This is a genomic window from Parenemella sanctibonifatiensis, from assembly GCF_002250565.1.
Lineage (GTDB): Bacteria > Actinomycetota > Actinomycetes > Propionibacteriales > Propionibacteriaceae > Parenemella > Parenemella sanctibonifatiensis.
On record NZ_NMVJ01000006.1, the window covers coordinates 1 to 56,316 of the forward strand.

A 56,316-nucleotide genomic window follows, 5' to 3' on the forward strand; every position below is an offset into this window, starting at 1 on the left:
CGAACCACCTGCTCCGGCGTGTGACGCTTCCTTCTGTTTGTCATGATCTGACCAGTCTCCCTGCCCGAAGCCTCGAGCAACAGGACAACTCTCACAATGACTGGACCTACAAAAGGGGGTCAGGCCAAGTGGTTCACCGATCGTGGCGTCACTGTCGAACGAGTCTTATCAGACAATGGCGGTGCCTACCGCTCGCACCTGTGGCGCGACATCTGCGAGGCGCTGTCCATCAGCCCGAAGTGGACCCGCCCCTACCGGCCGCAAACCAACGGCAAGGTCGAACGCTTCCATCGCACCATGGCCGACGGATGGGCTTACGCTCGCTGCTACATCAGTGAGCAGGAGCGTCGCGACGCACTCACTGACTGGTTCCACCAGTACAACCACCACCGGCCGCACACGGCCTGCGACTACCAGCCGCCCATCTCCCGATTGACCAACGTCCCCGGTCAGTACACCTAGGCGGGGCAGGGCCGGCCGCCGACCGGCGAGGACCAAGGCTGGGGTCAGCAGCCCCACCAGCAGCCGCAGGGCCAGTACGAGCTGGCAGAGCAGCCGGTGCAGCCCTATCGAGCCGACCCCTATCCGGCCATCCCGGCGAGGGGTCCGCGCCCGCGCCGTCGCGGGTCGGCAGCGGCCTTGGTGATGGCAATCGGGATCGTCCTGACCTTCGTCGTCGCAGCGATTGCCATGTTCCTCATGTTCTCTGTCTGAGGTCGTTGAAGCTCTGCGAGGCAACGCAGGTGGCACCAGCGATCTGTAATGCTGGGCGCCATGTCACAGAACTCGGGGAACTGGCGACCGGCCAACGACGGCCAGGGGCACGCCAACCAGCAACCCCAGCAGCCGTACGGACAGCAGCCCCCGCAGCCGTACGGGCAACAGCCCCAGCAGCAGTACGGGCAGCAGCCCCAGCAGCAGGCGGCGACGCCGTACCGCGCCGATCCCTATTCGCCCACGCCGCAGCGCGGACCGCGCCCGTCCGGTCGTGGCCGCAGCGGCGGGGTGCGTGGGGCGATGATCGCCCTGATCGCCATCGTCCTGGTGATCGTGTTGCTGTTCATCGGGTTTGCCGTCTTCTTCGTGGTCGCCCGGGACTCCGTCACCCCGCCGCTGGACCCGGTCAGCCGGCCGGGTGGCACCAGCGCCGAGGATCCGTATTTCCCCCAACACGGGGCGACCGGTTACGACGCACTCGGCTACGAGGCGGACCTGACCTGGGATGAGGGCACCGACACACTCAGCGGCCACTCGACCATGACCGCGCGTCTCACCGGTGACCTCTCATCGTTGGCGCTGGACCTGCTGCTGGAGCCCAGCGCTGTCAGCGTCGACGGCGCCGAGGCTGACTTCACGGTCGAGCGGGACCAGAAGCTGGTGGTGCAGCTGCCGGACGGCTCCCGCAGCGGCGAGGAAGTGTCGGTCCGGGTCGAGTACTCCGGCCAGCCCGGCCAGGTGACGCCCGGGGCCAATGTCCAACCCGCCTGGCACACGCAGGGCGACGAGCACATCCTGGCCGGCGAACCGGGCAGCGCCCCCTTCTGGCTGCCGACCAATGACCATCCCAGCGACCCCGCCACGTTGGACGTGACGCTGCGGGTGCGGGCCGGCGACGCCGGGCTGAGCGTCGGAGCGCTCGAGGGCCACACCACCGAGGGGGACACCGAGGTCTGGCAGTGGAGCCTGGCCGAGCCGGCGCCGACCTATGCGTACACCATCGCGGTCGGGGACTTCGAGATCGAGGAGGGGGAGGAGGACGGCCGCCCCTACCTGTACGCCGTCAGCAACCAGCTGCCGGCCGCCACCAAGGCCGAGATGTTCGAGACGCTGCGCCTCACCCCCGGCGTCATCGACGAGCTGGAGGAGCTTTACGGGACGCCCTATCCGTACGGTCAGATGGGTGGCATCGTGCCGGCCCATCGATTCTGGTTCGGGGCGCTGGAGACCGCGACCCGACCGGTCTACTTCAGCGAGATGATGACCGACCCCGACGAAGCACGCAGGATCGTCATTCACGAGTACGCCCACATGTGGGTCGGCAACACCGTCACCCCGGCGCAGTGGAAGGAGATCTTCCTCAACGAGGGGCTGGCCTCCCACGCCGAGTGGGTCCTGGCGGAGCGCCAGGGCGGGCAACCGGCGGAGGCGATGTTGGCGACCTACTACCACCAATTGGGCAGCCGCGCAGGATTCTGGACGGTCGACCTGCGCGATCCCGGGGTGGACCACATGTTCGAGCAGGCCTACCTGCGGGGGCCGATGGCGGTCGAGGCGCTGCGCCGGGTGATCGGCGAGGATGCCTTCGCTGAGCTGATGACGGTGTGGACCGGACAGCAGGGCCCTGCCACCGTCCAGGACTTCGTGACGATGAGTCAGGATGTCTCGGGGAAGGACCTGAGCGACTTCTGGCGGGCGTGGCTGGAGGGAACCGAACCCCCGCCGAACACGGCTGAGTATGGCCTTGGGGTGTGAGACCGCACCCGCTGAGCGGATCAGTGGTTAGGCTCAGCAGTGATGTCACACCAGTCAGCTCCGGGCCGCAGCCGAGGATTCACCATCGCCGTCGTCGCGGTGGTCATCATCGTGCTGGGCGTCGGTGCCGGCATCGTGCTCACGTCGGTGACCAACCGCAACGAGGGCACGGATCCGCCTCCCAGCGCGTCGGCGCCACTCACCACGGGCACCGGGGGAGCGACTACCGCACCGAGCCCCGCCCCGACGACCGAGCCCAGTCCCACCAGCGGCGGCACCCAGACCGCCACGGTCCCGCCGCCCAGCACGCCGGCGCAGACCCAGGGCCCGGACGCCTCGGTACGCCTGCCGCCCAGCGGTGACCTGGAATGGCAGGCCCCCGGTGATTGGCTGGCGGCCGGTCAGGACGGCAACCCGGCGCTGCCGAGCCGCTGCGTCCAGCGCAGCCTCACCTCCCAGCCCGGCATCCTCGACCTGGCCAGGCAGAACTACACGCTGGCCGCCGACGAGCGTTCCACCGCGGTGGCGACCGTGATGATCTTCGAGACCGAGGAGCAGGCAGAACAGGCCGCCCAGCAACTGCGGGCCTGGTCGACCTCCTGCCTCAACCAGCTTGTCGCCAGCGGCAACACCAATGTCCGCCAGCACGGCAACCACCAGGTCAGCGTGGAGGGCGGCGAGGCCGGTTTCACCGAGTTCTCCTACCTGCCGCCTGGTGCTGGCCAGGGCGATGCGGTGTTCGCCAGCCACGGCGTGATCCAGGTCGGCATCTCGGTGGCCTATCTGGTGATGGAGGTCCGCACCCCCGAGGCGCACTGGCGCTACACCGAGCAGCCCGACGAAACTGGACTGGAGTCCCATCCGATGATTCGTACGCTGCCCAAGATCGCCGGCAGGATCCAGGCATGATCGCGGTGGTCCGGTTCCAGGTGCCCGAGGCGGGCGTGGCCGAGTTCCGCGCCCGGACTGAGGCCGCCATCGCCGTCCTGGAACAGAAGCCCGGGTTGCGCAGCATCGACTTCGGCCGCAATGTCGATGATCCGCAACTGTGGACGCTGACCAGCCGCTGGCAGGACGTCGGGAGCTACCGGCGCGCTCTTGGCGGCTACGAGTCCAAGATGGCCGTGGTTCCACTGCTGTCGCTGGCCATCGACGAACCGACAGCGTACGAGGACCCCGACGAGGTGGGACCGAATCTGCCGCGGGGGAGTCAGCTCGACTGATCCGCCCGGCGCCGTCAGCTACTGATCGGGCGCCGACCTCACCCGATACACTGGCCACCGCGCCCCCGCTGGATCACAGGCGGGTGTTCGGGCGCTTCGCACGCCCGCCAGTTCATCGTCTCCGAAGGAGTTCCATGACCAACTCTCCCTCCGTTGAATTCCACGACGGCCGCTCCATACCGCAGCTCGGCTATGGCGTGTGGCAGGTCGAGAACGACGTGGCCGCCGAGGTGGTTGTCGAGGCGCTCAAGGCCGGCTATCGCCATGTCGACACCGCGCGCGGATACAACAATGAGGCCGGGGTTGGTGCCGCTCTGAAGATCGCCGGCCTGCCCCGCGACGAGGTCTTCGTCACCTCCAAGCTGCCCAACCAGGATCAGGGCCATGACGCGGCGCTGCGCTCCTTCGACGCCACCATGGCCGACCTTGGCCTGGACGAGCTCGACCTCTACCTGATCCACTGGCCGGCCCCGGCCAAGGGTCTGGCGCTGGAGAGCTGGCAGGCCTTCATCGAGCTGCAGCAGCAGGGCCGGGTCCGGTCCATCGGCGTCTCCAACTTCCGGGTCGAGGACCTGGAGAAGCTCAAAGCTGAGACCGGTGTGGTGCCGGTGCTCAACCAGATCGAACTGCACCCCTACTTCAACCAGCCTGAGTTGCGGGAGTATCACGCCGCCAACGGCATTGTCACCGAGTCCTGGTCGCCGCTGGGGCAGGGTGGCGGTGAGCTCGAGGATCCGGTCATCACCGCGATCGCCGAGGCCCATCAGGCCACCCCGGCCCAGGTGCTGATCGCCTGGAACCTCGCGCTCGGCAACGTGGTCATTCCCAAGTCGGTCACCCCGGAGCGAATCGTCTCCAACTTCGCCTCGCTCGAGGTGAAGCTGACCGAGGAGGAGATCTCCCAGATCACTGCCCTGCACAAGGGCGAGTCCGGCCGACAGGGCAAGAACCCCAACGACTTCGACGGCCACCAGGGCGCCTGAGTCCCTCCGGCAGACCCCGGGCACCGCGCACGCGGGCCCGGGGTCTCGTCATGTCTGGGGCAGTGGAAGGTCTCTCTCGAGACGTGACCGCGCTCTATCTCGCTGCGGGAGGCGGCCGGCGTACGGATCCTGCACAGTTTGGGGCGGGGCGGGACCACTGGTCAGACGGCCTGGCTGGCCGAGGCGCTGGCGGCGCTGCCGGCCGGGTGAGGCTCCGGGAGCACGTGGTGAGCGGCTGGTTGGTTCGGACAAGCCTTTGGTGGCCATCTGGACTAGCCTTGGGGCCTGACGCGCGTGCCAGCCGGGCAGGCGTACGACCAGGAGGATCCCCATGGCTGAGGCCAGCCGTCTCGACACCGTCATCGCCCTGTGTAAGGACCGCGGATTTGTGTTCCCGTGCGGCGAGATCTACGGCGGTACGCGGTCGGCCTGGGACTACGGTCCCTACGGCGTCGAGCTCAAGGAGAACATCAAGCGCCAGTGGTGGAAGACGATGGTCCGTAGCCGCGAGGACGTGGTCGGGCTGGACTCCTCGGTGATCCTGCCGACCAAGGTCTGGGAGGCCTCGGGCCACCTCAAGGCGTTCGTCGACCCGCTGGTCGAGTGCAAGGCCTGCCACAAGCGTTTCCGTGCCGACCACCTGCAGGAGGAGTACGCCGAGGTCAACGGCCTCGACGACCCGGATGCGGTGGACCTGGCCGTGGTGGCCTGCCCCAACTGTGGCGCCAAGGAGAAGTGGAGCGAGCCGCGCAACTTCAACGGCCTGCTCAAGACCAACCTGGGCCCGGTCGAGGACGAGTCCGGGGTGCACTACCTGCGCCCCGAGACCGCCCAGGGCATCTTCGTGAACTTCGCCAACGTGATGACAGCGGCGCGGATGAAGCCGCCGTTCGGCATCGCCCAGACCGGCAAGTCCTTCCGCAACGAGATCACGCCTGGCAACTTCATCTTCCGCACCCGCGAGTTCGAGCAGATGGAGATGGAATTCTTCGTCAAGCCCGGCGAGGACGAGACCTGGCACGAATACTGGATGGAACAGCGCCACAACTGGTATACCGACCTTGGCATCGACCCCGAGAACCTGCGCTTCTATGAGCACCCGGCCGAGAAGCTGTCGCACTACTCCAAGCGCACCGTCGACATCGAATACCGCTTCGGCTTCCAGGGCAGCGAATGGGGCGAACTGGAAGGCATCGCCAACCGCACCGACTTCGACCTCACCACCCACGGTGAGCACTCCGGTCAGGTCAAGCAGCTGCAGTACTACGACCAGCAGGCCAACGAGCGCTGGACCCCCTACGTCATCGAGCCGGCGGCCGGTCTGACCCGCTCCCTGATGGCCTTCATGGTCGATGCGTACGCAGTCGAGGAAGCCCCCAACGCCAAGGGCGGCACCGACCAGCGCGCGGTGCTCAAGCTCGACAAGCGGCTGGCACCGGTGAAGGCCGCGGTGCTGCCGTTGTCGAAGAAGGAGGACCTCGCGCCGACCGCCCAGAAGCTGGCCGCGGACCTGCGTCAGCACTGGAACATCGACTACGACGACACCCAGTCGATCGGCCGCCGTTACCGCCGTCAGGACGAGATCGGTACGCCCTACTGCCTGACCGTGGACTTCGACAGCCTCGAGGACCAGGCCGTCACGATCCGCGACCGCGACACCATGACCCAGGAACGCGTCGCCCTGAGCCAGGTGGAGGGGTGGCTGGCGCAGCGATTGGTGGGCTGCTGATGGTCGCAACCCCGGTCGCCCCGGCACCGGCCCTGCCACAGCCGTGGCCCGAGTTGGTGCTGGCGGCGCCGTCACGTTCCGCGGCGGTGACCACCAGCGGAGTGGTGCTGGCGCCGATGGCCGGGGTGACCAATGCGGCGTACCGACAGTTGTGTCGGGAGCAGGCCGAGTCCGCGCTGCCCGAGCCACCGAAGGACGGCGACCGTACGCCGGCTCTGTTCGTCTGCGAGATGATCACCTCCCGCGGGTTGGTCGAGCGTGACGAGAAGTCGCTGTCGATGCTGGCCTTCGACCCCGGCGAGCGGACCCGGTCGGTACAGCTCTATGGCGTCGACCCCGCGGTGATGGCCAAGGCGACCCGGATGCTGTGCGAGGAATTCGGTGTCAACCACGTCGACCTCAACTTCGGCTGCCCGGTCCCCAAGGTCACCCGGAAGGGTGGCGGCGGGGTCCTGCCCTGGAAGCGCGACCTGCTGGAGGCGATCCTGACCTCGGTGGTCGGCGCTGCCGACGAGTTCGGCGTCCCGGTCACCATGAAGACCCGGATGGGCATCGACGGTGCTCACCTGACCTATCGCGACGCCGGCAGGATCGCCGAACAGAGTGGCTGTGCGGCGATCGCGCTGCACGGCCGTACCGTCGCCCAGTCCTACAGTGGCGTGGCCGACTGGGACGCCATCGCCGATTTGGTGCAGCACGTCGACCTGCCGGTGCTCGGCAACGGTGATGTCTGGGAGGCCGACGACGCCCGGCGGATGCTCGACCACACCGGCGCTGCCGGTGTGGTCGTCGGACGCGGTTGCCTGGGGCGGCCGTGGCTCTTCCACGACCTCGTCACGGCCTCACTGGGCCGGGACCAGGTGGCGTTGCCGACGCTGGGGGAGGTGGCCGCGATCCTGCGGCGTCACGCGGTGCTGCTGGCCGGAATCATGGGGGAGCAGCGTGGCCTGACGGATCTGCGCAAGCACATGGCCTGGTATTTCAAGGGTTTCCCCGTCGGGGCGCTGCGGCGTCGCTTCGCGATGGTGGCGAGTCTGGCCGAGCTGGACGACCTGTTGGCCGAGTTGGATCCCGCCGCTGAGTTTCCCGAGACCGAGCTCGGTCAGCCCCGCGGTCGGCAGGGCAGTCCCCGCGGCAAGGTGGTCATGCCGCAGGGCTGGTTGGACTCCGAGTGTGGTCTGGACCTGGACCTGGCCGACGCAGAACTGGATTCATCGGGCGGCTGAGGCCAGCTTCGGCGTCACTGCCCGATGACGTTGATCCACATGAACAGGGCCACCAGCGGGCCGATCACCCCGGCGATCAGGCCGGTGACGGCCAGCGGGCGCGCGCTGTCGCGGACGGTCGCGACGATGCAGGTGATCCAACCGCCCAGTCCGGTCAAAGCAGCGACGCCGGCCACCCCCATCATTTGAAAGACCTGCTTGATCTCTTCGTCGCCGGTGGCGGTCAGCATCAGATCAGCGGTGGGGCCCGCCGTGAGGATCAGCACCAGGGAGCTCAGCAGCACCAGGACGCCACCGACAATGCCGGCCGCAGGCGACGCCGGCTTCGGCGCGGGCGGGCGCTGCGCGGCGTACTGACCGTAGACCGGCGCGGGTGGCTGCTGCGGGGGCGGCGCCAGATAGGAGGCGCTGCCGTAGCTCTCGGGATAGTTCTGCTGAGGTGAGGCGTACCCATAGGGGTCGTCAGCTTCGGCGAAGCCGTACGGGTTGTCGTGCCCGGTGTACGGATTGTCCTGCTCGCTCACGGTGCCCTCCTCGTCTGGAGCCCCAGCCTTGTCTCGGAGCAGGGCCAAGTGTAGTGACACATGGGTTGCTAGCGTGGTGATGACGAACCAAGGAGGCAGGTTGACGACCCCACTCCCACGCGCGCAGCTGTGGGCCCAGACCATGGCTGGACACGCCGGTGACACCGAGGTGGTACGCGCGCACGCCGACTCGGCGGCACGCTTGGGACCGGCCCGCCGGATCACCCGGGAAGAGCGCGAGGAACGCGAGGCCGCAACCCTGACTCCGGGAGCCGCCCTGGCCGCCGGTGCCGGCGACCGCGTCCGACCGGAAGAACCCGACCCAGAACGTACCTGCTTCGAACGGGACCGGGACCGGATCGTGCACTCACCGGCCTTCCGCCGGCTCGCCGGCAAGACGCAGGTGGTCGTCTATCCCACCGACCACCAGCGCACCCGGCTCACCCACGCCCTCGAAGTGGCGCAGGTGGCAGTGGCCGTGGCCCGAGGGATCGGCGCCAACGTCGCCCTCACCGACGCGATCGCGATGGGTCACGACTGTGGCCACGGCCCCGGTGGCCACGCCAGCGAGGATGCCTTCGACCAGTTCATTCCGGACGGTTATGACCACGGCCCGTGGGGTGCTGACGTGGTGCTGACCTCGCTGAATCTGTGTTCAGAAACCCTGGATGGGGTACGCAACCACTCCTGGTCGCGGCCCTCACCCCGCACCATTGAGGGTGAGATTGTGTCCTGGGCGGACCGGATTGCCTACTGCGCCCACGACCTCGAGGACGCCATTCGCGCCCGGATCGTCACCCCCGACGAGCTGCCCCAGGTGGTGCTGGAACGCTGCGGCGCGACCCGCAGGGAGCAGATCTCCACCTTCATCCGAGCGATCATCACGGCAGCCTGCAACCACGGCCAGGTCGCCATGGATCCCGACACTGCCGAGGCGCTGGCGGCGCTGCGGGCCTTCAACTACGAGCGGATCTACACCCGCCCCGAGTCGGTGGCGCAGGCCCGCACCGTGGTCGAGGTGCTGACCGGACTGGTGGAGTACTACCTCGACCATCCCGATGCGTTGCCCAATCCGGATCCAGCGATGGACCTGGTGCACAACTGTGTTGCCCACGTCGGCGGCATGACCGACCGCTATGCCTTCGGTCAGGCCCAGCACCTGCTCGGCTGGGATCCCGCCAAGCTGCCGCGCGGCATCGGTCGGGGCGCGTGACCTTGATGCGCGCCTGAGTCGCGGACGGTCGCCTTCGTGTCGGTGACGGCTGCGAGGATGGCGGCATGTCCGGATCAATGACGCCTCGACCGACCTTCGTCTCCCTCCAGCATGCCGACTTGGCGGTGGTGCTCGCCGTGCTGCCCGACCAGTTGCCGATCGTGCTGCACTGGGGTGCCCCGCTGGCTGAGGTCGATGCCACGGAGCTGTGGGCGGCGACCGAACCGCCCGTGCTGGGCAACGAACCCGACCGGCAGCGCCGAGTGTCGGTGCTGCCGGAGTCGTGGACCGGGTGGATCGGTACGCCCGGACTGGCCGGCTCCCGCGCCGGCGCCGGCTGGTCACCGAAGTGGCAGCTGCGACAGATCACCGTCGACGGCACCGAAGTGAGCGCCGACCTGACCCGGCAGGGCCCGGCCCGCGTGGTCGTCGACGCGGTCGACCCGGACGCCGAGCTGGCGGTCGCGGTGCACGTCGAACTCCTCGAGGGCGGGCTGTTGCGACTGGCCGCCGAACTCACCAACACCGGCGCCGACGGTTACCAGTTGGACCGGATCGTGCTGGCGCTGCCGGTGCCGCGACGCGCCACCGAGATCGCCGACTTCGGCGGCCGTTGGTTGCAGGAACGCACCCCGCAACGGCTGCCCTTCGCCCAGGGCAGCCATTGGCGTGAGAACCGACGCGGCCGCACCGGCGGGGATGCGGCGTACCTGCTGCAGGCTGGCACCGCTGGCTTCGACTCCCGTGCCGGGGAGGTGTGGGCGATTCACACTGGCTGGAGCGGCGGCCACATCCACGCAGCCGAGCGGCAGTACACCGGCGAACGGTTGCTCTACGGCGGCGAGGGGCTGCTGCCGGGCGAGATCGTGCTCGCCGCAGGGCAACGGCACCGGTCGCCGTGGTTGTACGCGGCGTACGGACACGGCACCGACGAGGTCGCACACCACTTCCACAGCTGGCTGCGGTCCCGACCCGAACACCCGGTTCGGCCACGACCGGTCACCTTCAACAACTGGGAGGCGACCTATTTCGAGCACGACCTGGCGACGATGGTCGAGCTGATCGACCGTGGCAAACAAATCGGCGCGGAACGTTTCGTGCTCGACGATGGCTGGTTCGGCGGCCGGCGCAGTCCTCAGGCAGGGCTGGGGGACTGGACGGTCAGCCCCGAGGTCTGGCCCGAGGGCCTGACGCCGCTGATCGAGGCGGTGCATGCCGCCGGGATGGAATTCGGGCTGTGGGTGGAGCCGGAAATGGTCAACCCCGATTCGGATCTGGCCCGCGCCCATCCGGACTGGATCCTGCAGGTGCCAGGACGGCAGCCGATCCCCTCACGGCACCAGCAGGTGCTGAATCTGGCCGAGCCCGGGGCGTACGCCCATGTCCGCGACCAACTCGTGACGTTGCTGGAGCAGTATCCGATCGCCTACCTCAAGTGGGACCACAACCGCGACCTGGTCGATGCGGGCGCCGGGCCGGCGGGTCGCGGCGGCGTCCACGCGCAAACCAGGGCGGCGTACCACCTGATGGCGGAACTGAAACAACGCTTCCCGGGCCTGGAGATCGAGTCCTGCTCCTCTGGTGGCGGCAGGGTCGACCTGGGCGTGATGGAGCATGCCGATCGCGTCTGGGCCTCGGACAACATCGACCCGCTGGAGCGGCTCGAGATCATGTCCGGCAGCGTCGGGCTGCTGCCCTTCGAACTGCTCGGCAGTCATGTCGCCGCCGAGCGCAACCACTCCACCGACCGGCGCCACAGCGTGCGGTTCCGGGCCCAATCCGCGCTGTTCGGGCACGTCGGGGTGGAGTGGGACCTGCGCGAAGCCAGCGACGAAGACCTGACTGAACTCGCCGGTTGGATCCGGATCCACAAGGAGATCCGGGAGCTCTGCCACCACGGCCGGCTGGTGCGTGGCGCCGACCGAGGCGACTGCCTGGACGTGCAAGGGGTGGTCAGCCAGGACCAGTCGCAGGCGGTGTTCCGGGTGGCGCGGACAGATCTGACCGCCTATTCGCGGCCAGGTGCGGTGGAGTTGCCCGGCTTGGCATCGCAGCTGCGTTACCGGGTTGAGGTGTTGTCACCCGAGCCGGTGGCCGGCCGGTTCAGTCCGGTCTGGGCCCGCGACCGCGGCACCGTGACGTTGTCGGGTGCCGAGCTGGACCAGGTCGGCCTGGAGGTCGGGGCGCTGCTGCCGGAGTCGGCGATCGTGGTTCAGCTGACGGCGGTCTGAGCGTCGCCGATCCGGGAGCAGATCACTTCGTCGACGTGACGGCCGTCCCAGGCGTACGCGCCTCGCAGTCGGCCGTCCTCCTGGAAGCCGCACTTGTCGGCGACCCGCAGCATCCGTTCGTTGCCGGACCAGGTGCGCAAGTCGAGCCGGTGGGTGTCGGGCAGCGCCAGCAGCCAGTCCGACCAGGCTTGCAACACCGCGGTGCCCAGCCCGCGATTCCAGTCCCGCGGGTCATAGATGCTCAGCTCCACCCGGCGCCAGCCCGACGGGAAGTGCTCCCAGCCCCAGGCCGCCATTCCGACCGCGCGGCCGGACTCCAGGATTGCCAGCGTGGTGGGGATCTGGGTCTGGTGGTCCAGCTGCCAGGGGTCGCGTTCCATCCGCGCCAGCCAGCCGTTGACCAGATCACGCGCCAGGGGTTCGAAGTAGGGGGCATCCCACTTCTTCCACTCACCGCCGGGCAGGTGCGGCGCGATCAGGTCCCTGGCCGGCTTCAGCAGCGGCCCCAGTGTGAGCGGGGCCGGCAGCTGCGGTCCGAGCCGCTCCCAGTTGTCGGTGAGCATGGTCATGGCCGCAGCTTAGGCAAGGTCGTGGTCACCGTTCGGGTCGCTGATCGGGCAACCGGCAGGCTGGCATACCACCCGGCAGCCGGTGCCGATACTGCGCAACCAGCCGATACCCGGCATCGGCCAGCTGCCGCATCCCGGGCAGCGGATAGAGCCGGGCCAGCCGGGCACCCCAGCCGCCGCGATGGGTCAGCCAGCCGGCGACGGCCGCCGCACCGGCGTACGCACGACCTGGCTCGATCCCCGACTCGTCAATCCACTGCACTGCGGCCCGGCAGCGCTCGATGGTCAGCCCGAGCGCTGCAAGATCGGCCCACTGCCACGGCGTGACGGTGACATCGGGCGTACGCACCCTGGCCCACTCGGCGGCCCGGGTGCAGAAGCCGCAGTCGCCGTCGTAGATCAGCACTGGCATGCCGGCAGCGTAGTCGGGCCACTGTGCCAGCTGATCTCTGCGGGGTCCGAACTGGAGCGACCTGCGTACACTGCCTCTCGTGGCTGGCCGGATCAACGACGACGACATCGCCGAGGTCCGTGCCCGGACCCGGATCGATGAGATCGTGGGCGAACACGTGATGCTGCGACCAGCTGGCGGCGGCTCCTTCAAGGGCTTGTGTCCGTTTCATGACGAAAAGACCCCCAGCTTTCAGGTGACGCCCTCGCGCGGGCTGTACTACTGCTTCGGCTGTGGCGAGGGCGGCGACGTCATCACGTTCCTGCAGAAGGTCGAAAACCTCACCTTCGCCGAGGCGGTGCAGCGACTCGCCGACAAGGCACAGGTGCGGCTGCGGATCAGCGACGACGGCGGCCCGCGGATCGAACCGGGGCTGCGCAACCGGATCCTCGAGGCCAACTCTGCCGCCGCTGATTTCTTCGCTGAGCAACTCGGCTCCCCAGAGGCGCTGATCGCCCGGCAGTTCCTGGCTGGGCGCGGGTTCGACCAGGCCTCCGCCGAGCATTTCGGAGTCGGCTACGCCCCCAAGGGTGGTCGGCTGGTGCAGCACCTGCGGGGCCGCGGTTTCACGATGCCGGAGTTGGTCAAGGCAGGGTTGGCCCGGGAAGCCGGTTACGACTTCTTCCGGGGCCGGTTGCTGTGGCCGATCCGCGACTCCGGATCGCTGGTGCTGGGCTTTGGTGGTCGCCGCATCTGGGACGACGACCGGCTGCCCGCGAAGTACATCAACACCCCGGAAACCCCGGTCTACAAGAAGTCCCAGGTGCTCTACGGCCTGGACCTGGCCCGCTCGGCGATCGGCAAGCGCTCCCAGGCAGTCGTGGTCGAGGGCTACACCGACGTGATGGCCTGCCACATCGCCGGCGTGGACACCGCAGTGGCCAGCTGTGGCACCGCCTTCGGCAACGACCACGGCCGGCTGCTGCAGCGGTTGATGGGCACCCACGATGCGTTCAACGGTGAGGTGATCTTCACCTTCGACGGTGACGAGGCCGGTCAGAAGGCCGCGCTGAAGGTCTTCGACGGCGACCAGAACTTCATCTCGCAGACCTACGTCGCGGTGGAACCAACCGGGTTGGATCCCTGCGACCTGCGCATCCAGCACGGTGACGCAGCGGTCCGGGAGCTGGTCGGCCGCCGGGTGCCGTTGTATCGCTTCGTGATGGCCAACGTGATCCAGCGCTATGACCTGGACCGGGCCGAGGGCCGGGTCGACGCGGTGCGCGCGGCCGCCCCGCTGGTCTCCTCGGTCCGCGACTCATCTCTGGTCGGGCAGTACATCAGGGAGCTGGCCGGGATGGTCGGCATGGATCCCGATGACGTACGCCGTGAGGTCAGCCGGGCCCGAAACCGGCCGGCGGAACCGCGTCGGGAGGTGGTGCGGACCCGCGAGGAGGCCGTCCATCCGGCACCGCAGCCGCCACGGTTGCCGATGCCTGATCCTGCCGATCGGCAGCTGTCGGTGGAGCGGGATGTCGCCAAGCTAGTGGTGCAGCAGCCGCAGCTGTTCTCCTCGGACTGGCACGGATTGACCGTCGAGGACTTCATCCATCCGGCCTACCGGGAACTCTTCCACCATGCCCAGCAGCTCCGCGAGCAGGGCTCGGCTGACGCTGGCAATCCGTGGGTGGAGCGGCTCTTCGAGGCCAGCGAAGCGCCCGTGACGGATCTGGTGGTGCAGTTGGGCGTCGAGCCGCTGCTGCGCGCACCCGACGCCGAGTACGTCTCCGAGTACACCGCCCGACTGCGGATGATCAGCGTGACCCGGCAGATCGCAGACCTGAAGTCGAAGCTGCAGCGCACCAATCCGCTGGCGGACCAGCAGGCGTACAACGGCATGTTTGCCACCTTGCTGGGACTGGAGAACGAGCGTCGCCAACTGCACCGGCGCGCCGTCGGCGACGTGTGAGCCGCCCCCTGCTGTCCGGGCGGTTCCGCCAAGTGGGGTGAGTGTTGTCCGGTCCGACGACAGGGGCCGAAAGAGTTCACGCTGGTGGCCATGGAGATAGATGAACTGACACCGGTCCTGCGTGGCCATGGTGAACAGGTCGCCCTGGCCCGAGCGGTCGAGGCGGGGCTGTACGCCGCCGCAGTGCTCGCCGGCACCGAACGGCAACGAGTCCCAGCGACGACCGAGGAACTGGCAGCCGTGGCGGCCGAAGGGGATCGGGCGATGGCGGTGCTGGTCGCCGACCACATTGGCCTGGTCAAGGCGATGGCGCACCAGCGGGCACCCCGCAGTGACCTGGACTATGACGACCTGTTGCAGGACGGATTGGTCGCGATGATCGAGGCGTTGCGCCGCTGGGACCATCGCAGCGGATCCTATGCCGCAGCCTACGTGGAGGTGTGCGTCGACGGGGCGATGCGCTGCAACCGGGCCGGACACCTCAGCCTGGCTGGCCGCCGGCGTACCTCCCGTCTGGGCAAGGCCAGACGATTGCTCACCGACATGCTGGGCCGGGAGCCGTCGCTGGCGGAGCTGGCGCAGGCGGTTGGCCGCAGCGAGGCCTGGGTGACCGAGGTGTGGGCGGCGGGATTGCCACCCAGGGACATCGCTGACACCGACGAGCGGCCGACCTCTGCGTCTGATCCGACACCGGACCTCGAGGCATGGTTGGCGACCTTGCCCGAGCTGCAGCAACGGGTGCTGCGGGATCGGTTCGGGTTGGGCGGTGAGGAACCGATGCCGTTGCGTCAGGTCGCGGCCCGGCACGGGATGAGTCAATCCCGGATCCGCCGACTGGAGGCAGCGGCGCTGACCCGGTTGCGGTCCCGGCTGCACCACACTGCGGCCTGAGCAGCAGTTCGCGCCCGCACGGCGCGCTGGCAGACTGGTGTCGATGAGATTCTTGCTACGAGGCGGCCTGCCGCGCGACGACTACGACGAACTGGTGACCTTCCTGGGACGTCGGCCGAACGTGCTGGCTTGGGCTCATGGCGCCGAGGCGGTCCGCGGCCAGAGCGGTGACCCCGTGCTGGCGGTCGGCGGCAAGGGTGCGATGTGGCTGAAGCGAGGTGGGGAGTGGAGCGAACTGCCCTGGAGCGAGATCGAACGAGGATTCTGGGACGCCGAACGCAGCCGGCTGCGGTGGGAACTGCCCAGCGGTGAGAAGGACCGGATCGTGTTGACCGAGCCGGGGCGGATGCCGGTCCATTTTCGGGAGCGGGTCCAGTCCTCGGTGCGGGTGCGCCGGGAGCTCGACCTGCCGACGGGGGAGAAGATCCTCATCACCGCGCGCCAGGATCTGCGCCCCGGCGGCACGGTGGTGTGGCGCCGCAAGATGACCCGCGGGCCGGGCTGGACCGAGAAAGCACTGGCCTTGGTTGACGACGAGATCGCCCGCCTCAAGATCGAACACGACATCTCCTGAGGAATCTGCTAACTTTGGTGATCGCGCCCGGAACGCAAGCCAAGCCGGACGATCCCCTGTAGCTCAATTGGCAGAGCATCTGACTGTTAATCAGAGGGTTACTGGTTCGAGTCCAGTCGGGGGAGCCAGCACTTGCCGATCGCTGGAGATCGGCGTACGTTCTTGCGCTTGTGCGCACTTACTGGGAGTTGGCCAAGGCTGGCTTCCGTCGGTATGCCCGCTATCGCACCGCCGTGGCTGCCAGTGCCTTCACCAACACCGTCTTCGGACTGATTCGGGCATCGCTGTTGCTGGCAGCCATCGACATCGCCGGCGGTCCGGTGGGCGGGTACAACGCCGTCCAGGCCGCCACCTATGTGTGGCTCTCCCAGGCTCTGTTGGGGCCGTTGGACATCTGGGGCTCCACCATCACGGTCGGGGATCGGGTCAAGTCCGGTGACATCGCCGTTGACTTCCTGCGGCCGGTCTCGGTGCTGGGCGCCTCGCTGGCGACCAATGCCGGGCGGATGGCTTTCGAACTGCTGCCCCGCGGCATACCGCCATTGGTGGTCGGCGCGCTGGTCACCGGCCTCCACGTTCCCGACACGATCGGCCCCTACCTGTGGGGTGCATTCTCGGTGGCGGTCGCCTCGGTGCTGTGTCACTGCTACTACTTTGCGGTGCACCTGACGGCGCTGTGGACGATCGAGAACCGCGGCTTCCTGGTGCTGGCGATGACTCTGCAGCAGTCGCTGAGCGGTTTCGTGGTGCCGGTCAGCTGGTTCCCGGACTGGTTGCAGCAGATCGCTTGGTTGAGCCCATTCCCCTCGATGTTCCAGGTGCCGGTGGACCTGCTGACCGAACGGCTGAGCGGCGCCGACGCGATGCTCGCGCTCGCGTTGCAGGCGGGCTGGACCGTGGCCTTCGTGGGGTTGTGCCTGGCGTTGCTGGCCCGGGGACGACGCAAGGTGGTGATCCAAGGTGGCTGAGCGACCGGCGTACGACACGTTGTCGACCATCGCCCCCTCGACCATCAGGCTGGTGTGGCTGCTGCTGGTGTCGCGAATCCGCGCCCAGTGGCAGTATCGGGCGAGCTTCTGGGCCGATGTGCTGGGGCAGGCCACGCTGGTGCCGCTGGAGTTCCTGGAGGTGTACGTGCTGCTTCACGCGGCACCCATCTATGGCGGCATGAGCTTGGCTCAGGCGGCCGCGCTGTACGGCATGACCAGCGTCGCCTTCGGCATGGCCGACCTGTTCTTCGGGCAGCTCGACAGCGTCAATCGGCACATCAAACGCGGCACCCTCGAGGTGATCCTGACCCGGCCACTGTCGCCGCTGGTGCAGCTCATCACCCAGGACCTGCAGTTGCGTCGCCTGGGCAGGGTGGTGACAGGGCTGGTCCTCTATCTGGTGGCACTCGGGTACGCCGACGTGACCTGGTCGGTCCAGAACCTCGCCCTCGCGGGCCTCGCGCCGGTCGGCGGATTCATCATCTTCGGGGCGCTGTTCCTGTTTGCCTCCGGCACCTTGTTCTTCGTCCTGGACGGCAACCAGGCCGTCAACGCCTTCACCTACGGCGGCCGCTACGCCAGCAGCGTTCCCGGCTCGGTGCTGATGACGCCGGTGAAGGTGTTCTTCACCTTTGTGGTGCCGTCCACCCTGATCGCCTACGTGCCGACCGCGGTGCTGACCGGCGCCGAACTGCCCGCCTTCTGGTGGCCCGGTCTGGCCTGGCTGACGATCCCGATCGGCCTGGCGATGTGGCTGCTGCTGCTCGGCTACTGGAAGCTTGCCCTGCGTCACTACACCGGAGCTGGAGGCTGAGATGGCGATCATCGAACTGGACGGCGTGACCCGGGAGTTCGCCCTGCGCGACACGTTGCTGGGCAAGCGGCGGGTGGTCCGGGCCGTCGATGGCATGAGTTTCAGCCTTGAACCCGGCACCGCGGTCGGCTACATCGGTGCGAACGGCTCCGGCAAGTCGACCACCATCAAGATGATCACCGGCATCCTGACGCCCAGTGCGGGTCGGCTGCGCGTGTGCGGCTTGGACCCGGTGCCGCAGCGGCGCCGCCTGGCAGGCCATCTCGGGGTGCTCTTCGGGCAGCGGTCGCTGCTGTGGTGGGACCTGCCGCTGCGGGAGTCCTATCCGATTCTGGCGGCGATGCACCGCCAGGCGCCGGCCCGATGGAAGCCCCGCTTCGACGAACTGGTCGACGGGCTGGGGCTGGAGGAGTTCCTGACCACCCCGGTCCGCAACCTGTCGCTCGGCCAGCGGATGCGGGGCGAACTGGCTGCCGCGTTGCTGCATCGTCCCGAGTTGGTGGTGCTGGACGAACCGACCATCGGATTGGACATGCTCAGCAAGGAACGGCTCCGGACCTTTCTGGACCGGGAACGGGTCGAGCACGGCACCAGTCTGCTGCTCACCACCCACGACATGGGCGACGTGCAGCGGCTGTGTCAGCGGATGCTGGTGATCGACCGGGGCCGCTTGGTCTTCGACGGTTCCCAGCCCGAACTGGAACGCGAGACCGGCGCCGAGCGGGTCCTGGTGGTGGATGCCGCCGACGACATCCGCGCGGACCAGCTGAGCCTGCCGCCCGGCGTACGGGTTGCCGAGGACGACGAAGCGGTCGAGAGTCGGGTACGCCTGGCCTTTCCGGCCGAGCAGATTTCGGCTGCGGCGTTGATCACTGCGGTGTCGGCCCAGGTCGAGGTGGTCGACCTGGCCCTCACCGAGCCCGACGTCGAGGATCTGGTGCGGCGCATCTATCAGCGCGGCGACGAGGAGTAGACCACTCGGGAACACAGCACCGGGGCGGCCTTCGGGCCACCCCGGTGCTGTGTCCTGCGCTCAGTCGATGTCATGCGCTCAGTCGGGCCATCATCCCTCGGCCAGAGCGGCCTGCTCGGCCAGCTCACGGCCGATCTGCTCGCCCGCGTCGCTCTTCCATTCCTCGACCGCGGCCTCCCACTCGGTCATCTGGCGACGGCCCTGGATGATCTCACCCATGACGTCGTTGAGCCGCTTGTTGGCCGCGGCGCCGTCGCTGACGGCGGTCTCGGAGAACATGCCCTGTGAGGGGTCCTTGACGCCGTTCGGGATGTGCTCCTGGCAGTAGTTGAACAGGGTCTCGGTCGCGTCGGGCTTGCCGGGGACGTGCAGGGACACCGAGCCGGCGGCACCGAAGTAGGCCGGCCCCGAGATGAGCTCCTCGGCGGTGTCGGCGATCCGGTTCACCCGGCCGTCCTCCAGGGTGTAGTTGTGGCCGTCGACGCCGTAGTTGACGGTGAGGAACTCCCGGGTGCCGAAGGGGGAGGCCAAGTAGTCGGCGAACTTCAGGAGCTCGTCGATGCGGGCCTCGTCGTCGGTCTTGGCCAAGCCCACGGGTGCGCCGTAGCCGGGCACGCCCAGGTGCTTGGCCGCCTTGCCGCCGCCGTCCCACTGGGGCATCTGCACCGCGCCGACCGGGAACTTGGCGCTGCTGGACCGGCCGGCCCAGGTGGCGAAGTTCTGCGCGAAGAAGACGGTGACACCGGCATCGAACCAGACTCCGGTGGAGCTGAGGTCGCTGTAGGTGTTGGGGTGATAGAGGCCCTCGGCGTACATGCCGGTGAGGATCTCCAACGCCTGGGCATACTCCGGGGTCTCGTAGGCCGACGTCCACCGGTCGCCCTCGGCAACCCAACCGTTGGCCGCCCCCAGCGACTCCAGAATCATGGTCATCGTCCAGTTCTGCGGGATCTGGCCGATCGCGAAGACACCGGCATTGCGGTCGGTGACCTCCCGGCACAGGGACAGGAAGTCCTCGCCGTCGCTGATCTCCGGCATGATGTCGATGCCCTTGGACTCCAGGATGTCGCCGCGGGTCATCGCAACCGTGCCGGCGACAATCCGGGGGTTGGTGATGCCCCAGATCTTGCCGTTGATGATGCACATGTCCCAGGCGGCTGACGGATGGGCCGCCAGGCTCGGGTACTTGGCGATGTTGTCACCGGACAGGTAGGGCGTCAGGTCGGTGAAGCGGCTCTCCAGCAGCTGCGGCAGCTGCGGCACCGTGACGATCTGGGTGACCTCGGGGACCTGGCCGCCGGCGACGGTGGTCTGGAACTTGGCGGTGTACTGGGTGCTGTCGACGCCGTTCAGGTTGAACTTGGCGCCCAGGTCCTCCTCCATCTTCTGCCACCACGGGTTCTTGTCCCGGGGAATGTTGACGGCGGGCACCTGCAGCATCAGTTCGACGTCGCGGGTGATCCCCACCGGTACGCTGCCGGTGCTCGGCGGCGGATCGGGGTAAGTCAGGAAGGCGTTGGGGACGCCGGTCTCACCGTCGCCGACCAAGTCAGGCTCGGGACCGTCGAAGGGGATGTACGCCGGACGGATCGAGTCAGCCTCGGCCGGGCCGCCACCTCCGGATCCGCCCCCGGGTGAACCGCCGTCGTCGCTGCTGCACGCTGACAGGGCAGCACCGGCTCCCAGCGCGAGACCACCACCCAACAGGGACCGTCGACCGAAGGTGTATGTCATATTTGCTCCTTTGCCCATGAGAATGCGTCTTCTTTAGGCAGAGCTTAGGTCTCTGCCAGTTACAATGGTGTAACAACGGCCGTTGGCGCGATCACAAATCGGCATCACTGACGCGATCCGATCGACACTCCAGCCGGTGGGAGAGACGGACTAGGCTCCAAGCATGACCATCGATCCTGCTGACCCCCTTGCAACCCTGCCTGATGACCTGTTGGTGACCTTCCGCGAGCGAGCCGTACGCCATGACGCCGACAACACTTTCCCGGACCAGGATCTGGCCGACCTCCGCGAGCTCGGCTACCTCGGCCTGATGGTGCCCGTCGAGCTGGGCGGGGCCGGGGCGACGGTAAGCCAGGCAGCCGCGCTGCAGCGGCGGTTGGCGCAGGCCGCGCCGGCGACGGCGCTGTCGGTCAACATGCACCTGATCGTCACCGCGGCAGCCATGCTGGCGCACCGCAAGGGCATGGCGGCGGCCAAGCAGATTCTCACCGATGCGGTGGCGGGGGAGTTGCACGCCTTCGGGATTTCCGAGGCTGGCAACGACGCCATGCTGTTCGCCTCGCGTACGTCGGCCGACCTGGACGGCGATGGCTACCGTCTCACCGGCACCAAGATCTTCACCTCGGCAGGTCCGGCGTGGACCCGCCTGGTCACTCATGCGAGGATCGCCGATGAGGAACGGCTGGTCTTCGGCGTGATCGAACGCAGCGATGAGGTGGTCACCAGGAATGACTGGGACACCCACGGCATGCGTCCCACCCAGTCATGCACGACGGTGCTGACGAACGCTCCAATGGCGCCGGAGCGGGTCATCACGACCACCGAGATCGGCCCCAGCTTCGACCCCTTCGTATTCGGGATCTTCGGGTGCTTCGAGTTGCTCGTCACCTCGGTCTACGTCGGGATCGCCGAACGTGCCGTCCAGCTGGGGGTCGAGATGGCCGGCAAGCGACTCAACCAGCTCAGCGGGCAGCCTCATTCCGACGACCCTGACATTCGCTGGCGGCTGGCTGATGCCGCCATCAGCGTCGACGGTGCTCTGCTGCAGTTGGACAAGATCACCGCGGACCTGGACGGCTGGGCCGAGGGCAAGGTCGACCACGGGTCGCGTTGGTTCCTTCACTTCTCCGGGGTGAAGTCGCGTGCAGGCGAAGCCGCGATGGCAGCGGTGGACCAGGTGCTGCGTGCCAGCGGTGGGTCGCAGTACTTCCGGCGCAGCGAGTTGGAACGCCTCTCCCGTGATGTCCGCGCCGTGATGTATCACCCCTCCGACGAGGAATCAGTACACCGCTCGTACGCCAAGGCGCTGCTCGGCGACATCGGCAGCTGAGTCAGGCCGGATCCTCGGCGGCCGACTCCGATGCGGAGTCGGCCCGGGAGAGCTGGGAGGGCCACCAGATCCGGCGCCCCAGGTCCAGGCTCAGCGCTGGCACCAGCAGTGTCCGCACGATGAAGGTGTCCATCAGGACACCGAGCGCGACGATGATCGCCAGCTGGAGCAGGAACAGCACCGGGATGACGGCCAGTGCGGAGAAGGTGGCGGCCAGCACCAGTCCGGCCGAGGTGATGACACCACCCGTGATTGCGAGGCCGCGCAGGATCCCCGCGTGGCTGCCGTGATGCAGGGATTCCTCCCGCACCCGCGTCATCAGGAAGATGTTGTAGTCGACGCCCAGCGCCACCAGGAAGACGAAACCGTACAGGGGAACGGCCGGGTCGGCTCCCGGCAGCCCCAGGGCGTTGAAGATCAGTGCGGACACCCCCAGCGCGGTGGCGAATGAGAGCACCGTGGTGACCAGCAGGATCACCCCGACGACAATCGCGCGCAGCAGGATCATGAGGATGATCGCGATGACCGCCAACACCACCGGGATGATGACGTTGCGGTCGTGGATCGAGGCGTCGATGGTGTCGACATCGGTGGCGGTCTGGCCGCCGACCAGCGCCTGCCCGGCCAACTCCACCCGCAACTGCCGGACCACTTCCTCGGCGCGGGCGCCATCGGCCGGCACAGACAGCGTGGCCTGGAGCAGGACATCGCCGTCGGCGACCGTGGGGGCCGGAGCGGGGGCCCCGGGCGGGCCGAGCGGCTGGATGCCCTCGGCGGTGACCGGCGCAGTCCCGCTGGGGGAGTCTGCGGTGGCCACCGCCACCGATGCGATGCCGTCCTGGTCGAGGAGTCGATCCGCGACGACCTGCAGGTCGGCTTCGGCGGCGATGACCTGGACGGGCGTACCGGAACCGCCGGGGAAGTGTTCGCCGAGCGCGATCTGACCCTCGCGGGCATCGGATTCACCCAGCACCAACTCGCTCTGCGGCACACCGTCGGCGCGAAGTTGGGTCAGGCCGGCCGCTCCGGCCAACAGCAATGCGATCACCGCGACCGAGACCAACCGGCGGTGTCCGTCCACGAACCGGCCAACCCGCGCGTACCCGCCCTGCGGTGTCGCGTCCTCGGCACGGTTCGGGTCGTGGTGCGGCGTACGGGGCCAGAAGGCGACCCGGCCGCTCAGCAGCAACAGTGAGGGCAGCAGGGTCAACGCCGAGACGATCGCGGTGGCGATGCCGATGGCGGCCACCGGACCCAGCGAACGATTCGACCCCAGGTCGCTGAGCAGCAGACACAACAGACCGGCGATGACGGTGCCGCCCGAGGCGATGATCGGTTCGACCGACCCCCACCAGGCCCGCTTCGTCGCTGTCCACCGGTCCGGGTGCGCGATGAGCTCCTCGCGGAACCGCGCGGTGTAGAGCAGGGCATAGTCGGTGGCGGCGCCGATGACCAGGATGAAGAGGATGCCCTGGGTCTGGCCGGTCAGCACCAGGCTCTCCGCCTTGGCCAGCCACCAATTGATCAGCAGCGCGACGCACAGGGCGAAGGTGCTGGTCGCGAGCACGAAGATCGGCAGCAGGATCGACCGATAGACGACCACCAGGATGATCGCGACCGCGGCCAGCGCCACCCCCAACAGCAGCCCGTCGATACCGCTGAAGGCCTCGCCCAGGTCGGCGGCGAATCCGGCCGGCCCGGTGACGTGGACGGTGAGGCCGGTGGGCACATCGTCCTGCAGGCGCTCCCGCAGCACCTCGACGGTCTCCCCGATGTCGCTGTCGCTGTCCAGCGGAACGAACACTTGGGCGGCGCGGCCGTCCTCGGAAGGAACGACCGGTGAGGTGCCGGTGTCGACCCCGGGCACCTCGGCGACGTCCTCGACGGTCGCCTGCAGTTGTCCCAGTTGGTCCTCGGTGAGCGGGCTCTGGCTGACCACCACCACGATCGCCGGCACGGTGTCGTCGCCGAGGAAGTCAGTGAGGCGCTCCTGGACCCGGGTCGCGTCGGCACTGGCCGGCAGATAGGCGGTCTGGTCGTTGGTCGACACCTCCGACACCCGGCCGAAGTAAGGGCCTCCGACGGCTGCACCGGCCAACCAAGCGAGGACGACCAGAGCGGGCACAAGGACGCGGAGCAGTGGCACCCGCCGGAGTTTACCTCTGCCACCCGCCCGGCTGCCGCACCGGGCCGTTCGCACCACCGCAGCGGATTCTCGTTGCGGCCTGGCTCTGCCAGACTTGGGCCATGGTGGAACCGATCCGAGTGGGCAGCACTGACGACATCGACATCGGCGAGGCTTTCGTGGTCGCGGGTGAGGACAATGCGACCGGCGAGGACATCGCGATCGTGCACGCCGAGGATGACGGCTTCTATGCCATCAACGACATCTGCACCCACCAGTACGCCTCGCTGGCGCAGGGGTGGGTGGAAGGCGTGTGCATTGAATGCCCCGTCCATTCCTCCCAGTTCGACCTGCGCACCGGCAAGGTGAGCGGCCCCCCGGCAACCCAGGACACCGTGGTCCATCGCTTGGAGGTCGTCGACAACGACCTGATGCTGTACCCCGGCGAGCCACCGGCACCCGATGCACAAGCCAACTGAGTCACAGTCCTGAGCCAGGCCGTCCCCAGAAGACCCCATGATTCGCCGCTTGGATGGCTTGCCACGGCCGGGCCCTCGTCGCGGGCCCGGCCCAACCAAGCGTTCGCGCCGGCGGCCACGGCAATCGCAGGCCGAGGAGCGATCACCTCGACGACCAAGAAGGGGTATGCCGAGCAGGCCGCCGATGAGTTCCAGCGGCCTGCCTCAGTCCTCCTCGGGCGCCAAGTCGCTGAGGAAGCGATCGGCCCAGTGGTTGATGTCATGCTCGAAAACCTGCTTGCGCATCGCCTTCATCCGCCTGGCACGGTTCGCCGCATCATCGTCCATGGTGCGCAGGATGACGTTCTTGAGGCCGTTGATGTCGTGCGGATTGACCATGTACGCCTGCTTCAGCTCTGCGGCCGCGCCGGCAAACTCGCTCAACACCAGGGCACCGTTGTTGCCGTCTCGACAGGCGATGAACTCCTTGGCCACCAGGTTCATCCCGTCCCGTAGTGGCGTCACCACCATGATGTCGGCGGCCCGATAGAGGGCGGCCATCTCGGTGCGGGGATAGGAGGCGTGCAGGTAGCTGATCGGTGGCATACCGATGCGACCGATGTGGCCGTTGGTGCGCCCCACCAACAATTCGATGTCGTCGCGCAGCCGCATGTATTGCTCGACCCGTTCCCGCGAGGGTGTGGCCACCTGCAGGAAATGAGTGCTGTCCGGATCCAGTTGGCCGGAGCTGAACAGCTCACCGAAAGCCTGGAACCGTTGGCGCAGTCCCTTGGTGTAGTCGAGTCGGTCGATGCCGACGAACAACGTTTCGGGGGAGCCGAGGTCCTCGCGGATCTCGATGGCTCGGGCCGCGACCTCCTCGGTACCGGCCAGGTCGGCAAATCCCTGGGCGTCGATCGAAATCGGATAGGCGCGGGCCTCGACGATTCGGTCCTCGACATTGATCTGGTCGCGATGGGTCTTCAGCCCCAGGCGTACCCGACAGGTCCGGACGAAGTTGCGGGCACCGCCATTGAGTTGGAAGCCGACCAGATCGGCTCCCAACAGCCCCTCGCAGATCTGGCGTCGCCACGGCAACTGCTGAAAGAGCTCCACCGGCGGGAAGGGGATGTGGAGGAAGAAGCCAATTCGAAGGTCGGGGCGTTGCTCGCGCAGCATCGCCGGCACCAATTGCAACTGGTAGTCCTGCACCCACACGGTGGCGTGCTTGTCCGCCACCGCCGCGGCACGGTCGGCGAAGCGCTGGTTGACCTGGACATACGCATCCCACCATTCGCGGTGAAACTCGGGGGCCTCGACGGCATCGTGATAGAGCGGCCACAGCGTCGAGTTGGAGAAGCCTTCGTAGTACTCGTTGATCTCCTGCTGCGACAGCGGCACCGGGACCAAATGCATGTGGGCCTCGTCGAAGGGTTCCAGCTCCTCATCCGGTGCGCCCGTCCAGCCGATCCAGGCACCGTCGTGGCTGGCCATCACGGGCTCCATTGCGGTCACCAACCCGCCAGGCGAGGTACGCCACGTGACATTCCCATCGGCATCGCGATGACGGTCCACCGGTAGCCGGTTCGCGACGACGACGAAGTCGTACTTCTGGTCAGCCATGACGCCTCCTGGACTCGGATGGAACTCGGGCGTCTGTGAGCCTAGGCCACGGCTCTGCCCGGGGGAACACGGGGTTGTCGGCGAGTGGTGCAGTCCAGATGGCAAGCTGACGCCCATGAGTGAACAGCCCCCCGCGCAGCCGCAGGCCGACCGGGCCAGCTCGGATCCGGTCGCCCGAGTTGTCGCGGCCGCCCGCAACGACCCGGCGGCCGTCCTGGTGGCGACCGACTTCGACGGAGTGCTGTCGCCGATCGTCGACGACCCGGACCAGGCGTACGCCGACCCGGAGGCGGTGGCGGCACTGGGCGCGCTGGGTCAGCTCGTGGGGCAGGTGGCCATTGTCACCGGCCGTCCGGTGGCGGCGGCCCGTCGGCTCGGCGGGCTGGACCAGGCGCCGGGGCTGGGCAACCTGGTGGTCCTGGGCCAGTATGGGGTGGAGCGCTGGGACGCCGCCAGCGGTGAACTGGTGATGCCGCCCGAGCCTGTCGAGATCAGCCGGGCGCGGAACGAGATCGCCGACCTGTTGGCGCGGCTCGACCTGGCCGAGGTCTGGGTGGAGGACAAGGGTCGTGCGCTGGGACTGCACACCCGGCGTACGGCCGACCCCGACGGTGCCTTCGAACGGTTGCGCGGCCCCGTGACCGAGTTGGCCGAACGACTCGGCCTGCACCTGGAGCCGGGCCGGATGGTGTGGGAGCTGCGCGCCGCCGGGCAGGACAAGGGCCGGGCGATTGCGGAGCTGGTCGAGGCGACCGGGGCACGGGTGGTGGTGTACGCCGGTGACGACCTGGGCGACATCCCGGCCTTCCGCACGGTCGCCGAGTTGCGGGAGCAGGGCCGGATTGAGGCGCTGTTGCTGTGGTCGCGGTCGGAGGAACAGGCCGCGTTGGCCGACATCTGCGATGTCGCCTGCGACGGCGTGCCCGGGGTCGCGCAGGTCTGGCGCCACATCGCCGACGAACTTGAAACTCATTCTCATTAGCTTTAGGCTGCTGCTGTCGCGGGGCACCGGTCCCGCTGGGAACAGGAGCACGATGCGTAACCAGACCCTTGCGAAGGTGGTCACCACCGCGGCCGCCCTCGTCCTCGCCCTGACTGCCTGCAGTCAGCAGGCCGGCCCTGCCGACAGCGGCAAGCTGGCAGCGTTTGCCTCGACCAATGTCTGGGCGTCGATCATCCAGGCTGTCGGCGGCGATCACGTCGGGGTCTCCGCGGCAGTGACCAGCCCGGAACAGGACCCCCACGAATACGAGGCGACTGTGCGCGACAAGGCCTCGTTCAACAGCGCCGACCTGGTCGTCATCAACGGTGCCGGCTATGACAGCTGGGCCGAGACGGTGCTCGCATCGGTCGACAACACCCCGACCGTGATCAACGCGATGGAACTTGCCCAAGGTCCCGGCGGTCCCGCTGCACCTGGCGCCGAGGAGGACGGTCACGCCGAGGAAGACGGTCACTCCGAGGATGGACATGATCACTCCGAGGACGGCCACGAGGACGGCCATGACCACGGCGACGACGAAGGTCACGAGGGCCACAGCCACGAACATTCCGGTCCCAACGAACACGTCTTCTATTCCATGCCGGTTGCCCTCGCGGTGGCGGAACAGGTCCACGCCGACCTGGTGCAGCGGGACCCCGAGCATGCGGCCGACTACGACGCGAATTTCCAGGCCTTCAGCGACGGCATCCGTGGCCTGCAGGACCGCGCCGCCCAGGTCCGCACCAACACTCACCTGCACCTGATCTCCACCGAACCGGTGCTGGAATACCTGCTGGCTGACCTGGGTGCGCACGACGTGACCCCGCCGGAATTCGTCCGGCAGTCCGAGAGCGGCGGCGGCGCCTCGGTGGCGGTCGTCGACGAAGTGCTCACCATGATCAGCAGCGGTGACATCGACATCGTCGTCCTCAACGGGCAGACTCAGGACGCCACCTCGGACCGGTTGCAGAGTGCAGCGGAGACGGCTGGCGTACCGATCCTGGGGGCGTACGAAACCTTCCCCGAGGGGGTGGATGATTACCTCACCTGGATCGACCAGGCCATCGTGGAGTTCGAGAAAGTAGCGGCAACGGCGTGACAGAGGAACCAACGGGGACGCCTGCAGTTGAGTTCACCTCAGCGACCATGGGCTTCGGGTCCCGGGTGCTGTGGCGCGACCTGGATCTGACTATCGAGCCCGGCGAGTTCGTCGCGGTACTGGGGCCCAACGGTGCCGGCAAGTCCACCATGATCTCGGTCATCCTGGGCCAGCAGCGACTTCGCTCCGGCTCGGTCCGGGTGCTCGGGAAGCCGGTCCGCGAGGGGAGCTCGCGGATCGGCTTCATCCCGCAGCAGCGCGGCTTCGAATCCGCCGCCGGGATGCGCGGCCGAGACTTGGTCGCGCTCGGGCTGGACGGGCACCGGTGGGGGATCTCGCTGCGGCGTCGCAGCTTCACCAACCGCATTGACCGGGCGCTGCAGCAGGTCGGCGCCATCGAGTACGCCGATGTGCCCCTGTCGCAGCTGTCCGGTGGCGAACAGCAACGGCTCCGGGTCGCTCAGGCGATCGTGTCCGACCCCGGCGTCCTGCTGTGTGACGAACCGCTGCTGAGTCTGGACCTGCACCATCAGGACGTGGTGACTGACCTCATCAGTCAGCAGGCAGCGGCGGGCGCGGCAGTGCTCTTCGTCACTCACGAGATCAACCCGGTGCTGCCGCACGCCGATCGGGTGGTCTATCTGGTCGACGGTGAGGTGCGCATCGGAGCGCCTGACGAGGTGCTCACCTCGGCGGTGCTGAGCGAGCTCTACGGGGCGCCGATTGACGTGCTGCGCCACCGCGACAAGATCGTGGTGCTGGGCGTGGAGGAAGCGGTGCAGTGCCACCCGCATGACGCTGGTGAGGAATCGAAACAGCCCTACCAGCCGGCCGGTCAGGAGTCAGGCCAATGATGGACTTCCTCAACCGGGTGATCAGCTTCCAGGACATCGGGATGCTGTTGCCGCTGGTGACCCTGTCGATCTTGGCGGGCGTCGTGCTGGGAGTGATCTCGGGTCTCATCGGCCCGATGATCCACGCGCGTGACATGAGCTTCGGGGTCCACGGTTGCGCGGAACTGTCCTTCGCCGGTGCGGCGATTGCGCTCTACTTCGGGCAGCCGGTGGTGGTCGGCGGCATCCTCGGCTCGGTGGTCGCCGCCGCGATCCTGGCCTTCCTCGGCGCCAAGGCCCAGCAACGCAACTCCGCGATCGCGGTGATGCTGCCCTTCGGGCTGGGCGTCGGCGTCCTCTTCCTGTCTCTCTACCGGGGCCGTTCCAGCAACAGTTTCGGCCTGCTGACCGGTCAGATCGTCGCCGTCGACGACGCCCAGCTCGCCAGCCTGGTGATTCTTGCCGCGGTGGTCGCCCTGGTGCTGGTGCCGACCTGGCGGCCGATGTGGTTTGCCTCGGTGGATGCCTCGGTCGCCCGGGCCCGCGGCGTACCGGTGCGCAGCCTGAATCTGGTGTTCATGCTGTGCCTGGGGCTGGTAGTCGCCATGTGCGTCCAACTGATCGGCTCCCTGCTGGTGATGTCGCTACTCATCACCCCGACCGCCGCTGCGGTGCGGGTGGTGGTGCGGCCGCTGTACGTGACCCTGCTGTCGATGCTGTTCGCCGTCGCTGCGATGACGATCGGCATTGTGTTGTCGCTGTCGCCAGGACTGCCGATCAGCCCCTATGTCACCACCGTGTCGTTCGCGATCTACCTGGTCTGCCTGGTGATCGGCGCGGCCCGGGACCAGCTCGGTTGGGGACGTCAGCAGACCGCCGTGGCCAGGGCCTGATCGGATAGGATCGAGGCATGACCCAGCCTGTTGCGGACCAGATGAACATTCGTCGCGGTGATCGCCTGTGGATCCACGCGACCGAGGGCGTACGCGCCGACATCGCCGAGGACATCGCCGACGGTGTCGAGCTCGTCGACGGTGCCGAGGGCGCGACGGTCGTCTGCGTCGCGCTGCGCGCCAAGGCTGACTTCGACCAGCTGTTTGCCAATCACAGCGACAAGCTGCCCCACTTCCGGGCCGTCTGGCTTGCCTACCCGCGTGGTTCCCGCGCCGGACTGGACGAGGAGACGCTGGGCGACCTGCTGGAGACTCGCGGCTGGAAGCTCGGTGGCCATGTCGCCATCGACGACCTCTGGTCGGCCGTGGAAGCACTGCAGGCCTGAGGCTGCGGGGCGTACGCCCTCGCCCCCGTGTTCACTCGCCACACGGCGTCGGGCGAAACACTGGGTGGGGCGTGCGGGGCTCGAACCCGCGACCCAAGGATTATGAGTCCTCTGCTCTGACCGGCTGAGCTAACGCCCCCAGCGGCTGCCGGTGGTGTCGCGATGCACGTTGGCGGCCGTCGGAAAGCTTAGCCGCCCCGGTAGGCTCGGGCGAGCCCCGAACGGGAGGAGTGGACAGGTGGCGGATTCAGCTCAGTCGAGCGCGGCGCCCAAGGCCGGCGTACGCCGGACGCGGCAGCGTGCTGCGGTCGGCACGGTGATGGCCGATCTGGCCGACTTCAACTCGGCCCAGCAGATCCATGACCGGTTGCGCCAGGACGGCGTCTCGGTCGGGCTGGCAACCGTCTATCGCACCCTGCAAGCCATGGAGGCGGCAGGGGAGTTGGACATGATCCGCAATGACGAGGGCGAGGTCCTGTATCGCCAGTGTGAGTCGGTCCGGCACCACCACCATTTGGTGTGCCGTTCCTGCGGCCGCACCGTGGAGGTCGAGGGTGCAGCGGTCGAGTCCTGGGCCGAATCGGTCGCCCGCGCCAACGGATTCTCCGACGTACGCCACGACCTGGAGATCTTCGGCACCTGCCACGACTGCGCGGCGAAGGCCGACTGACCCCCACGGCTCAAGCCTCAGGTCAGCGGGAGTCCTCGTCGCCGACCAGCTTCGACGGCCACAGCGGTGCGCCTGTGGCACGGGTGTGCCACCACCAGGCAACCCCGGCTCCGGCCAACGTGATCGCTGCCAGCACCGGCTGGATGCCGGCCACCCACAGCTGCCACGGCTGCCACACCTGCAGCTCCTCCGAGAGCCGCATGTAGGGCGAGAAGCTGGAGTAGAGGACCAGCAACAGTCCCGGCAGCCGCAGCCAGGTGGACAGCTGCTTGTCCTGCAGCAACACGATGCCGAGCGGCAGCACCCACACCCAGTGGTGGTCCCAGGAGATCGGTGAGGCGATCAGCCCCGCGATCCCGGCCAGAGTGACGCCGAGCGTACGCCGGCCCGAGCGATACCAGATCGCGGCGACCACCAGTCCCGCCAGGGCGATGACGAAGCCGACCAGGACGCCCACGGTGTCGGACTCCGGCCCAAAGGCCCGGGTCCAAGTGCCGCTCATCGACTGGTTGCGCAGGAACGCGGGATTGAGACTCGAATCGAGCACCATTTCGGTCCAGAAGCGACGCGAATCCTCCGGCAGCACCAACCAGGTCACCACGGTGGCGACCAGGAAGCTGCAGAAGGCGATCACGGTCACCTTGATCCGGCCTGCGATCAGGGTCATCACGGCGGCGATCGCCGGCGTGAGCTTGATGGCGGCGGCGATGCCCACCAGCCAGCCCGGCAGCGGCAGCCGGCGCGGGAAGATCCGCTGGCCCGGGAAGAGATCGATGACCACCAGCACCATCAGCAGCGTGTTGATCTGGCCGAAGCTGAGGGTCGAAAAGATCGGATGACACAGGGCCGTCGCCGCCGCGGCGGCCAGCGACAGACGCCACCCCCGCAGACCCATCCGATAGATCAGCACCGTCACGGCGAACGCGTTGAGACCCAGCCAGACCACCCGTGACTCGATGTCGCCGCCCAGCCCGAAGGGGGTCAGCAGCAGGCCGGCGAAGGGCGGATAGATGAACGGCAGCCCTTCGACGCTGAAGAGGGACTCGCCGGTGAGCAGCTTGGCTACTGCCTGTCGGTAGACCTCGAAGTCGATCATCGGGAGCTCGAACTGCTCCAGACGCCACGGCAACTCGCTGGCCGCCATCCACACCGAGGTGAGCCACGGCAGCAGGGTCGCGAGCAGTACTCCGATCAGGCGTAACGGCCACGGCCGAGCCTTGGGCTCGGCCGGCGCGCTGTCCTCCAGGTCCGGGGTCGCCCCGGTGTCGTTCACCACCACGAGAGGATGGTACGGCCCACGCCGGAGTCGGCGTTGGAGCCGACACGCTCGGCTTTCAGCTCGGCCAATGATTCGTGTGACTCCTCCATGACGAAGGCGCGCCCGGACCACGCGAGCATCGCGGCGTCATTGGGCATGTCGCCGAAGCTGGCAACGTCCTCGGCAGCAACCTGCCACTCGGCACACAGCTCAGCCAACCGGACTTGTTTGGTGCAGTCGGGAGGCCCGACTTCCAGCAGGCCGACGGTGCCGGGCGTACCGGAGAAGGTCACCGTGGCGCGGTCGCCGACGATCGCCTGGACCAGGTCGTTGGCATCCTCCAACATCAGGTCCGGAATCCGGACCACCAACTTGGTGGTGCCGGAGTGCTCGGCCATCGGGCCGGCGAGGTCGTCGCACGCGTGTGCCGTGTCGGTCACCTGCGGGGCGGGGTAGCCGGGCTCGTAGGAGAGCAGGTTGGCCAGATCGGCGGCGAAGCTGGCATCGGGGTGGTCCTGCCGGATGGCGGCCATCAGTTCCAGCGCGACGGCTGAGGGGATCTCAATGCGCTGGGTCTCGGTCATGGTGGTGAGGTCGACCACGGCGGCGCCGTTGGACGCGATCACGGTCGGCACCACGTCTGCGAGGTGCTCGATCAGACCGAGGTTGCGCAGCGGCCGACCGGTGGCGAACAGCACCCGGATGCCACGCTCAACGGCCTCGCGTACGGCGCGGTGATTGGCCTCGGTGACCTCCTTGTCCGGGGTGAGAAACGTGCCGTCAAGATCGCTGCAGATCACGCGGGGCAGGTCGGTCATCATAGTTCCTGTCTGGGTCACAACAACGGGCTCGGGTCACAACCGGGGGTTGGGGCCTGTGGGCGGACCGCCGCCACTGGGGCTGCCGGTCTCGGGCGAGGGGCTGCCAGACTCGGGCGAGGGGCTGCCGGACTCGGGCGACGGGCTTCCCGACTGCGGCGACGAGGGACTGCCTGACTGCGGTGAGGAGGGGCTGCCCGACTCACCCGAAGGCGGCGGCGAGGTCGGCGAAGAGGTCGAGTCCGACGGTGGCGGGTCCGTCGGCGATGGCGGTGGGATGGTGGGCTGCTGCAACACCATCAGCACAATCATCAGGGCCAGCGCGGCGATGAAGATCACCACCAGCCAGGACGCCAGCACGCTGATGCCGCCCGCCCGGTCATGGCGGCCGGGCCACGGCAGCGGCCACACCCGCGCTCGCCCCGGGCCGGCGGAGGCGACCCAGGGCAGTTGGAAGTCGGGACCGGCCGGTGTACCGACTGGTCCCAAGGTCCCCAGATCGACGCGGTGCAGCAACCGATCGGCCTCATCGACTGCGGTCTGGCTGCCGTTCCATTCCAGCGCCACCCACGGCGCTTCGGGATCGTCGCCCGGTTCGACCGGGTTGTCCTCCTCGCCACGGAACTTGTGAGCGAGCCGCCCTTCGTCCTGGCCGTCGCCGCCCCGGGCGATGACAGTGTCGATGTGGAGCTCGTTGACGGCCCCGGCGAACCGGTCCCGGGCACTGGCACTGGCGGCGGCGCCCATGCTCAGCAGGATCACCATCGCAGGATGTTCGGACTCGTCCTCGTGTGCCAGGTACGCCACACCGGCCGGGGTGGCGGTCAACCGGGCGTCGACCCAGAAGTCCCCGACCCGGACCGGATCGTCCTGATCGAGCGGGTAGGGCTGCGCCAACGGAGCACCGTCGGGCGGCGGCAGCGGCCCCGGCATGTCGGGAGGGAGGTCGTCGGACATCGCCTCCATCTCACCACATCGGTGGTGAACATCGCGTATCACGAGCCTGTTGGATGGGACGAGCCGCTATCGTGGCGGCAGAGCCCGAAGCCCAGGAGTCATTGAGTGAGCAGTTCACAGCAGTCCGGTCCCGCACAGGAACCGCTGGAGCCGAAGGACGCGTCGCGGATCCTGGGGGAGGCCATCGGCCAGGTCCAGCGCGTCATCGTCGGCCAGGAACACATGGTCGAGCAGCTGATGGTTGGCCTGCTCGCCAAGGGGCACATCCTGTTGGAGGGTGTCCCCGGTGTCGCCAAGACGCTGGCCGTCCGGAGCTTCGCCACGGTCGTCGGCGGTGACTTCGCTCGAGTGCAGTTCACCCCGGACCTGGTGCCCTCCGACATCGTCGGCACGCGCATCTATTCGGCGCACGAGGAGAAGTTCGACATCGAGCTCGGGCCCATCTTCGTCAACTTCGTGCTCGCGGACGAGATCAACCGTGCGCCCGCCAAGGTGCAGTCGGCGATGCTGGAGGTGATGGCGGAGAAGCAGGTCTCCATCGGCGGCCAGACCTACCCGGCGCCCAAGCCCTTCATCGTCATCGCCACCCAGAACCCGGTCGAGTCCGAGGGCGTGTATCCGCTGCCGGAGGCGCAGCGGGACCGCTTCCTGCTGAAGGTCGACGTGCCCTATCCGCGCGGCGATGAGGAGTTCGAGATCCTGCGCCGGATGAGCGTCACCCCGCCGACTCCGGAGCCGGTGCTCAACCCGCAGCTGGTGCTGCAGATGCAGGACATGGCCAGTCAGGTGCACGTGCACAACATGGTCGCTGAGTATGTGGTCAACCTCGTGATGGCGACGCGTACGCCGGGGCAGTACAACATGCCTGACCTTGACTCGGTGATTCAGATCGGCTGCTCCCCGCGCGCCACACTGGGCCTGCTGGCCGCCGGTCGGGCACTGGCGCTGATCCACGGGCGTACCTATGTGCTGCCCACCGACATTCAGGCTGTCGCCAAGGACGTCATGGCGCACCGACTGGTGCTCGGCTTCGACGCGGTCGCCGACAACATCGAACCCACCGACGTCGTCGAGCGAATCCTGACCATGGTCGAGGCCCCGACGCCCCGGTGGAATTCCGACTCCGGTAGTGGCTCCAGTGATCGCCCCGCGAGCCGACCCGACTCGCAGGGCTCGCCGAATCCGGCGCCGCCGCAGGGCATGCAGCCGGGGCAGTACCCGCCGCGGCCGCAGGGTCCCGGTGGGCCGGGCAGCAATGGGCCGGGTAGCAAAGGGCCAGGCTCGTGGGCCCCGCCGCAGGGACCGCCGCACAATCCGCGGTCCTGAGGCGCTGAAAGGTCGCCGCTTATGACCTCCTTCCCGCCGCCGAGCGGAGCTCCCGCCTTCCCGCCGCCGCAGGGCCCCCCTGCCGGCGCGCCAGTCGCGCCTGCCCCGGCGGCCGCGGCGGCATCGATCGTCGGCGAGCCGACCGAGCCGACCATCCCGCTGAACGAGCTGGCCCCCGAAGCGGCGCTGCGCCGACTCGAGTTGACGGTGGTGCGCCGGCTGGAAGGCTTCCTGCACGGCGATCACCTTGGCCTGCTGCCCGGCCCCGGCGCCGACACCAACGACGCCCGCGAGTATCAGCCCGGCCAGGACGACGTACGCCGGATGGACTGGGCAGTGACGGCCCGGACCACGGTGCCTCACGTCCGCGACACGATGGCGGATCGGGAACTGGAGACCTGGGCCCTGCTCGATGTCACCCCGTCGATGAACTGGGGCACCGAAGGTGTCACCAAACGTGACCTTGGTATCGCGGCGATCGCCACGATCGGTTTCCTCAGCCAGCGGATGGGGGACCGGTTCGGTGGCTTCATCATGCGCTCGGACGGCGTCCGCCGGCTGCCTGGCAACTCCGGGCGTACGGCGCTGTATGGCTTGCTGCGGACCATGCTGACCGAGCCGATCGTGCCCGACCACGCCCCGGGAGGGGTGGAACTGGCGGCCGGCATCGAGACGGTGTCCCGCACCCAGCGTCGCCGCGGCATGCGCGTGGTCGTCTCTGACTTCCTGGAGCCCGGCTCGGCGGAACTCGACCCGAACGTACCGCCGAGCTGGGAGCGGCCCATGCGCCGGTTGGCGGTGCGCAACCAGGTGCTCGCCATCGAGGTGGTTGACCGGCGCGAACTCGAGTTTCCCGACGTTGGCGATTTGCTGATCCGTGACCCCGAAACGAGCTTCGAGCGATACGTCAACACCTCCGATGCGCACGCCCGAAGACAGATGAACGCGGCGAGTCAGGCGCAGCGGGAACGGATCAAGCTGTCGTTGCGCCGTGCCGGCGTGGGACACATCCAGTTGCGTACCGATAGAGACTGGGTGCAAGACATTGCGCGTTTCGTGCTTGGCTACCGGCGAGTGGCCAGCATGTTGCACGCGCCGCCCAAGGGCGTCAGCAGATAGATGTGGAACGGCGTCAGCTGATGAACGCGAAAGGAGTGAGGCGATGAGTTTCTGGGAGCAATGGGTCCCGCAGACCTTGGGGCGTCCTTGGGTGCTGTTGGCCATCGTCCTCATTCCGGTGCTGGTCGCGGCCTACCTCTTCCTGCTGAAGCGCAAGAAGCGCACCGGCATGAGGTACACCAACACCGGCGTCCTCGGGAAGGTGATGCACGGCCAGTCGCAGTGGCGCCGGCACCTCGCCGTGGCGTTTGCACTGGTCGCGTTGGTGGCGCTGTCGGTGGCCGCCGCACAGCCGATGGGCGTGAGCCTGATCCCGCGAGAACGGGCCACCGTCGTGCTGGTGCTGGACGTCTCGCAGTCCATGCAGGCCACCGACGTGCAGCCGACAAGGCTCCAGGCGGCCGAGGAGGCCGCCGCGGCGTTCGTGGACCAGGTGCCGGATCGGTTCAACATCTCCTTGGTGTTGCTGTCGGGCCAGCCCCAGATCGTCGTGCCGCCCACCCAGGACCATGCGTTGGTGAAGCGGGTCGCCAGTAACTTGGAGTTGCGTGACGGCACGGCGATGGGCAGCGGCATCGAGACCGCGCTCAGCGCGTTGCAGCAGGCGCCCCGCGACGCGGACGACACCGGGGAACTGCCGCCGGGCATGATCGTGCTGATGTCCGATGGCCAGAACACCGCCGGACAGTCGCCGCTGCAGGCGGCCGGGCGGGCCCGGGACCTGAAGGTGCCGGTGCACACGATCGCCTACGGCACTGACTACGGATATGTCGATCTCGATGGCGTACGCGAACCGGTTCCGGCCGACCGCGCGCTGCTGGAATCCATCGCGCAGACCGCGGGTGGGGAGTTCCACATCGCCAAGGACGGCACGGAACTGGCTGAGGCCTTCGAGGACATCGGCTCCTCGGTCGGTTATGTCCGCGGCGAGACCGACATCTCCGCCCAGTACGCCGGGGTCGGGGTGGCCTTCGGGGTGCTCGCGGCACTGGCCACGATCTCCCTGGCGACGAGGTGGCCATGATCGAGTTCCTCAATCCCGAACGGCTCTGGGCGCTGCTGCTGGTGCCGGTGTTGGCGCTGCTCTATTACCTGCTCTGGCGCCGGGACAAGGCTCGCTCCGGTGGCGGTCAGCGGGACCCGCTGATCTCGATGCTGCCCCAGGAACAGACCTGGAAGAAGCATGTGGCTGTCCTGCTCGCGCTGACCTCGTTGACCCTGCTGGTCACGGCCTGGGCCCGTCCCAAGGAGGGGGTCGAAGTGCCGCGGGACCGTGCCACCATCGTGGTGGCGATCGACGTGTCCCGCTCGATGTTGGCCGAGGACGTCGACCCGAACCGGCTGATCGCCGCCCAGAAGGCTGCCAAGGACTTCGTCTCCTCGATGCCACCCCGCTTCAACGTGGCGCTGGTGACCTTCGCTGCTCAGGCGAAGTTGATCGTCCCGCCCACCACCGACCATGCAGTCGTGAACTCCGCGATCGACGGGCTGCAACTGGAGCCGTCGACGGCGATCGGTGAGGGCGTGTACGCCTCCTTGGATGCGCTGAAACTGGTGCCACCAGATCCCGATGACCCCAATGCCTCGGCGCCGGCCCGAATTGTGCTGCTGTCGGACGGGTCCACCAATGTGGGCCGGTCCACCGATTCGGCTGCCGAACGCGCCAAGGAGCTGGAGGTGCAGGTCTACACCATCGCCTACGGCACCCCGGGTGGCTATGTGATCAGCAACGGTCAGCGTCAGCCGGTGCCGGTGGACCGCTACGAACTGTCCCAGTTGGCTCGCAACACTGACGGGAAGTTCTACTCGGCCGAGAATGCCACCCAGCTCGATGAGGCCTATGAGGACATCGCCAGATCGGTCGGCTACGAAACGGTCGACCAGGAGACCACGGTGAATTGGGCCGGGTGGGCGCTCGGCGCCGCGGCGCTGGCCGCCGCGGGAGCGGTCGCGCTCGCGGCGCGCTGGCCCTGATCCGCGCCCCCGGGCACACTCGGCGTACCGTCTCGGACTGTCGTAGGCTCGGGGATTCAGTTGGCAATGCATCCGAGGTCTAGGTGGACATGGAGAACACGTGGGACGTCGCTGCCGCGCTGGAGCGGGTACGCGGCACCGTCAACGACGCCTGTGAACAGGCCGACCGGGATCCGAGCGAGGTGCGGCTGCTGCCCGTATCCAAGACCAAGCCGCCGGAGGTCTGTCGGGAGGTGTACGCCGCCGGCGTACGCCAGCTCGGTGAGAACAAGGTCCAGGAAGCGGCCGCCAAGCATGAGGCGTTGGCGGATCTGACCGACCTGGAATGGGTGGTGATCGGTCACCTGCAGACCAACAAGGCCAAGGTGGTGGCACAGTTCGCAGCCGAGTTCCAGGCCCTTGACTCGTTGCGGTTGGCCGCAGAGCTCGACAAGCGGCTGCAGGCGGCCGGGCGCCAGCTCGACGTGTTGGTGCAGGTCAACAGCTCCGGGGAGGACACCAAGTTTGGGGTGCCACCCGAGGAGATGGCGGCCTTCACCGCCGAACTGGGTGCCTTTGATGCGCTGCGGGTGCGCGGCCTGATGACGCTGGCGGTCTTCAGTGACGACCACGAGCGGGTCTCCGAGTGCTTCGTCCGGATGCGGCAGGTGCAGGCGGAGTTGCAGGACCGCGACGGCGGCGGTTGGGAGGACCTGTCGATGGGCATGTCCGGTGACTACCAGCTCGCGATCGCCCACGGCGCCACGACGGTGAGGGTGGGCCAGGCCATCTTCGGCGACCGGCTGAACCCGAACGACTACTGGCACTGAGTGCGCCCGGCCCCCGTGACTCGAGGGGCCACTGGTGTGGATGGGACGCGTGGGGCAGAATGGTGCCCACAACCGGTCTTGAGGACGTCGGGGAAGGCAGCCCTCGAGCCCGGGAGGAATCATGGACGCGACCCAAGGGGTCTTGTTCATTCACAGCGCGCCGTCGGCCCTGTGCCGCCACGTTGAGTGGGCGGTCGGCGGCGCTCTTGGCGCGCCCGTACGCTTCGACTGGAGCGCACAGGGCGCCGAACGCGCGACCTATCGCACCGAGGTGACCTGGCGCGGTTCGGCCGGGACCGCCGAGACGATCGCGTCGGCGTTGACGGGCTGGCAGCGGCTCCGCTTCGAGGTGACCGAGGACGCGGGCCGCAACCATGAGGGACAGCGGATCTCGTACACCCCGAATCTGGGAGTCTTCCGGGCCAGCACCGGACCACACGGCGACATCATGGTGCCCGAGGACCGACTGCGCACCGCGATGACGGATCCGCGCGGCCTGCAGCAGGCCCTCGATGACCTGCTCGGCACCGCCTGGGATGCGGAGCTGGAGGTCTTCCGGTACGCCGGCGACGGGGCTCCGGTGCGCTGGCTGCACCAGGTCGTCTGACCACTCCGGGGCGGGACTCAGCCGCGTACGGCGCGCCAGAACTCGGTCAGGTAGGCCGGCTCGTCCGGCCCGCCCATGCCGGCGGTGGCCAGCAGCGCCGCGGCGACCCGGTCCTGTGGATCGACCCACAGGCTGGCCCCGGTGCCGCCGTCCCAGCCGTAGCGACCCGCGGCGTCGATGGCCACGCCCATGCCCCAGCCGTGGTCGGGCGGCAGCATGCCGTTGCCCATCGTCCTGGTTGCGGCGGTCGTGGTGTCTGTGGTGAGCAGGCGTACGGATTCGGCGGACAGCACCCGGACCGGACCAGATGCGGGGAGCACGCCATGGGCGACTCCCTCGTTCATCAGCATCCCCGCGAAGCGCAGCAGGTCGGCGACGGTCGACACCAGCCCGGTGCTGGCCGACACGAAGCTCGGCGGATGGAGCAGCGCCGGATCATGCTCAGGGCAAGCCTCGGTCACGGTGCCACGCTCGTCGGGGAAGCCGTGGGCCGGGACCCGGCAGAGATCGGCAGCCTTCACGGTCCAGCCGGTGTCATGCATGCCGAGCGGGGCCAGGATCCGCTCGGTGACGAGGACATCGAGATCACGTCCGGTGGCGGCTTCGATGACGACCGCCAGCGCATCGTAGGAGGACTGGTAGAGCCAGCCCTGACCGGGCTGGTGGGCCATCGGCAACGCCGCGGTTGCCTCGACCCACTGCTGCGGCGTCATGGCTGGGGGTTGCCAGTCCGACATCACGCCGGCCTCGTCGGCGGCTCGGGTCAGGGCATCGTCCTCGGGAGCGTTCATGTCGTAGCCGAGACCGAAGCCCATCGACAACAGGTCCCGGACGGTCACCTCGCGGCTGGCGGGCACGGTGTCGTCGAGTCTGCCGTGGCGTACCCGCAGCACCTGCCGGTCCGCCCAAGTCGGCACGTACCGGCTGATGGGGTCCTCAAGGCGCAGCTCACCGGACTCGACAAGGGAGAGGGTGGCGGCCGCGACGATCGGTTTGGTGACCGAGGCGATCCGAACGATCGCATCAGCGCTGAGGCCTCCGGCCGCGCCGAGCGTCGCTGCCGGCTCAGCATCCGGCGAGTCGGGCGACACGGAGAGGACGGCCCACGTCAGCCCGGCGCCGATCCTCTCGGCTGCCCGGTCCATGGTCGATGCCACGCGGTCGGTACGCAGCTGAGGTGGGGTGGGGGCAGCCATGACCTGAGGGTGTCACACCTGCCCCAGGAGTCTTGCCCCACCCGTTGAACGGAGGTCAGTGGACCGGGGAACTCGACTGACTCGAGTTTTTTGTCGGAGGGTGCCGCTTGACTCAGAGTCATGAAGATCTGGGCTCTGGAAGCGAAGAAGCCGGAAGCAAGCAGCGCCGACTCCGTGTCGGCGGACATGACGCGGATGCTGGAGTCGATCACCGACCTGGTGGGCCGACCGCCGCGGGGCATCCGGCGGGAATGGCTGGTGTACGCCTGGCAGGCGCTGGCCGATGACGGCGCGGTCTCGGCGCTGCCGCAGCCGGGTGCGGTCACCTACGTCGACGACATCCTCACGCTGGCCGCCCTGCTCCATCTGGGGGAGGCCTTCCATGACCACGACGCGGCACCTCCTCGCCCCAGCGGGGAGATCGAGGGGTTCACACCCGCTCGAGTGGCGCTGTGGCTGGGCGTGGCACCGCACGGTCCGCGGCTCGCACTGGAGGTCGCCGCGGTGGTCCGGCGTCGGATGCCGCGAGTGGCGGCCCGGCTGACGACACTGTGGGACGAGCCGATGCTGTTCGCGACGTTGTGGCACGGCGGGAGCGGCACGTCGGCCAGCTTCCCGCTGTCGCGCGACGCGTACGCCGATGCGGTCGGGATGAACATCACTGCCGCCAAGCTGGAGGCGTTCGGTTGGCTCGCCGGAGTGCTGCGGGCCGGAGCCACCAGCGGCACCGCACCGGACAGCCGCGCGGCGTGACATGTCAGTCGCCGGCCTGCCACAGCTCGGTGTAGTACCTGAGTTTGGCCAGATCCGGCTGCAACCCGTAGCCACGCCAGAAGTGGGCCGGATCGATGCCCGGGAAGTTCCAGCCCAAGCTCAGGATGGCCGGTGCCAGGTCCGCATATCGGTCGGCGACGCCCAGCGCGCCGAGATCGACAGTGCCGGTCCACGTGACGTGGTCGGCTTCTCCGGTCGGCTCCATCAGGAAGTTGGGGTTGCAGGCATCGCCGTGGCAGACCACCAGATCGAGCGGTGGCACCCGGTCGGCAAACAGCTGTCGCTGAGGCTGCGGAACGCCCAGCTCCGCCAGCAGTTCCAGCCGGTCGGCGACCGACCAGGTCCACGGACAACTGGCGACCTCGAGCTGGTCATGCCAGCACCGCAACGCCCGGCCAAGCTCGGTGACGGTCACCTGCGCGAGCGCGGTGGTCGACTGGAAGCGAGGATGGATGGCGGTGTCGCCAGGGATTGCTGCAGTGTGCAGCCAACGATGGTCGCCGGCGGAGGTGGTGACGGTGCCCTGAGCCAGCACTCGCGGCACCGTCAGCGATGGCGCCGCGAAGGCGAGCCACGAGAGGCGTTCTGCCTCCTCCTTTGGCTCGAACTCGAGGTGGGCAGGGCCGTACTTGAGGTAGCTCGGCGGATCGGTGGCGATTCGCCACGTCACCCCACCGAGTTCGTTGCGCCACACCGGCGCCACCGCAACGCCCGCGGCGAGCTGGGTCACCAGCGCCGGCGCGGACACCTGGCCTGGTGCCGGGATGCTCACCTCAGTTGCCGCGAAGCGCGGGGGTCACCGGTTGGCGTTGGCGTTGCTGACGGCGATGGCGACGTTGTGGCCGCCGAAACCGAAGGAGTTGTTGAGCGCCAGCAGGTCGCCCTGACCCAGGTCCCGGGGGGAGGTGGCGATGTCGATCCCCAGGCCCTCCTCCTGGTTGTCCAGGTTGATCGTGGGCGGGGCGGTGCGGTGATGGACCGCCAGCACGCAGGCCAGCGTCTCCAACGCGCCGGCGCCACCCAGCAGGTGGCCAGTCATCGACTTGGTGCCGCTCACGACGACGCCGTCGACGGCCGAACCGAGGGCGTGCCGGATCGACTTGGTCTCGGCGGTGTCGCCCAACGGGGTGGAAGTGGCGTGTGCATTGACGTGGGAAACGTCCGAGGGGCTCGCATCTGCGGCCTTCAGCGCCTTCACCATGGCCGCGCCCTGCTGGCCACCGGTCGGGTCGGGCTGCACGATGTCGTGGCCATCGGCCGTGATGCCGGCGCCGGCGAGAGTGCCATAGATCTTGGCGCCGCGGGCGGTGGCATGCTCCAAGGTTTCGACGACCAGGATCGCAGCGCCTTCGGCGAGCACGAAACCGTCGCGGTCGACGTCCCAGGGCCGCGAGGCACGTTCCGGCTCATCATTGCGCCGGGAGAGCGCCTGCATCTGCGCGAAGGCGGCCATGGGCAGCGCGTGCACGACACCCTCGGTGCCGCCGATGACGGCAACGTCGGCGCGGCCCAGCAGCAGCTGGTCCAGGCCCAACGAGATGGCTTCGTTGCCCGAGGCGCAGGCAGAAACCGGGGTGTGGATGCCAGCCTTGGCGCCGAATTCGAGGCCGATGTTGGCCGCGGGGGCATTAGCCATCAGCATCGGGACGGTGAGGGGGGACACCCGGCGTACGCCGCGGGTGCGCAACTGCTCCCAGCTGTTGACCAGCGAGATCAGGCCACCGATGCCGGTGCCCACGCTGACCAGCAGGCGGGTCGGGTCCACGTCATCCAGGCCCGCATCGGCCCAGGCCTCGCGCCCGGCGACCACAGCCAACTGCGCCGACCGGTCCAGCTTGCGCGCCTGCACCCGGTCCAGGATGGTGTCGGGGGAGACCGCAGCCTGGCCGGCGAAGCGGCTCGGCAACTCTGCGGCCCACTCCTCCTCGACGCTGCGAATGCCGCTGCGGCCGGCCATCATGGCCTCCCACGTGCCGGCGGTGTCGCCCGCGAGCGGGTTGGTGGTGCCAAGTCCGGTGATGACGACTGTTGTGCTCATGGTGTCCCTCTTGCTGATACAGGTGCGCGGGCAGGTGCTGGGCGCCGGTCACACCGGTCGGTGTGACCCGAAGGCGGTGGCGTGCTCAGCGCGAGCACGCCACCGAAGGCTCACTTGGCCTGTTCGATGAAGGCGACGGCGTCGCCAACGGTGTTGAGGTTCTTGGCCTGCTCGTCGGGGATCTCGACGCCGAACTTGTCCTCGGCGGCGTAGATGATCTCGACCATCGCCATCGAGTCGACGTCGAGATCGTCGGCGAAGGACTTGTCCAGCTGGACAGCGGTCGGGTCGGTGCCGGCGATCTCGTTGACGATCTCGGCGAGCTGGCTGCGGATCTCTTCGGTGGTGGCCATCTTCTTCTCCTGGTGGATGAACGGGTCGTACGGGTGGGGTCCTGCTGGCGGGCGAGGCCCGAGGGCCGCTCGGCGCCGCTTGCCCAACACGGCGCTGAAGTCTGTCAGGGCAGCGTCACGACCTGGCCGGCGTACACCAGACCAGCACCGAAGCCGATCACCAGCGCAGTCTGTCCGGACTGGGCCTGGCCGGAACTGAGCAGCCGGTCCATCGCCAACGGCACCGAGGCCGCCGAGGTGTTGCCGGTGTCCATGATGTCGCGGGCCACCACCACCTTCTCGGGGAGGTGCAGATGACGCAGCATCGAATCGGTGATCCGGTTGTTGGCCTGGTGCGGGATGAACACGTCCAGTTCCTCCGGGCTGACACCGGCCTTGTCCAGCGCCTCCAGTGCCTTGGCTGCGATCGCCGTGGTCGCCCACTTGAACACCGTCCGGCCATCCATCGTGATCGCCGGCGTGACGCCACCAGCCTGCGGCCAGGGAGCCGTCATGTTGATGGTGTCCCAGTTCTCACCCTCGCCACCCCACACTGCCGGGCCGATCGCAGGCTCGTCGCTGGGGCCGACCACGACTGCACCGGCACCGTCGCCGAAGAGGAAGGCGGTGCTGCGGTCGCTGGTGTCGGTGATCTCCGAGAGCACCTCGGCGCCGATGACCAGCACGTACTCAGCCGCACCGACCCGAATCAGTGCGTCGGCCTGGGTGAGGCCGTAACAGAAGCCGGCGCAGGCCGCGGAGATGTCGTATGCGGCTGCCTGCGGGGCACCCACAGCGGTCGCCAACCGGGGCGCCAGCCCCGGCGTGGGCAGATGGTGGGAGACGCTGGCGAGGATGACCGCGCCGATCCGATTCGGCTCGATGCCCGACCGCTCCACTGCGATCCGGGCGGCGTCGGTGGCGAGCACCTCCAGCGTTTCGCCCTCGGCGACCCAGCGACGCTCGGTGATTCCGGTGCGCTGCTGGATCCACTCATCAGAGGAGTCGATCATGGTGCACATCTCGGCGTTGGTGACGATGCGGCTGGCCTTGCGACTGCCGACCGACACGATCCGTGCGTACGGCGCCCCGATGCTTGCCTTCATCAGTTTCCTGCTCCGGTAGAGGTGTGCGCGTCAGTGGAGGTGTGCTCGGCAACGAAGTCGCGTGCCTCGGCCAACTCGTCGGGAGTGTTGAGTGCAAAGACTTCCACCCCGGCCAGGTTGCGCTTGGCGATCCCGGTGAGCGTGCCGGCCGGGGGCAGTTCCAGCAGTCCGGTGACGCCGAGGGTGGCAAAGGTGTCCATGCAACGGTCCCAACGCACCGGGCTGGCGACCTGGGCCACGATCCGATCCAGGTACGCCGCCCCGCTCGCGACGACGGACCCGTCGGCATTGGTCAGCAACGCGGTGGTGGGATCCTGCCCGGCGATGTCGGCCCGGGCTTCAGCCAGGGCATCAACGGCGGGCCGCATGTGTTCGGTGTGGAAGGCGCCAGCGACGCTGAGTGAGATCTTGCGGACCCGCGCCGGCGGCGTGAATGCGTCCAACTGCTCCACCGTGCCGGCCGCCACGATCTGGCCCTTGCCGTTGTGGTTCGCGGCGGTCAGGCCGGCCCGCTCGATCGCTGCCAGGACGACCTCGGGATCGCCACCGATCAGCGCCGCCATCGACGTGGGGGTGGTCGCCGCAGCCGCCGCCATGGCGCGGCCCCGGACGCTGACCAGAGCCATCGCCTCGGCGTCAGTGATGACACCAGCGATCGCAGCGGCCGCCAGTTCGCCGACGCTGTGGCCCGCGATGACAATGCCGGAAAGATCAGCCGGCAGGATCGCGGGGGCTGTGAGCATGGCGGCTGCCACCAGCAATGGCTGCGCCACCGCGGTGTCACGGATGGTGTCGTCGTCAGCGGTGGTGCCCAGTTCGGCGAGGTCCACCTGGGCTGCCTCGGCCAACTCCGCAGCGCGGTCGGCCAACGTGGGGTCTGCCAACCACGGCGCGAGGAATCCGGACTTCTGGGCGCCCTGACCGGGCGCGACAATCGCAAGCACGGATCAACTGTGCCGGTCCGGCCACCGGCTCCGGGCCGTAGACATGACCAAAGAGGGTGGGCACTTTTGTGAGTTCCCCACAACCGCAGGCCTCAGCTGCGCAGCGCTCCGAGCGTCAATGCCATCCGCAGCAGGTACGCATCCCTCGCATCGGTGGGGGAGTAGCCGGTGATCTCGTGGATCCTGCGGAGCCGGTAACGGACGGTGTTGGCATGCACGAAGAGACTGCGCGCGGTGGCCTCCACCGAGCCGCCGGCGTCGAGGAAGGCGACCAACGTCAGCTCCAGGTCACCGCCGGAATTGTGGAGGTCACCGAAGATCTCCACGCCGAGGCGACGGCGTGCATGCCCGTCACCGGCCAGGGCACGCTCGGGCAGCAGGGCGTCGGCCAACACGGGCCGCGGTGAATGGGTCCAGGCGTGAGCGGCACGCAGCCCTGACAGCGCCGAACGTGCCGAGCTGACTGCCTCCTCCAGGTTGGCCACGGTGGGGCCGACCACGACCGGACCGGGGCCGAAGGCCTGGATCAGATGGGTGCTGAGGGTCAATGCACCTTCGCTGTCGAGCACCGGCGGGCCGGCAAGCAACAGCACGACGCGCTCGCCCTGGACCGAGCCGAGCAGTTCGGCTTGCCGTTGATTGGTGATCCGGCGCAGTGCCTCGGTGTTGATGCCCTCCTCGGGGGCGTGACCGATCACCACACATACGGCTTCGGTGGAGGTCCAGCCCAGCGTCGAGGCCCGGGACATCACCTCCGGGCCAGCCTCCCCGCGCACCACGGCGTCGACGACCTGGGACTCCATCCGAGCATCCCAGGCGCCGCGGGTCTCGGCGGCCTGGGCGTACACCTCGGCAGCGGCGAAGGCGATCTCGCGGCTGTAGTGCACGATCGCCAACTGCATCACCGAGCGCTCGCTGCGCGGGAGACGCTGTTGCAGTTCGGACTCGATCACGTCGATCGTGGTCCGGACCAGCTCCACGGTCTGGTGCAGGCTCATCTCGCGCAGCAGCTCCCGCGGGGCCGAGTTGAAGACGGCAGCGGTGGAGCCGTCCTCGGCGCGGTCGGCGAACCAGTCGACGAACCCGTCGATTCCGGCGCGGGCGACCAGGGTGATCCAGGACCGGTGGCGGGCGTCGAGCTCACGAAACCAGTCGTGGCGGGCCTCCATCTCCGAGACCGCCGCGGTGGTGAGGCTGGCCGTCATCCCCGACAGTTTCTTCACCATCGCCGTACGGGCGCGCGCCGACGGCATCAGCGCCGCCGGGGTGGTGGAGTGTTGCGAGGAGATCATTGGCGCAACAGTAGTGCTCGCGCGACGCCGACAGCGAGACCGTGGAAGGCGAGACCATGGAAAGCTGGGGCCATGCGACCGGTGACCCCTGATCTGTGGCCCGCCGAGCCGGACCCGGCGGCGGCACTACGTGAGGTTGCGTTCTGGCTGGAGTTCGAAGGCGCTGATTCACGTCGCTGTGAAGCCTTCCGACGGGCAGCCGCGGTGTGGACCCGCCACGGTGGCCCCGAGGTCACAGACCCGCAGAAGCTCACCGGGCTGGGGCCCAGCACGGCCGCGGTGGTGAAAGAAGCGATGGCGGGGGAGGTCCCGCAGCGACTGCGGGAGCTCCGCGAACGAGCTGAGCCGGTGCCGGGCAGCGACACCGCGATGTACGCCGCCCTGCGGGGTGACCTGCACACCCATTCGACCTGGTCCGACGGTGGGGCGCCGATCGCCGACATGGTCGAGGTGGCGGGGCTGCTCAGCCACGAGTACTACCTGGTCACTGACCATTCGCCCAGACTGAAGGTTGCCAACGGCCTCGATGCGACCCGGCTGCAGGCCCAGGCCGACGAGATCGCTGCCCTCAACACGGACCTGCGTGCTCGTGGCCGGGGTCCGGTCGTCCTGCACGGCAGCGAGGTCGACATTCTTGCCGACGGCGGGCTGGATCACTCCCCAGCGTCGCTGGACGGCCTCGACGCGATCGTCGCCAGCGTCCACTCCGATCTACGCTCCGATGCCCAGACGATGACCCGTCGGATGGTGAGGGCAATCGCCCACCCGAGCACTACTGTGCTGGGGCACTGCACCGGTCGGAAGCTGGCGCGAGGCGAGGTGGTGCGGCCGCCCTCGGACTTCGACGCGGAGGTGGTTTTCGCTGCCTGTGCCGCCTACGGCGTGGCGGTCGAGATCAACGCCAGGCCCGAACGTCAGGATCCCCCGGAGCAGCTGCTGGAGCTGGCTGCCTCGGCGGGGTGCCTGTTCTCGATTGACTCCGACGCCCATGCCACTGGCCAGCTGACGAATCTGGCGCTGGGCTGCCAACGGGCCGAGGCGGTCGGGATTGACGCCGACCGGGTCATCACGACCTGGTCGCTGGAGCGACTGCGCGCCTGGCTCGATGACCGCGGCTGAGACATTGCCACGGGGGTGTCTGGCAGCAAGCAAAGCTTTGCCCTAGCGTAGTGCCACCCCCTCGACACAGGAGCCATCGATGCAGATCTCCCGCAGAACAGTTCTCGGCGCCACCGGTCTGGCCGCACTCGCGGTCGGTGTCGGGGTCTCACTGCCTGGCCGGGCCCAGGCCGCGCTGGCCCCTGAGGTGTTCGGCCCGGCCAGCCTCATCACCACCATGCGCGGCGCCACCGCCATCGGCAATCAGATCTTCATGACCACCCGATACTTGATGGACGGCAATGCCCTGCGCGTGGTGAGCGTTGACGTCAGCACCGGCGCGACGCTGTGGCAGGTCGACCTCGAATACCCCGGTTTCCCCGCCAACAGCAACGGCGGCGGCAATGTCATGGCCACCGATGGAGACTGGATCTACGTCGGTCCCGCCGGCAGCCCGGTGATCATGCGACTTGACCCGGCCACCGGCGCAGCCGAGGAGTTCGTCGAGATCGGCGTGGCGGACGCGTGGTTCTACCGCATGGTCATCGAGGACGGATCGATGTTTGTCGGCACCTTTCCCGACGGCGGCGTCCACGAGATCAATCTGGCCACCCGTGCGATCACCAGCTACGGGGCGATCTCCGCATCCAAGTACTGCAACTCTGTCGCGATCACCGCCACTCACGTCTACGGAGGTGCGAATGCACCCGGCGGCATGGCCGAATGGCCCCGCGGTGGTGGCGAGAAGCGCGACATCTCGGCGTACCTTGGCCCCGGTCTCACCTCGACCATCGACATGGTGGAGCTGGAGGGCATCATCACTGTGGCTTCGGGCGAGACCATCACCTCCTTCGACCCCGAAGCCGACCCCGCACCGGTGGTACGTCGGCTGGCTGAGGAGGACAACTACGTCGACGCCCTCACCGTCACCAGCGGTGGTGACATCTACGGCGCGGTCCGCAACACCGGCAATCTCTATCGGGTCGACGGTGCCGGCCTGGAACTGGTCGCCACCCCGCTGCCCGACGATGCCTCCAATCTCCTGGTCACCGAATCCGACCCCGGCACCCTGATCGGCGTCGGAGAGTCCGGTCGCAGCTGGATCATCGAGGACGGCGGTACGCCGAAGGTGCACGTCCTGGATCCGGCTGAGGTCGGCTATCCCGAGCAGGCGCAGTACGTGCTGGCGCATTCGGATGGCCGCCGCATCTACGTCGCCGGCCACGGTCAGGTCACCATCCACGACCGGGGGACCAAGGACATCGCGGTCCTGCCCCACGTCGGCGAGTGCAAGTCGTTGGTCGAGGCGGGTGACGGCACGGTGTACGCCGCGCAGTACCCGGGCGCCAACATCCTGCGCGTCGACGAGGACGAGCTGGTCCAGGTCAGCAAGGTGGCCGGGCAGTACCGGCCGGCGCTGATGGCGTACGACGAGCCCCGCAACCAGCTCATCGTCACCACCGGTCCGCACATGGGCGGCAACCAGGGAGCGGTGGCCTTCATTGATCTGGCCACCGGTGAGGCAGAGACCCGCACCGACATCCTGGTCGACCAGACCCATCGCGGCCTGTGGATCGAGGGCGACATCGCCTACCTCACTGGCGGCACCTATGGGGAGGGGACCGGCCCGATCCGGGAGTTGGCCGAGGTGGCGGCCCTCGACCTCACCACCGGCGAGGTCCTGTGGCGGGTCGAGCCTCGCTCCGGTGTCCAGGACATCGAGCGGGTGGTACGTCGTGGTGACGTGCTCTATGTCATGACGCGCCGTCCCAACGGTGACATCCTGACCCTCGATCCGGCGACCGGAGCCTTCGTCGAAACGCTCACCAACCTGGGTGGTTACGGCGGGATGGATCGCTACGGCGACCGTGTGCTGGCGTGGGTGCACTGGGCGCTCGACATCGTCGTGATCAACCCGGACAACAGCTTCACGCCGGTCTTCGAGGACGTGCCGCGTGGCTGGTACAACAACCCGAACTTCTCGTTCGTGGCCGGCGAACACGGCACGTGGGGCATGGACGCCCTCAACCTCGCGTTCTTCCCCTTCGGTGACGTGGTGCCCGATCCGGCTGCCAGTGCGAGCCCGAGCCCCTCGGAAACGCTTGCACCGACGACGCCGAGCCCGACCAGCCCGACGACAACAGCCACGCCGACCGGCGGCATTACTTCACCCAGCCGGCCGACCGGCCTGCCCGACACCGGGCGCTGGTGACGTCAGCCGTTCGGCGGCTTCCAGCCGTCGGCCGGTGACCACTGGCCTTGGGGCTGGTGAGGCTGGTTCGGCGTCCCAGGCTGGCCGGGGACGCCGGGTCGGGGCTGGCCTTGCGGCCGCTTCTTTGGCTTTCCGACTGCGATCGCCACGACCACGACCACGGCGATCGCCATGATGATCACGACCCCAATCAGGAACAAGATGATGAGCCATCCCGGAAGGAGCGCCATCGTCGACCCCCTGAATCGTCTGCGTTTCCGGAATCAGTGTAGGGGCAGCGGAGGTCTGTGATGAACATCATTTTGGCGGTTGCTCAACCCACTGTCGCTCGGGGCTAGACTGCGGTCGTACGCCAGCGCCGACCTCACCCACGGTCGGTCTGCCACACGAGGGTGGCGGAGAATCCCGCCACGGATGAAAGGACAGCGCGTGCCGCGTGACGAAGTAGGCCCGATCTACAACGGCCTCCCGACCCAGTTGCCCGATGCGGACTCCGAGGAGACGCAGGAATGGCTTGATTCGCTCGACGGGTTGATTGATGCTGCCGGGCAGCACCGGGCTCGGTACGTCATGCTCAAGCTGTTGGAACGCTCCCGTGAGCGCGCCATTGGCGTACCGTCGCTGACCGCGACCGACCATGTGAACACCGTGCCGCCGTCGCTGGAGCCGGAGTTTCCCGGCGACGAGCGTCTGGAGCGCGAGTTTCGCAAGCTGGTCCGCTGGAACGCGGCGATCATGGTGCACCGGGCGCAGAAGCCGGGCATCGGCGTTGGTGGCCACATTTCCACGTACGCCGGTGCGGCCACCCTGTACGAGGTCGGTCTGAATCACTTCTTCCGCGGCAAGGACCACCCCGGTGGCGGCGACCAGATTTACTTCCAGGGTCACGCATCGCCAGGCATGTACGCCCGCGCCTACCTCGAGGGCCGACTTGCCGAGGCGGATCTGGATGGCTTCCGGCAGGAACACAGCCATGTTGTCGACGGCAAGGTGCGCGCCCTGCCGTCCTATCCGCACCCGCACCAGATGCCTGACTTCTGGGAATTCCCGACCGTGTCGATGGGCATCGGCCCGATCAACGCGATCTATCAGGCCCAGTTCAACCGTTACCTGCACAACCGTGGCCTCAAGGACACCTCCCAGCAGCATGTGTGGGCCTTCCTCGGCGACGGCGAGATGGACGAGCCGGAGTCCCGCGGCGCCCTGCAGTTGGCGGCGACCGAGGAACTGGACAACCTCACCTTCGTGATCAACTGCAACCTGCAGCGCCTGGACGGCCCGGTGCGCGGCAACGGCAGCATCATGAGCGAGCTGGAGTCCTACTTCCGTGGCGCCGGCTGGAATGTCATCAAGGTGGTCTGGGGCCGCGAGTGGGACGACCTGCTCGCCCAGGACACCGAGGGTGCCCTGGTGAACCTGATGAACACCGTCCCCGACGGTGATTACCAGACCTTCAAGGCCAACAACGGCGCCTACGTCCGTGAGCACTTCTTCGGGCGCGATCCGCGCACCGCCAAGATGGTCGAGGACTGGAGCGACGAGCAGATCTGGGGCCTCAAGCGTGGCGGCCACGACTACCGCAAGGTGTACGCCGCCTATCAGCGCGCGATGCAGACCAGCGGTCAGCCGACCGTGATCCTGGCCCACACCATCAAGGGCTACTTCCTGGGCAAGCACTTCGAGGGCCGCAACGCGACCCACCAGATGAAGAAGTTCACCCTGGACGACCTCAAGCAGTTCCGTGACCGGCTGGATCTGCCGATCAGCGACTCCCAGCTCGAGGCAGATCCCTACCAGCCGCCGTACTTCAACCCGGGCGCCGAGGACGAGCGCGTCAAGTACGCCCTCGATCGTCGTCAGGAGCTTGGCGGCTTCCTGCCCGAACGTCGCGGCAACGTCAGCCCGTCGCTGCCGCTGCCCGGTGACAAGACCTACGCCTCGGTACGCAAGGGGTCGGGCAAGCAGGAGATCGCCACGACGATGGCGTGGGTCCGGTTGGTCAAGGACCTGTTGCGTGACAAGGAGATCGGCAAGCACTTGGTGCCGATCATCCCCGACGAGGCCCGAACCTTCGGCATGGACTCGTTCTTCCCGACGATCAAGATCTACAACCCGCACGGCCAGAACTACACCCCGGTCGACAACGACCTGATGCTGGCCTACCGCGAGTCCAAGGAAGGCCAGATCCTTCACCTGGGCATCAACGAGACCGGCTCGGTGGCGGCGTTCACCGCGGCCGGCACCTCGTACGCGACCCACGGGGTGCCGATGGTGCCGCTGTACATCTTCTATTCGATGTTCGGCTTCCAGCGCACCGGGGACTTCCTGTGGGCTGCGGGTGACCAGTTGACCCGCGGCTTCCTGCTCGGAGCGACCGCCGGGCGTACCACGTTGACCGGTGAGGGCACCCAGCACATGGACGGGCACAGCCCGTTGTTGGCCTCCACCAATGACGCCGTGGTGACCTACGACCCCGCGTACGCCTACGAGATCGCGCACATCATGCGCAAGGGTCTCGACCGAATGGTTGGCGAGAATCCCGAGAACGTCATCTACTACATGACGATGTACAACGAGCCCTACGTCCAGCCGGCCGAGCCGGAGGGGCTGAATGTCGACGACGTCCTCAAGGGCATGTACCTGCTCAAGGAGGGCAGCACGGACGGTCTCGGCGAGGACGCTCGTCGGGTCCAGTTGCTGGCCTCCGGCGTGGCGGTGCCGTGGGCCCTGGAGGCGCAGGAACTGTTGAAGAATGACTTCGGTGTGGTGGCCGACATCTTCAGCGTGACCTCCTGGAATGAACTGCGGCGTGACGGCCTGAAGGCCAACGAGGCCTGGCTGCGTCCCGACGAGGAGCCGGTCAAACCCTTCGTCACCCAGCAGTTGGAGGGACGTCCGGGCCCCGTCATCGCCGTCTCGGACTACATGCACGCTGTCCAGGACCAGATCCGCGAATGGGTGCCGGGTGACTTCCACACCCTTGGTGCAGACGGCTTCGGCTTCTCGGACACCCGGGCAGCGGCTCGTCGCTACTACCACATCGACGGCCCGTCGATCGCGGTTCGGGCACTGCACGCCTTGGCCGACCGGGGCGAGTTCGACCGGGATCGGGCGCGCGAGGCCGCCCAGCGTTACCGGCTCGATGACCCATCTGCCGGCACCTCCGGCAACGCAGGCGGCGACGCCTGATCGAGGCATCCCAGTGAAGCCCCGGGCACGGATTCTTCGTGTGCCCGGGGTTTCGCCTTGGGTGAACGTCTGGCAATCTGTTGTCCACGGAATTCCGCGCTGAAACGGAGGTTGTGTGGTGACGACGGCAGGTGCCGGGGAGAGTTCCTCGGGCGTCGCGAAGATGGGGCTCTCGGAGGGCCAGATCGTCCAGGAGATCGGCTGGTACAGCGATGTGGACGAGGACTTGCGGCACGACATCATGGATGAGGTCGATGCCGACCTGCTGGAGGACCCGCTCGAAGCCGTGGACGTCGTGCTGCTGTGGTGGCGGGAGGACGACGGTGACGTCGTCGACGGTCTGCTGGAGTCGCTGCGGTCGTTGTCCGACACCGGCGTGGTCTGGTTGCTGACACCCAAGATCGGCACCGAGGGCTATGTCGACCCGGCCGACATTGCGGAGGCCGCCTCGACCGCAGGTCTGTCCCTGACCTCCACCGAATCGGTCTCCTCGGGTTGGACAGCGACCAAGTTGGTACGCCCGAAGTCGGGCCGCAAGAACGGATGACCGCCAGCCGGTTGAGGCTGCGGGACCACCACGGCGTACCGGTCAGTTGGCCGCCGCCGGGGCCCACTGTGGTGGTGGCGGTGCCGTACGCCTTCACCGACGTTTGTGCCAGTGAGCTGGATGCCCTGGACGCGGCGCTGCCCGAGTTGGAGGCGGCTGGCGTGACGGCGTACGGCCTCAGTTGCGATGCGCCCTACAGCCAACGCGCCTGGGCCGAGCAACGTGGCTGGCGACTGGAACTCATCAGTGACCACTGGCCGCACGGGGCGCTGAGCCGCGAGCTCGGATGGTTCGACGAGGACCGTGGCTGTGCAGTGCGGGGGAGTGCGTACGCCGACCGAGGCACGGTGGTGTGGAACGAGACCTCAGCTGACCACCGGGACATCGGTGGCCTGGTCCGTCGGGTGCTGGCGGCTCGAGTCGGGTGAATCACCACCGTCGGCGGATGGGCTGACCGGCCTGCGTAGGCCGTCGGCAGCCAGCACCAACACGACCACCCCGAGTATCGCCGTGAGCCCGGACACAAGGAGCTGGAAGGCTGAATAGCCGACCTCGATGAAGGCACCGGGCGTTTGTGGCAGTGCCGACCAGGGGGTGAACGCAGCCCAGCCGCACCACGCCAGGCCGACCCAGCGCAGCACCGGCCAGGTGCCGGGTCGCAGCAGTGCCACGGCCAGCGGCACAAACCAGACCAGGTGGTGATTCCAGGCGATCGGGTTGACCAGCGTTGAGCCCAGGCCGAGCACCACGATTGCCATCAGTTGCTCCCCGCGCTGCCACAGCCCACGCCCCAACCAAGCCGTCCAGACGGCGACCAATAGGCAGACCAGTAGGCCGCCCGCCAGTGCGGCGGTGCCGAAGCCGAACATCCGGTGGACCAGGCTGAGGATGGACTGGTTGAACAGCCAGCCATTGGCATCAGGGTTGGAGCCGGAGTCGCCTCGGGTCAACTGGGACCAGTAGTGCCACGAACTCCGCGGGGCGGCGATGAAACCGATCACCATGGTGGCCAGCGTGGCGACCGCGCCGGTGATCGCGATTCGCCAGCGCCCCGCCCAGGCCAGGGCCACCAGGAAGAGTCCGGGGGTGAGTTTGATGCCGGTCATCACCCCGGTCCAGGCACCGGTCGGCAGCAGTCGAGGGAGCCGGATCTTGTCCAGCAGTCGCGGCCCGGGCACCAGCTCGACGACGATCGCGGCCATGATCACAACGCCGAGCTGGCCCAGCACCAGGACTTGCTGAAAAGGGGTGGTGAACAGGATGGTCAGCGTCCCCGCGAGGCTCAGTTTCCAGCCCGTCAGGCCGAGGCGGTGCAGCACCACCAGCAGGCTGACCACGGTGACGATGACCCACACGGCACTCGCTGCGACCGCAGGGATCGCCCCGAGCGGCACCGACAGCAAGGCTGCGAAGGGCGGATAGATGTAGGGGAACTCGACCCCGGTGACGTAGAGGAACTCCCCGGACAACAGCCGATGTGCGGCCTCTCGGTAGACCGCCAGGTCCTCCATGTTGGGACGCCAGGGCCACAGCGAGGTGCCGGTCATGTGAGCGATCGGGACATGGAAACCTACGATCAGCGGCGCCAGCGCGATCAGAAAGCCACGCGCCAGGTGTGACACCACCGACGCGGTGCGATCGGCGCGGTCAGTTTCAGGACTCACGTCGGTCGAGTTTAGGCCAGCCGCCCGGAGGCGTATGATGCTAGTTGTATCAACCAACCAATTGTTGGCCCGTGAACGGTGCGGGGCAGCGGATCACCGTTGCCGCACCGGATCCGGCCCGGTCAACAGTTCAGCAGGACAGATAGGTGGCC

General features: G+C 68.0%; 52 protein-coding genes, 2 tRNA genes and 1 pseudogene. 36 read left to right on the plus strand and 19 right to left on the minus strand.

The genetic code is table 11. From position 1 onward, the window contains the following. Positions 1-129: 129 nt before the first annotated feature. The 7 genes and pseudogenes from CGZ91_RS04640 to dusB form a co-directional block, all read left to right on the plus strand. Positions 130-462, plus strand: a pseudogene (locus CGZ91_RS04640) (integrase core domain-containing protein); the annotation flags it as partial. Positions 463-774: 312 nt separating this feature from the next. Further along, the gene (locus CGZ91_RS04645) at positions 775-2,472 is read left to right on the plus strand and encodes a M1 family aminopeptidase (RefSeq protein WP_144276783.1); all 1,698 of its coding nucleotides are present in this window, start codon (positions 775-777) and stop codon (positions 2,470-2,472) included. 42 nt (positions 2,473-2,514) lie between these two features. Continuing rightward, entirely contained in the window at positions 2,515-3,381 is an 867-nt protein-coding gene (locus CGZ91_RS04650) for a hypothetical protein (protein ID WP_094453038.1), read from the plus strand. After that, positions 3,378-3,695, plus strand: a complete 318-nt coding sequence (locus CGZ91_RS04655) for an antibiotic biosynthesis monooxygenase family protein (RefSeq protein ID WP_094453040.1) — start codon at positions 3,378-3,380, stop codon at positions 3,693-3,695. The genes CGZ91_RS04650 and CGZ91_RS04655 overlap by 4 nt, the downstream gene beginning before the upstream one ends. A gap of 134 nt (positions 3,696-3,829) precedes the next feature. Next, positions 3,830-4,678 (plus strand): aldo/keto reductase, encoded by an 849-nt coding sequence (locus CGZ91_RS04660; RefSeq protein ID WP_094453042.1) that lies wholly within the window; start codon positions 3,830-3,832, stop codon positions 4,676-4,678. Positions 4,679-5,009: 331 nt separating this feature from the next. Then, a complete protein-coding gene (locus tag CGZ91_RS04665) occupies positions 5,010-6,407 on the plus strand; it encodes a glycine--tRNA ligase (RefSeq protein ID WP_094451423.1) in 1,398 nt (465 codons plus the stop codon). Continuing rightward, a complete protein-coding gene (gene dusB, locus CGZ91_RS04670; protein ID WP_094454048.1) occupies positions 6,407-7,633 on the plus strand; it encodes a tRNA dihydrouridine synthase DusB in 1,227 nt (408 codons plus the stop codon). The genes CGZ91_RS04665 and dusB overlap by 1 nt, the downstream gene beginning before the upstream one ends. A gap of 14 nt (positions 7,634-7,647) precedes the next feature. Here dusB and CGZ91_RS04675 read toward each other — a convergent pair whose 3' ends face one another. Continuing rightward, positions 7,648-8,157, minus strand: coding sequence for a hypothetical protein (locus tag CGZ91_RS04675; RefSeq protein ID WP_094453044.1), 510 nt, complete (start codon positions 8,155-8,157; stop codon positions 7,648-7,650). Between the two features lie 142 nt (positions 8,158-8,299). Here CGZ91_RS04675 and CGZ91_RS04680 point away from each other — a divergent pair, with 142 nt between their 5' ends. Next, on the plus strand, positions 8,300-9,370 hold the full coding sequence (locus tag CGZ91_RS04680) for an HD domain-containing protein (RefSeq protein WP_094454050.1): 1,071 nt from the start codon (positions 8,300-8,302) through the stop codon (positions 9,368-9,370). A 65-nt stretch (positions 9,371-9,435) separates the two neighbouring features. Then, complete coding sequence (locus CGZ91_RS04685) at positions 9,436-11,601, plus strand: alpha-galactosidase (RefSeq protein WP_094453046.1); 2,166 nt, start codon at positions 9,436-9,438, stop codon at positions 11,599-11,601. On the opposite strand, the gene CGZ91_RS04690 is transcribed toward CGZ91_RS04685, so the two are convergent. Then, positions 11,583-12,170: a GNAT family N-acetyltransferase gene (locus CGZ91_RS04690; protein WP_094453048.1), complete on the minus strand. Its 588-nt coding sequence runs from the start codon at positions 12,168-12,170 to the stop codon at positions 11,583-11,585. The two genes, CGZ91_RS04685 and CGZ91_RS04690, sit on opposite strands and share 19 nt — an antisense overlap. A 25-nt stretch (positions 12,171-12,195) precedes the next feature. After that, the gene (locus tag CGZ91_RS04695; protein ID WP_094453050.1) at positions 12,196-12,582 is read right to left on the minus strand and encodes a thiol-disulfide oxidoreductase DCC family protein; all 387 of its coding nucleotides are present in this window, start codon (positions 12,580-12,582) and stop codon (positions 12,196-12,198) included. Positions 12,583-12,661: 79 nt separating this feature from the next. Between CGZ91_RS04695 and dnaG the strand changes: the two genes are divergently transcribed. The 7 genes from dnaG (at position 12,662) to CGZ91_RS04730 (ending at position 18,771) form a co-directional block, all read left to right on the plus strand. Next, entirely contained in the window at positions 12,662-14,530 is a 1,869-nt protein-coding gene (gene dnaG, locus CGZ91_RS04700; protein ID WP_094453052.1) for a DNA primase, read from the plus strand. A 90-nt stretch (positions 14,531-14,620) separates the two neighbouring features. After that, the gene (locus CGZ91_RS04705; RefSeq protein ID WP_094453054.1) at positions 14,621-15,421 is read left to right on the plus strand and encodes a sigma-70 family RNA polymerase sigma factor; all 801 of its coding nucleotides are present in this window, start codon (positions 14,621-14,623) and stop codon (positions 15,419-15,421) included. A 43-nt stretch (positions 15,422-15,464) separates the two neighbouring features. Then, positions 15,465-15,995, plus strand: a complete 531-nt coding sequence (locus CGZ91_RS04710) for a hypothetical protein (RefSeq protein ID WP_144276784.1) — start codon at positions 15,465-15,467, stop codon at positions 15,993-15,995. 52 nt (positions 15,996-16,047) lie between these two features. Then, positions 16,048-16,123, plus strand: a tRNA-Asn gene (locus CGZ91_RS04715). A gap of 42 nt (positions 16,124-16,165) precedes the next feature. After that, the gene (locus CGZ91_RS04720; protein WP_094453058.1) at positions 16,166-16,963 is read left to right on the plus strand and encodes an ABC transporter permease; all 798 of its coding nucleotides are present in this window, start codon (positions 16,166-16,168) and stop codon (positions 16,961-16,963) included. Further along, positions 16,956-17,798, plus strand: a complete 843-nt coding sequence (locus tag CGZ91_RS04725; protein ID WP_094453060.1) for an ABC transporter permease — start codon at positions 16,956-16,958, stop codon at positions 17,796-17,798. Before CGZ91_RS04720 ends, CGZ91_RS04725 begins: the two co-directional genes overlap by 8 nt. A 1-nt stretch (position 17,799) precedes the next feature. After that, positions 17,800-18,771, plus strand: coding sequence for an ABC transporter ATP-binding protein (locus CGZ91_RS04730; protein WP_094453062.1), 972 nt, complete (start codon positions 17,800-17,802; stop codon positions 18,769-18,771). A gap of 90 nt (positions 18,772-18,861) precedes the next feature. Here CGZ91_RS04730 and CGZ91_RS04735 read toward each other — a convergent pair whose 3' ends face one another. After that, positions 18,862-20,505, minus strand: a complete 1,644-nt coding sequence (locus tag CGZ91_RS04735) for an extracellular solute-binding protein (RefSeq protein ID WP_179229218.1) — start codon at positions 20,503-20,505, stop codon at positions 18,862-18,864. Positions 20,506-20,668: 163 nt separating this feature from the next. Here CGZ91_RS04735 and CGZ91_RS04740 point away from each other — a divergent pair, with 163 nt between their 5' ends. Continuing rightward, positions 20,669-21,835: an acyl-CoA dehydrogenase family protein gene (locus CGZ91_RS04740; protein ID WP_094453066.1), complete on the plus strand. Its 1,167-nt coding sequence runs from the start codon at positions 20,669-20,671 to the stop codon at positions 21,833-21,835. A 1-nt stretch (position 21,836) separates the two neighbouring features. Here CGZ91_RS04740 and CGZ91_RS04745 read toward each other — a convergent pair whose 3' ends face one another. Then, positions 21,837-23,981 carry an MMPL family transporter gene (locus tag CGZ91_RS04745; protein ID WP_229116436.1) on the minus strand — a complete coding sequence of 715 codons (2,145 nt, stop codon included), beginning with the start codon at positions 23,979-23,981 and terminating at the stop codon, positions 21,837-21,839. 101 nt (positions 23,982-24,082) lie between these two features. Between CGZ91_RS04745 and CGZ91_RS04750 the strand changes: the two genes are divergently transcribed. Further along, positions 24,083-24,439, plus strand: a complete 357-nt coding sequence (locus CGZ91_RS04750; RefSeq protein ID WP_094451436.1) for a non-heme iron oxygenase ferredoxin subunit — start codon at positions 24,083-24,085, stop codon at positions 24,437-24,439. A gap of 204 nt (positions 24,440-24,643) precedes the next feature. Here CGZ91_RS04750 and CGZ91_RS04755 read toward each other — a convergent pair whose 3' ends face one another. Next, positions 24,644-26,041: an alpha,alpha-trehalose-phosphate synthase (UDP-forming) gene (locus CGZ91_RS04755; RefSeq protein WP_094453068.1), complete on the minus strand. Its 1,398-nt coding sequence runs from the start codon at positions 26,039-26,041 to the stop codon at positions 24,644-24,646. Between the two features lie 115 nt (positions 26,042-26,156). Here CGZ91_RS04755 and otsB point away from each other — a divergent pair, with 115 nt between their 5' ends. Genes otsB through CGZ91_RS04780 form a run of 5 tightly spaced genes read left to right on the plus strand, consistent with a single transcriptional unit; the run spans position 26,157 to position 30,234 of the window. Beyond that, complete coding sequence (otsB, locus tag CGZ91_RS04760; protein WP_179229219.1) at positions 26,157-27,023, plus strand: trehalose-phosphatase; 867 nt, start codon at positions 26,157-26,159, stop codon at positions 27,021-27,023. 52 nt (positions 27,024-27,075) lie between these two features. Then, positions 27,076-28,122 carry a metal ABC transporter solute-binding protein, Zn/Mn family gene (locus tag CGZ91_RS04765; RefSeq protein ID WP_179229220.1) on the plus strand — a complete coding sequence of 349 codons (1,047 nt, stop codon included), beginning with the start codon at positions 27,076-27,078 and terminating at the stop codon, positions 28,120-28,122. Next, positions 28,119-28,976, plus strand: coding sequence for a metal ABC transporter ATP-binding protein (locus tag CGZ91_RS04770; protein ID WP_407670833.1), 858 nt, complete (start codon positions 28,119-28,121; stop codon positions 28,974-28,976). The genes CGZ91_RS04765 and CGZ91_RS04770 overlap by 4 nt, the downstream gene beginning before the upstream one ends. Next, complete coding sequence (locus CGZ91_RS04775; RefSeq protein WP_094454054.1) at positions 28,976-29,848, plus strand: metal ABC transporter permease; 873 nt, start codon at positions 28,976-28,978, stop codon at positions 29,846-29,848. Before CGZ91_RS04770 ends, CGZ91_RS04775 begins: the two co-directional genes overlap by 1 nt. A gap of 17 nt (positions 29,849-29,865) precedes the next feature. Beyond that, positions 29,866-30,234, plus strand: a complete 369-nt coding sequence (locus tag CGZ91_RS04780) for a hypothetical protein (protein WP_094453076.1) — start codon at positions 29,866-29,868, stop codon at positions 30,232-30,234. A 65-nt stretch (positions 30,235-30,299) separates the two neighbouring features. Here CGZ91_RS04780 and CGZ91_RS04785 read toward each other — a convergent pair. After that, positions 30,300-30,373 (minus strand) — tRNA-Ile (locus CGZ91_RS04785). A 99-nt stretch (positions 30,374-30,472) separates the two neighbouring features. On the opposite strand from CGZ91_RS04785, the gene CGZ91_RS04790 reads away from it, so the two are divergent. Next, positions 30,473-30,904: a Fur family transcriptional regulator gene (locus tag CGZ91_RS04790; protein ID WP_094453078.1), complete on the plus strand. Its 432-nt coding sequence runs from the start codon at positions 30,473-30,475 to the stop codon at positions 30,902-30,904. Between the two features lie 22 nt (positions 30,905-30,926). Here CGZ91_RS04790 and CGZ91_RS04795 read toward each other — a convergent pair whose 3' ends face one another. From CGZ91_RS04795 to CGZ91_RS04805, 3 genes are read right to left on the minus strand one after another with little or no spacing between them, the layout of a single operon-like run. Then, a complete protein-coding gene (locus CGZ91_RS04795) occupies positions 30,927-32,183 on the minus strand; it encodes a glycosyltransferase 87 family protein (RefSeq protein ID WP_094453080.1) in 1,257 nt (418 codons plus the stop codon). Continuing rightward, positions 32,174-32,980, minus strand: coding sequence for an HAD-IIB family hydrolase (locus CGZ91_RS04800; protein ID WP_179229221.1), 807 nt, complete (start codon positions 32,978-32,980; stop codon positions 32,174-32,176). Before CGZ91_RS04800 ends, CGZ91_RS04795 begins: the two co-directional genes overlap by 10 nt. Before the next feature lie 36 nt (positions 32,981-33,016). Next, the gene (locus CGZ91_RS04805) at positions 33,017-33,913 is read right to left on the minus strand and encodes a hypothetical protein (protein WP_407670846.1); all 897 of its coding nucleotides are present in this window, start codon (positions 33,911-33,913) and stop codon (positions 33,017-33,019) included. Positions 33,914-34,042: 129 nt separating this feature from the next. On the opposite strand from CGZ91_RS04805, the gene CGZ91_RS04810 reads away from it, so the two are divergent. The 6 genes from CGZ91_RS04810 (at position 34,043) to CGZ91_RS04835 (ending at position 39,772) form a co-directional block, all read left to right on the plus strand. Further along, positions 34,043-35,263, plus strand: a complete 1,221-nt coding sequence (locus tag CGZ91_RS04810) for an AAA family ATPase (RefSeq protein WP_094453084.1) — start codon at positions 34,043-34,045, stop codon at positions 35,261-35,263. Between the two features lie 21 nt (positions 35,264-35,284). Then, on the plus strand, positions 35,285-36,382 hold the full coding sequence (locus CGZ91_RS04815) for a DUF58 domain-containing protein (protein WP_094453086.1): 1,098 nt from the start codon (positions 35,285-35,287) through the stop codon (positions 36,380-36,382). 43 nt (positions 36,383-36,425) lie between these two features. Further along, positions 36,426-37,406 (plus strand): VWA domain-containing protein, encoded by a 981-nt coding sequence (locus CGZ91_RS04820; protein ID WP_094453088.1) that lies wholly within the window; start codon positions 36,426-36,428, stop codon positions 37,404-37,406. Further along, positions 37,403-38,356 carry a VWA domain-containing protein gene (locus tag CGZ91_RS04825; RefSeq protein ID WP_094451449.1) on the plus strand — a complete coding sequence of 318 codons (954 nt, stop codon included), beginning with the start codon at positions 37,403-37,405 and terminating at the stop codon, positions 38,354-38,356. The genes CGZ91_RS04820 and CGZ91_RS04825 overlap by 4 nt, the downstream gene beginning before the upstream one ends. 89 nt (positions 38,357-38,445) lie before the next feature. Continuing rightward, positions 38,446-39,165, plus strand: coding sequence for a YggS family pyridoxal phosphate-dependent enzyme (locus CGZ91_RS04830; RefSeq protein WP_094453090.1), 720 nt, complete (start codon positions 38,446-38,448; stop codon positions 39,163-39,165). Positions 39,166-39,286: 121 nt separating this feature from the next. Continuing rightward, the gene (locus CGZ91_RS04835) at positions 39,287-39,772 is read left to right on the plus strand and encodes a DUF3145 domain-containing protein (protein WP_094453092.1); all 486 of its coding nucleotides are present in this window, start codon (positions 39,287-39,289) and stop codon (positions 39,770-39,772) included. 17 nt (positions 39,773-39,789) lie between these two features. Here the strand turns inward: CGZ91_RS04835 and CGZ91_RS04840 are convergent, their stop codons facing one another. Then, a complete protein-coding gene (locus tag CGZ91_RS04840) occupies positions 39,790-40,968 on the minus strand; it encodes a serine hydrolase domain-containing protein (protein ID WP_094453094.1) in 1,179 nt (392 codons plus the stop codon). 120 nt (positions 40,969-41,088) lie between these two features. Here CGZ91_RS04840 and CGZ91_RS04845 point away from each other — a divergent pair, with 120 nt between their 5' ends. Beyond that, positions 41,089-41,721 carry a hypothetical protein gene (locus tag CGZ91_RS04845; protein ID WP_094453096.1) on the plus strand — a complete coding sequence of 211 codons (633 nt, stop codon included), beginning with the start codon at positions 41,089-41,091 and terminating at the stop codon, positions 41,719-41,721. A gap of 4 nt (positions 41,722-41,725) precedes the next feature. Here the strand turns inward: CGZ91_RS04845 and CGZ91_RS04850 are convergent, their stop codons facing one another. The 6 genes from CGZ91_RS04850 to CGZ91_RS04875 form a co-directional block, all read right to left on the minus strand. Next, on the minus strand, positions 41,726-42,514 hold the full coding sequence (locus CGZ91_RS04850; RefSeq protein ID WP_094453098.1) for a phosphotransferase: 789 nt from the start codon (positions 42,512-42,514) through the stop codon (positions 41,726-41,728). A 24-nt stretch (positions 42,515-42,538) separates the two neighbouring features. Then, positions 42,539-43,780 (minus strand): beta-ketoacyl-[acyl-carrier-protein] synthase family protein, encoded by a 1,242-nt coding sequence (locus tag CGZ91_RS04855; RefSeq protein WP_094453100.1) that lies wholly within the window; start codon positions 43,778-43,780, stop codon positions 42,539-42,541. A 110-nt stretch (positions 43,781-43,890) separates the two neighbouring features. Beyond that, a complete protein-coding gene (locus tag CGZ91_RS04860) occupies positions 43,891-44,133 on the minus strand; it encodes an acyl carrier protein (RefSeq protein ID WP_094453102.1) in 243 nt (80 codons plus the stop codon). A 104-nt stretch (positions 44,134-44,237) separates the two neighbouring features. Next, positions 44,238-45,218: a beta-ketoacyl-ACP synthase III gene (locus CGZ91_RS04865; RefSeq protein ID WP_094451457.1), complete on the minus strand. Its 981-nt coding sequence runs from the start codon at positions 45,216-45,218 to the stop codon at positions 44,238-44,240. Continuing rightward, the gene (locus tag CGZ91_RS04870) at positions 45,218-46,162 is read right to left on the minus strand and encodes an ACP S-malonyltransferase (RefSeq protein WP_094453104.1); all 945 of its coding nucleotides are present in this window, start codon (positions 46,160-46,162) and stop codon (positions 45,218-45,220) included. Before CGZ91_RS04870 ends, CGZ91_RS04865 begins: the two co-directional genes overlap by 1 nt. 92 nt (positions 46,163-46,254) lie before the next feature. Next, positions 46,255-47,415 carry a PucR family transcriptional regulator gene (locus CGZ91_RS04875; RefSeq protein ID WP_456095294.1) on the minus strand — a complete coding sequence of 387 codons (1,161 nt, stop codon included), beginning with the start codon at positions 47,413-47,415 and terminating at the stop codon, positions 46,255-46,257. A 111-nt stretch (positions 47,416-47,526) separates the two neighbouring features. Between CGZ91_RS04875 and CGZ91_RS04880 the strand changes: the two genes are divergently transcribed. Both CGZ91_RS04880 and CGZ91_RS04885 read left to right on the plus strand, forming a co-directional pair. Further along, positions 47,527-48,573 carry a PHP domain-containing protein gene (locus CGZ91_RS04880; protein ID WP_094451460.1) on the plus strand — a complete coding sequence of 349 codons (1,047 nt, stop codon included), beginning with the start codon at positions 47,527-47,529 and terminating at the stop codon, positions 48,571-48,573. Between the two features lie 79 nt (positions 48,574-48,652). Further along, a complete protein-coding gene (locus CGZ91_RS04885; RefSeq protein WP_094453108.1) occupies positions 48,653-50,764 on the plus strand; it encodes an outer membrane protein assembly factor BamB family protein in 2,112 nt (703 codons plus the stop codon). Between the two features lie 2 nt (positions 50,765-50,766). Here the strand turns inward: CGZ91_RS04885 and CGZ91_RS04890 are convergent, their stop codons facing one another. Further along, entirely contained in the window at positions 50,767-50,994 is a 228-nt protein-coding gene (locus CGZ91_RS04890; RefSeq protein ID WP_094453110.1) for a hypothetical protein, read from the minus strand. Between the two features lie 184 nt (positions 50,995-51,178). Here CGZ91_RS04890 and aceE point away from each other — a divergent pair, with 184 nt between their 5' ends. From aceE to CGZ91_RS04905, 3 genes are all read left to right on the plus strand, one after another. Beyond that, a complete protein-coding gene (gene aceE, locus CGZ91_RS04895) occupies positions 51,179-53,953 on the plus strand; it encodes a pyruvate dehydrogenase (acetyl-transferring), homodimeric type (protein WP_094453112.1) in 2,775 nt (924 codons plus the stop codon). 118 nt (positions 53,954-54,071) lie between these two features. After that, complete coding sequence (locus CGZ91_RS04900) at positions 54,072-54,500, plus strand: DUF3052 domain-containing protein (RefSeq protein ID WP_407670835.1); 429 nt, start codon at positions 54,072-54,074, stop codon at positions 54,498-54,500. After that, on the plus strand, positions 54,497-54,928 hold the full coding sequence (locus CGZ91_RS04905; protein ID WP_094453114.1) for a redoxin domain-containing protein: 432 nt from the start codon (positions 54,497-54,499) through the stop codon (positions 54,926-54,928). Before CGZ91_RS04900 ends, CGZ91_RS04905 begins: the two co-directional genes overlap by 4 nt. Here CGZ91_RS04905 and CGZ91_RS04910 read toward each other — a convergent pair. Beyond that, positions 54,866-56,164, minus strand: coding sequence for a glycosyltransferase 87 family protein (locus tag CGZ91_RS04910; RefSeq protein ID WP_094453116.1), 1,299 nt, complete (start codon positions 56,162-56,164; stop codon positions 54,866-54,868). The genes CGZ91_RS04905 and CGZ91_RS04910 overlap by 63 nt on opposite strands. Positions 56,165-56,316 lie beyond the last annotated feature (152 nt).

What these genes read in the sequence shown, in the direction of transcription:
- CGZ91_RS04645 (WP_144276783.1), top strand. Translation starts at nt 775, where the DNA reads ATGTCACAGAACTCGGGGAACTGGCGACCGGCCAACGACGGCCAGGGG.
- CGZ91_RS04650 (WP_094453038.1), top strand. Translation starts at nt 2,515, where the DNA reads ATGTCACACCAGTCAGCTCCGGGCCGCAGCCGAGGATTCACCATCGCC.
- CGZ91_RS04655 (WP_094453040.1), top strand. Translation starts at nt 3,378, where the DNA reads ATGATCGCGGTGGTCCGGTTCCAGGTGCCCGAGGCGGGCGTGGCCGAG.
- CGZ91_RS04660 (WP_094453042.1), top strand. Translation starts at nt 3,830, where the DNA reads ATGACCAACTCTCCCTCCGTTGAATTCCACGACGGCCGCTCCATACCG.
- CGZ91_RS04665 (WP_094451423.1), top strand. Translation starts at nt 5,010, where the DNA reads ATGGCTGAGGCCAGCCGTCTCGACACCGTCATCGCCCTGTGTAAGGAC.
- dusB (WP_094454048.1), top strand. Translation starts at nt 6,407, where the DNA reads ATGGTCGCAACCCCGGTCGCCCCGGCACCGGCCCTGCCACAGCCGTGG.
- CGZ91_RS04680 (WP_094454050.1), top strand. Translation starts at nt 8,300, where the DNA reads ATGGCTGGACACGCCGGTGACACCGAGGTGGTACGCGCGCACGCCGAC.
- CGZ91_RS04685 (WP_094453046.1), top strand. Translation starts at nt 9,436, where the DNA reads ATGTCCGGATCAATGACGCCTCGACCGACCTTCGTCTCCCTCCAGCAT.
- CGZ91_RS04690 (WP_094453048.1), bottom strand. Translation starts at nt 12,170, where the DNA reads ATGACCATGCTCACCGACAACTGGGAGCGGCTCGGACCGCAGCTGCCG.
- CGZ91_RS04695 (WP_094453050.1), bottom strand. Translation starts at nt 12,582, where the DNA reads ATGCCAGTGCTGATCTACGACGGCGACTGCGGCTTCTGCACCCGGGCC.
- CGZ91_RS04705 (WP_094453054.1), top strand. Translation starts at nt 14,621, where the DNA reads ATGGAGATAGATGAACTGACACCGGTCCTGCGTGGCCATGGTGAACAG.
- CGZ91_RS04710 (WP_144276784.1), top strand. Translation starts at nt 15,465, where the DNA reads ATGAGATTCTTGCTACGAGGCGGCCTGCCGCGCGACGACTACGACGAA.
- CGZ91_RS04730 (WP_094453062.1), top strand. Translation starts at nt 17,800, where the DNA reads ATGGCGATCATCGAACTGGACGGCGTGACCCGGGAGTTCGCCCTGCGC.
- CGZ91_RS04735 (WP_179229218.1), bottom strand. Translation starts at nt 20,505, where the DNA reads ATGACATACACCTTCGGTCGACGGTCCCTGTTGGGTGGTGGTCTCGCG.
- CGZ91_RS04740 (WP_094453066.1), top strand. Translation starts at nt 20,669, where the DNA reads ATGACCATCGATCCTGCTGACCCCCTTGCAACCCTGCCTGATGACCTG.
- CGZ91_RS04750 (WP_094451436.1), top strand. Translation starts at nt 24,083, where the DNA reads ATGGTGGAACCGATCCGAGTGGGCAGCACTGACGACATCGACATCGGC.
- CGZ91_RS04755 (WP_094453068.1), bottom strand. Translation starts at nt 26,041, where the DNA reads ATGGCTGACCAGAAGTACGACTTCGTCGTCGTCGCGAACCGGCTACCG.
- otsB (WP_179229219.1), top strand. Translation starts at nt 26,157, where the DNA reads ATGAGTGAACAGCCCCCCGCGCAGCCGCAGGCCGACCGGGCCAGCTCG.
- CGZ91_RS04765 (WP_179229220.1), top strand. Translation starts at nt 27,076, where the DNA reads ATGCGTAACCAGACCCTTGCGAAGGTGGTCACCACCGCGGCCGCCCTC.
- CGZ91_RS04775 (WP_094454054.1), top strand. Translation starts at nt 28,976, where the DNA reads ATGGACTTCCTCAACCGGGTGATCAGCTTCCAGGACATCGGGATGCTG.
- CGZ91_RS04780 (WP_094453076.1), top strand. Translation starts at nt 29,866, where the DNA reads ATGACCCAGCCTGTTGCGGACCAGATGAACATTCGTCGCGGTGATCGC.
- CGZ91_RS04800 (WP_179229221.1), bottom strand. Translation starts at nt 32,980, where the DNA reads ATGACCGACCTGCCCCGCGTGATCTGCAGCGATCTTGACGGCACGTTT.
- CGZ91_RS04805 (WP_407670846.1), bottom strand. Translation starts at nt 33,913, where the DNA reads ATGCCGGGGCCGCTGCCGCCGCCCGACGGTGCTCCGTTGGCGCAGCCC.
- CGZ91_RS04815 (WP_094453086.1), top strand. Translation starts at nt 35,285, where the DNA reads ATGACCTCCTTCCCGCCGCCGAGCGGAGCTCCCGCCTTCCCGCCGCCG.
- CGZ91_RS04820 (WP_094453088.1), top strand. Translation starts at nt 36,426, where the DNA reads ATGAGTTTCTGGGAGCAATGGGTCCCGCAGACCTTGGGGCGTCCTTGG.
- CGZ91_RS04825 (WP_094451449.1), top strand. Translation starts at nt 37,403, where the DNA reads ATGATCGAGTTCCTCAATCCCGAACGGCTCTGGGCGCTGCTGCTGGTG.
- CGZ91_RS04830 (WP_094453090.1), top strand. Translation starts at nt 38,446, where the DNA reads ATGGAGAACACGTGGGACGTCGCTGCCGCGCTGGAGCGGGTACGCGGC.
- CGZ91_RS04835 (WP_094453092.1), top strand. Translation starts at nt 39,287, where the DNA reads ATGGACGCGACCCAAGGGGTCTTGTTCATTCACAGCGCGCCGTCGGCC.
- CGZ91_RS04840 (WP_094453094.1), bottom strand. Translation starts at nt 40,968, where the DNA reads ATGGCTGCCCCCACCCCACCTCAGCTGCGTACCGACCGCGTGGCATCG.
- CGZ91_RS04845 (WP_094453096.1), top strand. Translation starts at nt 41,089, where the DNA reads ATGAAGATCTGGGCTCTGGAAGCGAAGAAGCCGGAAGCAAGCAGCGCC.
- CGZ91_RS04855 (WP_094453100.1), bottom strand. Translation starts at nt 43,780, where the DNA reads ATGAGCACAACAGTCGTCATCACCGGACTTGGCACCACCAACCCGCTC.
- CGZ91_RS04860 (WP_094453102.1), bottom strand. Translation starts at nt 44,133, where the DNA reads ATGGCCACCACCGAAGAGATCCGCAGCCAGCTCGCCGAGATCGTCAAC.
- CGZ91_RS04865 (WP_094451457.1), bottom strand. Translation starts at nt 45,218, where the DNA reads ATGAAGGCAAGCATCGGGGCGCCGTACGCACGGATCGTGTCGGTCGGC.
- CGZ91_RS04875 (WP_456095294.1), bottom strand. Translation starts at nt 47,415, where the DNA reads ATGCCGTCGGCGCGCGCCCGTACGGCGATGGTGAAGAAACTGTCGGGG.
- CGZ91_RS04880 (WP_094451460.1), top strand. Translation starts at nt 47,527, where the DNA reads ATGCGACCGGTGACCCCTGATCTGTGGCCCGCCGAGCCGGACCCGGCG.
- CGZ91_RS04885 (WP_094453108.1), top strand. Translation starts at nt 48,653, where the DNA reads ATGCAGATCTCCCGCAGAACAGTTCTCGGCGCCACCGGTCTGGCCGCA.
- CGZ91_RS04890 (WP_094453110.1), bottom strand. Translation starts at nt 50,994, where the DNA reads ATGGCGCTCCTTCCGGGATGGCTCATCATCTTGTTCCTGATTGGGGTC.
- aceE (WP_094453112.1), top strand. Translation starts at nt 51,179, where the DNA reads ATGAAAGGACAGCGCGTGCCGCGTGACGAAGTAGGCCCGATCTACAAC.
- CGZ91_RS04905 (WP_094453114.1), top strand. Translation starts at nt 54,497, where the DNA reads ATGACCGCCAGCCGGTTGAGGCTGCGGGACCACCACGGCGTACCGGTC.